The sequence below is a fragment of the Hominenteromicrobium sp. genome, assembly GCF_046974225.1.
Lineage (GTDB): Bacteria > Bacillota > Clostridia > Oscillospirales > Acutalibacteraceae > Hominenteromicrobium > Hominenteromicrobium mulieris.
Genome location: NZ_JBKWAE010000009.1, coordinates 1 through 57,671, shown reverse-complemented (window position 1 = coordinate 57,671; position 57,671 = coordinate 1). Strand labels below are relative to the sequence as shown.

At 55.3% G+C, this 57,671-nt stretch carries 49 protein-coding genes, 1 pseudogene, 1 CRISPR repeat array and 1 other annotated feature (1 of these 52 running past the window's edge); of the genes and pseudogenes, 21 read left to right on the top strand and 29 right to left on the bottom strand.

The annotated features are described in order from the left end of the window. The 5 genes from ACLTX1_RS08325 to cas3 form a co-directional block, all read left to right on the top strand. Positions 1-1,854, top strand: partial view of a LacI family DNA-binding transcriptional regulator gene (locus tag ACLTX1_RS08325; protein ID WP_412330764.1) — the 3' portion only. The gene continues 231 nt to the left of window position 1, outside the view; the window shows 1,854 of its 2,085 coding nt (coding positions 232-2,085); its start codon lies beyond the left edge, outside the window; it ends in the stop codon at positions 1,852-1,854. Positions 1,855-2,290: 436 nt separating this feature from the next. Further along, positions 2,291-3,103 carry a sugar phosphate isomerase/epimerase family protein gene (locus ACLTX1_RS08320; protein WP_412330738.1) on the top strand — a complete coding sequence of 271 codons (813 nt, stop codon included), beginning with the start codon at positions 2,291-2,293 and terminating at the stop codon, positions 3,101-3,103. A 73-nt stretch (positions 3,104-3,176) separates the two neighbouring features. Continuing rightward, complete coding sequence (locus tag ACLTX1_RS08315; RefSeq protein ID WP_412330737.1) at positions 3,177-4,352, top strand: Gfo/Idh/MocA family protein; 1,176 nt, start codon at positions 3,177-3,179, stop codon at positions 4,350-4,352. A gap of 371 nt (positions 4,353-4,723) precedes the next feature. Then, positions 4,724-5,350 (top strand): hypothetical protein, encoded by a 627-nt coding sequence (locus tag ACLTX1_RS08310; RefSeq protein ID WP_412330736.1) that lies wholly within the window; start codon positions 4,724-4,726, stop codon positions 5,348-5,350. Positions 5,351-5,651: 301 nt separating this feature from the next. Further along, complete coding sequence (cas3, locus tag ACLTX1_RS08305) at positions 5,652-7,787, top strand: CRISPR-associated helicase Cas3' (protein ID WP_412330735.1); 2,136 nt, start codon at positions 5,652-5,654, stop codon at positions 7,785-7,787. Positions 7,788-7,895: 108 nt separating this feature from the next. Here the strand turns inward: cas3 and ACLTX1_RS08300 are convergent, their stop codons facing one another. Beyond that, positions 7,896-8,318, bottom strand: coding sequence for a type II toxin-antitoxin system HicB family antitoxin (locus tag ACLTX1_RS08300; RefSeq protein ID WP_308449379.1), 423 nt, complete (start codon positions 8,316-8,318; stop codon positions 7,896-7,898). Positions 8,319-8,360: 42 nt separating this feature from the next. Further along, positions 8,361-8,549 carry a type II toxin-antitoxin system HicA family toxin gene (locus tag ACLTX1_RS08295; RefSeq protein WP_176821039.1) on the bottom strand — a complete coding sequence of 63 codons (189 nt, stop codon included), beginning with the start codon at positions 8,547-8,549 and terminating at the stop codon, positions 8,361-8,363. Between the two features lie 192 nt (positions 8,550-8,741). On the opposite strand from ACLTX1_RS08295, the gene cas5c reads away from it, so the two are divergent. The 8 genes and pseudogenes from cas5c to ACLTX1_RS08255 all read left to right on the top strand — a co-directional run bounded on the left by cas5c (position 8,742) and on the right by ACLTX1_RS08255 (position 18,068). Then, on the top strand, positions 8,742-9,389 hold the full coding sequence (gene cas5c / locus ACLTX1_RS08290) for a type I-C CRISPR-associated protein Cas5c (protein WP_395507200.1): 648 nt from the start codon (positions 8,742-8,744) through the stop codon (positions 9,387-9,389). Continuing rightward, positions 9,386-11,161, top strand: coding sequence for a type I-C CRISPR-associated protein Cas8c/Csd1 (gene cas8c / locus ACLTX1_RS08285; protein ID WP_412330734.1), 1,776 nt, complete (start codon positions 9,386-9,388; stop codon positions 11,159-11,161). Before cas5c ends, cas8c begins: the two co-directional genes overlap by 4 nt. Before the next feature lie 2 nt (positions 11,162-11,163). After that, positions 11,164-12,087 (top strand): type I-C CRISPR-associated protein Cas7/Csd2, encoded by a 924-nt coding sequence (gene cas7c, locus ACLTX1_RS08280; protein ID WP_308449382.1) that lies wholly within the window; start codon positions 11,164-11,166, stop codon positions 12,085-12,087. Continuing rightward, the gene (gene cas4 / locus ACLTX1_RS08275; RefSeq protein WP_412330733.1) at positions 12,088-12,759 is read left to right on the top strand and encodes a CRISPR-associated protein Cas4; all 672 of its coding nucleotides are present in this window, start codon (positions 12,088-12,090) and stop codon (positions 12,757-12,759) included. It abuts the gene before it with no gap. Further along, a pseudogene (gene cas1c / locus ACLTX1_RS08270) lies at positions 12,756-13,777 on the top strand (type I-C CRISPR-associated endonuclease Cas1c). The gene cas4 and the pseudogene cas1c overlap by 4 nt, the downstream one beginning before the upstream one ends. A 7-nt stretch (positions 13,778-13,784) precedes the next feature. Next, a complete protein-coding gene (gene cas2 / locus ACLTX1_RS08265) occupies positions 13,785-14,075 on the top strand; it encodes a CRISPR-associated endonuclease Cas2 (RefSeq protein WP_308449385.1) in 291 nt (96 codons plus the stop codon). A 179-nt stretch (positions 14,076-14,254) separates the two neighbouring features. Next, positions 14,255-16,172: a CRISPR direct-repeat array (repeat unit 33 nt; unit sequence GTCGCCCTCCACCCGGAGGGCGTGGATAGAAAT). Between the two features lie 259 nt (positions 16,173-16,431). Further along, positions 16,432-17,412: an HAD family hydrolase gene (locus tag ACLTX1_RS08260; RefSeq protein WP_412330732.1), complete on the top strand. Its 981-nt coding sequence runs from the start codon at positions 16,432-16,434 to the stop codon at positions 17,410-17,412. Beyond that, positions 17,412-18,068 (top strand): DNA-3-methyladenine glycosylase family protein, encoded by a 657-nt coding sequence (locus ACLTX1_RS08255; RefSeq protein WP_412330731.1) that lies wholly within the window; start codon positions 17,412-17,414, stop codon positions 18,066-18,068. The genes ACLTX1_RS08260 and ACLTX1_RS08255 overlap by 1 nt, the downstream gene beginning before the upstream one ends. A 220-nt stretch (positions 18,069-18,288) precedes the next feature. Here ACLTX1_RS08255 and ACLTX1_RS08250 read toward each other — a convergent pair whose 3' ends face one another. The 8 genes from ACLTX1_RS08250 to ACLTX1_RS08215 all read right to left on the bottom strand — a co-directional run bounded on the left by ACLTX1_RS08250 (position 18,289) and on the right by ACLTX1_RS08215 (position 25,591). Then, positions 18,289-19,131, bottom strand: coding sequence for a hypothetical protein (locus ACLTX1_RS08250; protein WP_395507203.1), 843 nt, complete (start codon positions 19,129-19,131; stop codon positions 18,289-18,291). Positions 19,132-19,354: 223 nt separating this feature from the next. Then, positions 19,355-19,762, bottom strand: coding sequence for an ATP synthase F1 subunit epsilon (atpC, locus tag ACLTX1_RS08245; protein ID WP_308449389.1), 408 nt, complete (start codon positions 19,760-19,762; stop codon positions 19,355-19,357). Beyond that, complete coding sequence (atpD, locus tag ACLTX1_RS08240) at positions 19,762-21,165, bottom strand: F0F1 ATP synthase subunit beta (RefSeq protein ID WP_308449390.1); 1,404 nt, start codon at positions 21,163-21,165, stop codon at positions 19,762-19,764. Before atpD ends, atpC begins: the two co-directional genes overlap by 1 nt. 5 nt (positions 21,166-21,170) lie before the next feature. Beyond that, positions 21,171-22,070, bottom strand: a complete 900-nt coding sequence (gene atpG / locus ACLTX1_RS08235) for an ATP synthase F1 subunit gamma (protein ID WP_176820563.1) — start codon at positions 22,068-22,070, stop codon at positions 21,171-21,173. Between the two features lie 24 nt (positions 22,071-22,094). Next, on the bottom strand, positions 22,095-23,852 hold the full coding sequence (atpA, locus tag ACLTX1_RS08230; protein ID WP_412330730.1) for a F0F1 ATP synthase subunit alpha: 1,758 nt from the start codon (positions 23,850-23,852) through the stop codon (positions 22,095-22,097). Next, positions 23,845-24,333, bottom strand: a complete 489-nt coding sequence (locus ACLTX1_RS08225) for an ATP synthase F0 subunit B (protein WP_412330729.1) — start codon at positions 24,331-24,333, stop codon at positions 23,845-23,847. Before ACLTX1_RS08225 ends, atpA begins: the two co-directional genes overlap by 8 nt. Positions 24,334-24,348: 15 nt before the next feature. Then, a complete protein-coding gene (gene atpE / locus ACLTX1_RS08220) occupies positions 24,349-24,543 on the bottom strand; it encodes an ATP synthase F0 subunit C (RefSeq protein ID WP_343285302.1) in 195 nt (64 codons plus the stop codon). A 217-nt stretch (positions 24,544-24,760) separates the two neighbouring features. Beyond that, on the bottom strand, positions 24,761-25,591 hold the full coding sequence (locus ACLTX1_RS08215) for a F0F1 ATP synthase subunit A (RefSeq protein ID WP_176820567.1): 831 nt from the start codon (positions 25,589-25,591) through the stop codon (positions 24,761-24,763). A gap of 443 nt (positions 25,592-26,034) precedes the next feature. Here ACLTX1_RS08215 and ACLTX1_RS08210 point away from each other — a divergent pair, with 443 nt between their 5' ends. From ACLTX1_RS08210 to ACLTX1_RS08200, 3 genes are all read left to right on the top strand, one after another. Next, positions 26,035-27,624 carry an amidohydrolase gene (locus tag ACLTX1_RS08210; RefSeq protein ID WP_412330728.1) on the top strand — a complete coding sequence of 530 codons (1,590 nt, stop codon included), beginning with the start codon at positions 26,035-26,037 and terminating at the stop codon, positions 27,622-27,624. A gap of 106 nt (positions 27,625-27,730) precedes the next feature. Next, positions 27,731-29,050 carry an MFS transporter gene (locus tag ACLTX1_RS08205; protein WP_412330727.1) on the top strand — a complete coding sequence of 440 codons (1,320 nt, stop codon included), beginning with the start codon at positions 27,731-27,733 and terminating at the stop codon, positions 29,048-29,050. 10 nt (positions 29,051-29,060) lie between these two features. Continuing rightward, positions 29,061-29,444 (top strand): DUF3783 domain-containing protein, encoded by a 384-nt coding sequence (locus ACLTX1_RS08200; RefSeq protein WP_412330726.1) that lies wholly within the window; start codon positions 29,061-29,063, stop codon positions 29,442-29,444. Positions 29,445-29,548: 104 nt separating this feature from the next. Here ACLTX1_RS08200 and ACLTX1_RS08195 read toward each other — a convergent pair whose 3' ends face one another. The 3 genes from ACLTX1_RS08195 to ACLTX1_RS08185 all read right to left on the bottom strand — a co-directional run bounded on the left by ACLTX1_RS08195 (position 29,549) and on the right by ACLTX1_RS08185 (position 33,474). Beyond that, positions 29,549-31,447 carry a tetratricopeptide repeat protein gene (locus ACLTX1_RS08195; protein ID WP_412330725.1) on the bottom strand — a complete coding sequence of 633 codons (1,899 nt, stop codon included), beginning with the start codon at positions 31,445-31,447 and terminating at the stop codon, positions 29,549-29,551. A gap of 433 nt (positions 31,448-31,880) precedes the next feature. Further along, positions 31,881-32,441, bottom strand: a complete 561-nt coding sequence (locus ACLTX1_RS08190; protein ID WP_308450118.1) for a zinc ribbon domain-containing protein — start codon at positions 32,439-32,441, stop codon at positions 31,881-31,883. A gap of 205 nt (positions 32,442-32,646) precedes the next feature. Beyond that, positions 32,647-33,474 carry an AraC family transcriptional regulator gene (locus ACLTX1_RS08185; RefSeq protein WP_308450119.1) on the bottom strand — a complete coding sequence of 276 codons (828 nt, stop codon included), beginning with the start codon at positions 33,472-33,474 and terminating at the stop codon, positions 32,647-32,649. A gap of 164 nt (positions 33,475-33,638) precedes the next feature. Here ACLTX1_RS08185 and uxaC point away from each other — a divergent pair, with 164 nt between their 5' ends. The 5 genes from uxaC to ACLTX1_RS08160 are packed head-to-tail and all read left to right on the top strand — an operon-like array spanning position 33,639 to position 38,696. Next, positions 33,639-35,000 (top strand): glucuronate isomerase, encoded by a 1,362-nt coding sequence (uxaC, locus tag ACLTX1_RS08180; protein WP_308450120.1) that lies wholly within the window; start codon positions 33,639-33,641, stop codon positions 34,998-35,000. A 30-nt stretch (positions 35,001-35,030) separates the two neighbouring features. Then, the gene (locus ACLTX1_RS08175) at positions 35,031-35,846 is read left to right on the top strand and encodes an SDR family oxidoreductase (protein ID WP_308450121.1); all 816 of its coding nucleotides are present in this window, start codon (positions 35,031-35,033) and stop codon (positions 35,844-35,846) included. Positions 35,847-35,870: 24 nt separating this feature from the next. Continuing rightward, the gene (locus ACLTX1_RS08170) at positions 35,871-36,635 is read left to right on the top strand and encodes a sugar phosphate isomerase/epimerase family protein (protein ID WP_176820576.1); all 765 of its coding nucleotides are present in this window, start codon (positions 35,871-35,873) and stop codon (positions 36,633-36,635) included. Positions 36,636-36,644: 9 nt separating this feature from the next. After that, entirely contained in the window at positions 36,645-37,493 is an 849-nt protein-coding gene (locus ACLTX1_RS08165; protein WP_308450122.1) for a sugar phosphate isomerase/epimerase family protein, read from the top strand. An 18-nt stretch (positions 37,494-37,511) separates the two neighbouring features. After that, positions 37,512-38,696: a Gfo/Idh/MocA family oxidoreductase gene (locus ACLTX1_RS08160; protein WP_308450123.1), complete on the top strand. Its 1,185-nt coding sequence runs from the start codon at positions 37,512-37,514 to the stop codon at positions 38,694-38,696. Between the two features lie 319 nt (positions 38,697-39,015). On the opposite strand, the gene ACLTX1_RS08155 is transcribed toward ACLTX1_RS08160, so the two are convergent. The 16 genes from ACLTX1_RS08155 to ACLTX1_RS08080 form a co-directional block, all read right to left on the bottom strand. After that, complete coding sequence (locus ACLTX1_RS08155) at positions 39,016-40,794, bottom strand: phosphoenolpyruvate carboxykinase (GTP) (RefSeq protein ID WP_308450124.1); 1,779 nt, start codon at positions 40,792-40,794, stop codon at positions 39,016-39,018. Positions 40,795-40,964: 170 nt separating this feature from the next. After that, positions 40,965-41,468, bottom strand: coding sequence for an anaerobic ribonucleoside-triphosphate reductase activating protein (gene nrdG / locus ACLTX1_RS08150; RefSeq protein ID WP_308450125.1), 504 nt, complete (start codon positions 41,466-41,468; stop codon positions 40,965-40,967). An 11-nt stretch (positions 41,469-41,479) separates the two neighbouring features. Then, entirely contained in the window at positions 41,480-41,641 is a 162-nt protein-coding gene (nrdD, locus tag ACLTX1_RS08145) for an anaerobic ribonucleoside-triphosphate reductase (protein ID WP_176820581.1), read from the bottom strand. Positions 41,642-41,681: 40 nt separating this feature from the next. Next, complete coding sequence (locus tag ACLTX1_RS08140) at positions 41,682-41,864, bottom strand: hypothetical protein (protein ID WP_316686320.1); 183 nt, start codon at positions 41,862-41,864, stop codon at positions 41,682-41,684. A gap of 188 nt (positions 41,865-42,052) precedes the next feature. Continuing rightward, positions 42,053-44,350 (bottom strand): anaerobic ribonucleoside triphosphate reductase, encoded by a 2,298-nt coding sequence (locus ACLTX1_RS08135; RefSeq protein ID WP_412330724.1) that lies wholly within the window; start codon positions 44,348-44,350, stop codon positions 42,053-42,055. A 359-nt stretch (positions 44,351-44,709) separates the two neighbouring features. Next, positions 44,710-45,315, bottom strand: a complete 606-nt coding sequence (locus tag ACLTX1_RS08130; RefSeq protein ID WP_308449297.1) for a pentapeptide repeat-containing protein — start codon at positions 45,313-45,315, stop codon at positions 44,710-44,712. After that, on the bottom strand, positions 45,315-47,096 hold the full coding sequence (aspS, locus tag ACLTX1_RS08125; protein ID WP_412330723.1) for an aspartate--tRNA ligase: 1,782 nt from the start codon (positions 47,094-47,096) through the stop codon (positions 45,315-45,317). The genes ACLTX1_RS08130 and aspS overlap by 1 nt, the downstream gene beginning before the upstream one ends. 31 nt (positions 47,097-47,127) lie before the next feature. Further along, positions 47,128-48,426: a histidine--tRNA ligase gene (gene hisS, locus ACLTX1_RS08120; protein WP_412330722.1), complete on the bottom strand. Its 1,299-nt coding sequence runs from the start codon at positions 48,424-48,426 to the stop codon at positions 47,128-47,130. A 50-nt stretch (positions 48,427-48,476) separates the two neighbouring features. Next, positions 48,477-48,685 (bottom strand) — a binding site (T-box leader). 30 nt (positions 48,686-48,715) lie between these two features. Beyond that, positions 48,716-49,114, bottom strand: coding sequence for a methylglyoxal synthase (locus ACLTX1_RS08115; protein WP_308449294.1), 399 nt, complete (start codon positions 49,112-49,114; stop codon positions 48,716-48,718). 45 nt (positions 49,115-49,159) lie between these two features. Next, on the bottom strand, positions 49,160-49,915 hold the full coding sequence (locus ACLTX1_RS08110) for a P-loop NTPase (protein ID WP_176820587.1): 756 nt from the start codon (positions 49,913-49,915) through the stop codon (positions 49,160-49,162). Positions 49,916-50,057: 142 nt separating this feature from the next. Continuing rightward, positions 50,058-52,115 (bottom strand): penicillin-binding transpeptidase domain-containing protein, encoded by a 2,058-nt coding sequence (locus ACLTX1_RS08105; protein ID WP_412330721.1) that lies wholly within the window; start codon positions 52,113-52,115, stop codon positions 50,058-50,060. A 26-nt stretch (positions 52,116-52,141) separates the two neighbouring features. Then, positions 52,142-52,696: a hypothetical protein gene (locus ACLTX1_RS08100; protein ID WP_412277723.1), complete on the bottom strand. Its 555-nt coding sequence runs from the start codon at positions 52,694-52,696 to the stop codon at positions 52,142-52,144. Between the two features lie 15 nt (positions 52,697-52,711). Continuing rightward, positions 52,712-53,623 (bottom strand): rod shape-determining protein MreC, encoded by a 912-nt coding sequence (gene mreC, locus ACLTX1_RS08095; RefSeq protein ID WP_308449291.1) that lies wholly within the window; start codon positions 53,621-53,623, stop codon positions 52,712-52,714. A 44-nt stretch (positions 53,624-53,667) separates the two neighbouring features. Next, on the bottom strand, positions 53,668-54,732 hold the full coding sequence (locus ACLTX1_RS08090; protein ID WP_176820627.1) for a rod shape-determining protein: 1,065 nt from the start codon (positions 54,730-54,732) through the stop codon (positions 53,668-53,670). Between the two features lie 164 nt (positions 54,733-54,896). Next, complete coding sequence (gene dut, locus ACLTX1_RS08085; RefSeq protein ID WP_308449290.1) at positions 54,897-55,346, bottom strand: dUTP diphosphatase; 450 nt, start codon at positions 55,344-55,346, stop codon at positions 54,897-54,899. A gap of 193 nt (positions 55,347-55,539) precedes the next feature. Further along, entirely contained in the window at positions 55,540-57,621 is a 2,082-nt protein-coding gene (locus ACLTX1_RS08080; protein WP_412330720.1) for a U32 family peptidase, read from the bottom strand. Between the last annotated feature and the right edge of the window lie 50 nt (positions 57,622-57,671).

The following is a 57,671-nucleotide window of genomic DNA, read 5'->3' as shown; positions in this document are numbered from 1 at the left end:
AGCCGCTATGTGCTGATCTTGCTGTCGAAAAAACGCAGTCTGTTTCAGAATCAAGTCAAGGAAAAGCTGGAAGAAATCGTAGAGCAGAAGGGTTATATCGCCATTTCGCTGGCGTATGACCTCGATGAAGACCGACTGGCGGCCATTCGCGCACTGGCAGGAACGCTGGATCTTGCGGGAATGGTCGCTTTCCCAGACCGGGAAGGTGTGCTTTCCGGCGCCTTTTTCAAAGGGCTCCGGTTTCCGGTGGTTCTGATTGGGAACCCCGTGGATCGGTTTGCCGCAGACACCCTGCTGCCCGACACCTTTGAGGGCAGCTACCGCGCAGTGCGGCACCTGATTAAAAACGGGCATGAGCGAATCGCTTACCTGTGCGAGTCGGAAGTGTGCGGCACCCAAAGGTTTGAGGGCTACAGGAAGGCTCTGGAGGATTCCGGCATTGCGTTGGACAAAGTGCTGGTCCGCGCGGGCTTGAAAACCGAGGCGTTGGCCGCCGAAGCTATGGCGCAGATCGTCGCGGCAGAGCCTGCGCCCACCGCGGTCGTGATTGCCGACTCGCTGCCTCTGATTCCCGCCATCCGGTATGGGATCGGTCACAACATCGCCGTGCCCGGCGACCTCTCTGTCGTCAGCCTGAACGATCCGGAATGGGCCTCGCTGACGACGCCGGAGCTCACTTGCGTGGATAAGCAACCACGGCAGTTTGCGCTTTCCGCCGCGGACCTGCTGTTCCGGCGGATTGACCGCGGCGAAATTGCAAACCTCTCTTCGCCCGCGCATGCGTACTGCACGAAAACTCTCCCATCAATCCTCAATGTGCGCAACTCCACCTGCGGAATCGGCCGGGGTCCCTTCGGGGAACGGGCAGCGGGTGCGGGCGGCCTTGCCTTATCCGAAGTGGAAAAGGAAAAGATTCGGCAAAAACAGTATACAGCGGCGATCTCATTCCACTATACGGGCAAGGCGTGGATGCACCTGCAGGAAAAGGGTATCAAAAAAGTCTTCGACGAGCTTGGAATTTCCATCATCGCCGTCACAGACGCTCATTTCAACGCGGCGCTGCAATGCAAACAGTTGGAAAGCATCAAATTTCTGAAGCCGGATCTCCTAATCTCGATCCCCGTTGATACTAGGGGCACCGCGGAAGCCTTCCGCTCGATTGCGGACAGCGACACCCGGTTGGTGCTGATCACCAATGTCCCGGAGGGACTCACCCCGAAGGATTACATCTCCTGTATCTCCGTAAATGAGCGAGCCCACGGGGACAGTATGGGCCGCGGGTTGGGCGAGTACATGGTACGGCACGGCCTGAAATATGCGGGGCTGATTTGCCACGGCGAGCAGAACTTCTTTGCCACAAAGCAACGGGACGGCGCGGCGGAACAGGTTCTGACGGAGGAATACCCGGAAATCCGGGTGTGCGGAAAAGTCAATTTCCTGACAGAGGTGGACGTCTATCAGAAAACACTGAAGCTCATCGGGATGTACCCGGAGATTCAGGCTCTGTATGTTTCTTGGGACGGTCCCGCGCTGGAGGTGATAAAGGCCCTGACGGAGCTGGAGCGCACGGACATCGCGATCGTCACGGGAGATCTGGACTATGCCATCGCCATGCAGATGGCACAGGGCGGCATGGTCAAAATGATTAGCGCGCAGTGCCCCTATGAGCAGGGGGAAGCCATCGCAATGGTGGCGGCCAACGGCCTTCTGGGAAAAGCGGTCCCCTCCTTCATCGGGGTGGAACCCATCAGCATCGACCGGGAGAACCTGCTGAAAAACTGGAAGGCGATTTTCAAGGAGGATCCGCCGGCGGCGTTGCGCAACGCGATCAACCGCAGCACCGGCGCACTTTAACGGCGGTTCGCCGCGTTCAAACCGACCGACAGAATATCAAGCGGATAAGCATCTGGAAGCAGGGCTTATCCGCTTTTTACATAGCGCCCGCGCAAGCCGGGTTCCTGGAATTTTTCATTGTCCCTATCCCCCGCGCGGCTTTTCGGCCGCGTTTTTTGGCGCGGTAAAGAAAATTTGCGCAAATATACACGAAAGGACGAGAAGTTCAGGCATCTTTCAACGAGCAAACGACCCAGACAGCCTAACACAGGTGTCAAAGCATTGCAAACGAAAAGAAAACTTGATTGGAAATGCCTAATTTTGTCCCTTGTATTTGGCGAAACAAACAAATTTTCTTGAAATTGAAAGTAGAAATTGACAATCGCCGTGGCGCAGAGTATTATAATGAAAGTAAAACTAATTTGCGCAAATTTATAAAAATAAGAAAGGAGCAGACATGAAACTCGGTTATATGACAAACGCGTTCGGCCCTCTGGTAGGAGAAGGAGGCGGCGTTACAAGCATTAAGGACATCCGGTATCTGACCCTTTGCGACGACGAAGCGGTGCTGAAAAAAATCACAAATGCAGGCTTCCGGTATATTGAGGTGTTGGAAGGGAACCTGACCAAATACGGTTCGGACATTCAAGTGCTCAAAGACATGCTGGCCCGCTACGGTGCCGGCATGATGAGCGTCTGCGTGGGCGCCAATTTTATCTACCCAGACGCGCTGGAGGACGAGATGTTTCACATGGAGACAGTCGCTGCTCTGGCGGAACAGGTAGGCGTTTCCTACGTGGCGTTCTGCGGCGGTGCCATACGCGGGAAAGGCGTCCAGACGGGCGACTATGCGCTTCTGGCCAAAGGGCTGAAGGAGGCAGAAAAGGTCTTCGCCGCCCACGGCATCGAGGCAAGCTACCACCCGCATCTCGGGTCCATGGCGGAAAAGCCGGAGCAAATCGACCAACTCTTTTCGGTGAGCGACATCAAGATTTGTCCGGATCTGGCGCATCTGGCTGCCGGCGGCGGAGATCCTCTGGAGATCGTCAAAAAGTACTACGACAGAATCTCCTTCGTCCACCTGAAGGATTTGGACGAAAACGGATTTGCCCCGCTGGGCACTGGGCACGTTGATATCGAAGGGGTTCTGCGGTTCCTGAAGGAAAAGGGATATGCAGGAGATTATCTGGTGGAGGCTGACGGCTTTGCCGGCGACCCGGAGGAAGCCTGCCGGACATCGTACCGTTTCCTGCAGGGCAAGTTGATCTAAAATTTCTCCCGTCCGCGGCGTCGGTCAACGGCGCGCGGCGCAGGAGGGCATCTTAGAATGGGAGGATTTTACAATGAAAAAACTGAATGTGGGCCTGGTTGGTGCCGGGTTCATGGGAAAAGCGCACTCAATCGGGTATTCCGACATGCCCAAGTATTTTTGGCCGGCCCCGGCCGTGCCGGTTTTAAAAACAATCTGCGACATCGTCCCGGAAATCGCGGCGGACGCGAAAGAACGCTTCGGCTTTGAAAAATGCTGCACGGACTGGCGCGACATCGTCAACGATCCCGAGATCGACGTGGTAAGCATCTGCACGCCGAACAACGCCCACGCCGAAATCGCCATCGCTGCGCTGAACGCAGGGAAGCACGTACTCTGCGAAAAGCCAATCGCCTCGACATTGGAGGACGCGAAGGCCATGGCGGAGGCCGCCAGGAAAGCGGCGCAAAAGGGGATCATCGCCATGAACGCCTACCAGTACAGGCGCGTTCCGGCGATCGACCTCGCCAAGAAATTCATCGATGAGGGATCCATCGGCAAAATCCTCAACGTGCGGTGCACCTATCTGCAAAGCTGGTCGGCCGATCCTGCCTCCCCGCTCTCCTGGCGGTTTCAGAAAGACATCGCCGGCGCGGGGACGCTTGGCGACATCGCCTCACACGTGATCGACATCGCCCAGTATCTGGCGGGTGACATCGAGGCGGTGACCGGCATGATGCAGACCTACATCACCGAGCGGCCGGTGCAGGAAGGCGGCACAGACCTGCTGGGCACCGTAAAGCTCGGAGCCGACGCGAAGCGGAAGGCCGTAGACGTGGATGATGAGGACAGCTTCCTCGTGAAGTTTAAAAACGGCGCAGTAGGCAGCATCGAGGCCACGAGAAACGCCTGGGGTCGCAACAATTTCATCACGGTAGAGCTTCACGGCACTTTGGGCAGCCTCTACTTCAACTACGAGCGACTCAACGAGTTGCAGGTGTGTTTGGCCGGCGACCCCGACGACAGAAGGGGCTTTAAGACAATCTACACCGGCCCCGCGCATTTTCACGGGGAAGTGACCTGGAACATTCCCGGAATGAACATCGGGTACGGCGAATTGAAATCCATCGAATCCTACGAGTTTATCAAAGCGGTGGTAGAAGGCAGGCAGCCGTCTACCAGCTTCGCAGAAGGGTATCGAGTGGAATGCGTTTGCGATGCCGTGAAACGGTCGGCGGAAACCGGACGTTGGGTAACGGTGAACGATTGATCGAAGCGCCCGTTTGACACGCAACCCAAAGCCACATATCATAAGAGTGACCCACAACGGTAAAAAGCAGATTTTCAAAATCGTGCAGACCATTGCCGACGACGAGATACACCGGCTGGAAGTCCGAGAGAGGTATCTGTCTAAATTTCAAATTTGCCAAAAGTCCACCGCAATTTTCGTGAAGTTGCGGTGGACTTTTCCTTGATACCGGCGCAGCAAGCTCACCCTGCAGCTGCTCGGAAGGCGCTCTGCCTTAAACGTTCCATATGGATCTGAATCTTGACAAATTTCGAATTTAGAGGTATGCTATTTTGAGCTTAGAGGGTACCTGTTTACCTAATCATTACAGCAAAGAAAGAGAGAGGTACAACATGAACATTTATAGTGATGCAATCGAGCAGCTCGGTATATTCACCATCGTCGGCGGAATTTTGGCTATCGTCGCCACAGTTTTGGCCTATGTGTTTATCGTCCCCGAAAAACGCCGCGAAAAGCTCAATGCTTTCGGCAAGTTCCTCCACGATACCTGCAATTTCAAGTACCTGATCGTAGAGAAAATTCTGCAGGCTCTGTACATTTTCTTCACGGCAGATATGATCATTCTGGGCTTCTTCATGCTCTTTGCCGCGCCTAAAGACTACTTTGGCAATCGCCACTGGCTGGGCGTCTACGGCATCCTGACCATGATCCTCGGACCCATTATGATCCGACTGGTGTATGAACTGTTGATGATGGCAGTCTTGCTGCTGAAAAACGTAATCTCCATCAACAATAAGCTCCGCAGCCAGAACGGAAACGAAGAGAAGAACGGCATTTTCATGGCCCCCGACATGAGCGACCTGCGCCAGCAGCTTCGGTCTAAGGCAGAACAGCCTCAGAACCCGCAGCCCCAAGTCCCGCAGAGCGCACCCGTAGCCAAATTCTGCGGCAAATGCGGTTCGCCGTTGAACGAAGCCGGCAAGTGCCCCAACTGTGACAACAATCAGCCTCAGGCTTAAACGCAAATATTAAGATTATGCCCCGAGCGGAAGCAATGCCGCTCGGGGCTTTTGGTTTTGTCCGCTTCAGCAGAACGACAACATTGCCCTGTGCAGCTTATTTGTCAATATTTCTCTATGCAAACCTCAAAACTTCTCATTAAACATTAAATACATATTTTTCCGAATATTGCAAATGATTTTCTACCCCACCCCCACCTGTCGCTTTTCCGCTCACCTTACCTATTCTTCAAATTTAGCATATTTACATTGTACTTTTCCCGTGCTATGATGGTCTTAACAAAGACGAAAAGGTGATTTTATGGCGAAAAAGCTGGCACATATAAGTGAAGATCATTCCCGCGAACAAACCGTATACGAACACCTCACCGGCACGGCAGAGCTTGCAAAGCAGTTTGCCGCCGCATTCGGCGCGGAGGAAGACGGCTATCTGCTCGGTTTGCTGCACGACATCGGCAAGTACAGCGATGCCTTTCAGTATCGATTAGACGGCGGCGTGCGTGTAGACCACTCCACGGCCGGCGCAAAAGAAGCTTGCGCGCACGGTGTCGGGTATCTGGCGCTCGCCATCGCAGGCCATCACGGCGGCATACCGAATTTCGGCTCCCGCGCCGATACCAAAAACGATGCTACCCTCTCGGGCCGCTTAAAACGCGACCTCGAACCGTATGACGATTGGAAAACCGAAGTCACTCTGCCGCCGGTCAAGCCCTTTAACATGCGAGAATTCAACACCGGGTTTCGGCTCTCGTTTTATATCCGCATGCTGTTTTCTTGTCTTGTTGATGCCGATTTCATCGACACCGAAACCTTTATGGACGGCGCACTTGCCCCGCGCGGCAACTACGATGCGCTCCCTGCGCTGCTCGACCGCTTGGAAACGTACATCGCACCGTGGTATCCGCCCAAAACCGAGCTCAACCGAAAGCGCTGCGCCATTTTGGATGCGTGCAAGGCCTCCGGCAGCACCGCCGCACCGGGTGTTTATACGCTTACCGTGCCGACGGGTGGCGGAAAAACGACCGCTGCCATGGCATTTGCGCTGACCGCTGCCGTACGAAACTGCATGAGCCGCGTCATCTACGCCGCGCCGTACACGTCCATCATCGACCAAAACGCCGATACGTTTGAAAAAATCTTCGGCACGGAAAACGTCATCGAGCACCACAGCAGCGCGGAATATCTCTTTTCCGAAAGCCCGAACCCCGCAGAGTACCGCAAAATGCTGGCCGCAGAAAACTGGGACGCCCCCGTCATCGCCACGACCACCGTGCAGCTGTTTGAGTCCCTGTTTGCGAGCAAACCCGCCCGCTGCCGCAAGCTGCACAACCTCGCCAACAGCGTGCTCATCTTAGACGAAGTGCAGACGCTGCCCATGCCGTATCTAAAGCCGTTCACGGCGGCGCTTGCCGAGCTTGCCCGAAAGTACGGCGTCATTGTCGTCCTGTGCACCGCCACGCAGCCCGCGTTAGACGGTGTTTTTGCCGATTTGAAAATCGACCTGCCGATCAAAGAGATCTGTCCCAATGTCCCTGAAAATTTCGAGACCTTCCGCCGCACGAAAATCACGCAGCACACATTTGACAGCACAGAATCGCTCACCGCCGAGCTCATCGCGCTGCCGCAGGTGCTTTGCATCGTCAACCGCATCGCGGACGCGCAGAAGATCTATCAGGCGCTGCCGGAAGACGGTGCGTACTGTCTCACCACGCACCTGTGTCCTGCCCACCGCAAAGCGCGCATTAAGGAAATTCGCGAACGCCTAAAAATCGGCCTGCCCTGCCGCGTCGTTTCCACCTCGCTCATCGAAGCCGGTGTCGATGTGGATTTCCCGCGCGTCTACCGCGAAGAAGCCGGGCTTGATTCCGTCCTGCAAGCCGCCGGCCGCTGCAATCGCGAGGGCAAGCGCCCGTTAGATGAAAGCCTCGTGACCGTCTTCACCGTCCAGAACACCACCCCGCCGCCCTACATGCGCCAGCCCGCCGCAGCCATGAAGAACATTTCAAAACGCATGGAGGACATCACTTCGTTAGCTGCAATCCGCGCGTATTTTGAGTTCTATCGCGATTTGTACGGCAAAGAAGATCTCGACCGTGAGAAGATTCTCCTAGCGTTCGAAAACGAGATGCTCCCGTTCGCCTCCGTTGCGGAAAAGGTACGGGTCATTGAAAGCTGCACCACGCCCGTGTATATCCCGATCGACCAAGGCGAAGCCCTCGTCGAGCGACTGTACCATGGCGAGCGTAGCCGCACCCTGTTCAGAAAGCTCGGGCAGTACAGCGTGAACGTCTACCCGCAGCAGCTCGCTGCCCTGCGCGAAGCCGGCGCCGTGCAGAGCATCGACGGCGGTGCGCTCTATGTCCTCGCCGATCCCCGCCGCTACGACAGTGCCCTCGGCCTCACCCTCGACCAAACCGAAACCGCTCTGTTTATATAAAATAGAAAAGCCGGTAAGGCAAACCCTTACCGACCTCTCTATACAAATCAACAACAATTATTTCTACCCACACTGCCTGTAAAAACAGACAGCGACCTTAACTTGATTTTATCCCATATGCAGTTGGGCTTTCAGCGCGTCCTGAAGGACCTGCGAAAAGTTGATGTTCTGCTCCAAGGCGGCGGTGTTCAGCCACGCGGGAATGGTCAGCGTCTTTTTGACGGCTTTTTCAAAGTGCGTTTTGGCGTATTCTTCCACGTCCACGGTGATGATGTTCACGAACGCGCCGTCCATCGACACTTCCAGCTCGGCGGCGACATCTGCAAGGCGGATCGCGTCCACGGACGAGGGCGCCGGGGCGGCTTCACCGTCTTTTTTCAGCCAGTACAGATACCCGGCAAGGCAATCGACCGCCATGCGCAGCGATTCATCGAGCGTTTCGCCGCAGGTAGACAGATCGTTCAGATCGGGGAAAACAACAGAATAACCGCTTTCTTCCTTAAAAAAACAAGCGGGATAAGCTGACAGCATAAAATCGACCTCCTGATATAGTCTAAGCGGAAGCGGGGGAGATTATTTCAAACCTGCCTGCTTCAAAATGGAATTTTCCGTGCCTTTCGGAATGTCCTTGCAATGAAACGGAATGGTGACCTTGCCGGGCTTCGTCGGGTGCGTATAATGGCGGTGCGAACCCGTCTGCATCTTGAACACCCAGCCGTCTTCTAAAATGATCCGTTCCAGTTCCTTTGGCTTCTTCGGCATTTCAATTCCCCTCCTGATTCAAATCTATTATACCATATGATACGTATTAAAGCAATACGTATTCAAATTATGCTTTATAAGTTCCGTAAAAAATAGACTAAACTCAAATTTTATCTTGACAAGTTCAAATAATCGTTATATAGTTGTATTATCAAAACAACATCAATTGAATTTTGAAAGGAGTTGATCTTATTGATTCAGTTGGAAGTCTGGGGCCCGTATGCGTTATTCACACGCGGAGAGATGAAAGTCGAGCGTGTAAGCTACGATGTCCCCACCCCGTCCGCCGCGCGCGGTATAGTTGAAAGTCTGTATTATCACCCCGGAATACGCTGGCATATCCGCCGCATCTACGTTTTGAACCCCATCGAGTTCACCACCATTCGGCGCAACGAGGTAAAAAGCAAAATTCTCGGGAGCACCGCCATGCGCATCGCGCAGGGCAAGGAAGATGAGCCGTACCTCGTCACGACGAAACAAATCGTCCAGCGCGCCTCCATGGTGCTGACGAACGTCCACTATGTCATCGAAGCGGAGTTCGAGATGCTGCCGGAAAAAGCCGCACCCGGCGATAACCCCGGCAAGTTTCAGGACATCGTCACACGCCGCATGAGAAAAGGCCAGTGCTTTTCCACCCCGTACTTCGGCTGCCGCGAGTTTCCCGCACACTTCAAGCAGTGGGAGGGTGGCCCGATCCCGACGATTGACGAGACGCGCGACCTCGGCTTTATGCTGTACGATTTCGATTATTCCGACCCACAAAATATCACGCCCCTGTATTTCCGTGCCAAAATGGAGCACGGTGTCATTCAGGTGGCCGGCTGCGAGGTGTTCAGATGATCCTGCAAGCCTTAGTTCAGTATTACGAAGCGCTCCTTGCCCGCGGTGAGATCGACCGCCCGGGCTGGAGCAAAGTCAATGTCAGCTGGCGTCTGGACCTAAACCCGGACGGTTCCCTTTTCGATGTTTCTCCCCTCCAAAAGCCCTCTCCAAACGGTAAAAAGATGCTGCCGCAGCAGCTCGCCGTGCCCGCACAGGTCAAGCGCTCTTCCGGTGTTGCGGCAAATTTTCTGTGTGATACGTCTTCCTACCTGCTCGGCGTGGACGACAAGGGTAAGCCCGAGCGCACCAAAGCTTGCTTTGAAGCCAGCCGCGAAAAACATCTGGAAATTTTGAAGGATACCCCCGGTGAGGCTGCCGCGGCCGTCCGTGCGTTTTTCGATACCTGGAATTCCCCCTCTGCCGTCGAGCACCCCGCTTTGCAGCCCTATCTTTCGGAAATTTATAAGGGCGGCAATCTGATCTTTTATTATAACAATAAGCCCGCGGCAAACGACTCTGACATCGCCGCCGCGTGGCAGCAGGCCTATGATTCTGCTTCAGATTCCGACACGCCCACCCGGTGCAGTGTCACCGGCAGGCTCGCCCCCGCCGCGCGTCTGCACGGCAACATTCAGGGCGTGCGCGGCGCACAAAGCTCCGGCGCATCGCTCGTTTCGTTCAACGCCGATGCCTTCTGCTCCTACGGGCACGAGCAGGGCGAGAACGCTCCCGTCAGCACCTACGCCATGACCGCCTACACGCAGGCGCTAAACTACCTGCTGCGCAGTGATAATGTCCGCCGCATCGGCGACGTCACCGTCGTATATTGGGTGGAGAATGCCGATCCTGCCATCGCCGCATTTGCGGGAGCTATGCTTTTCGGTCCGCAGGAGCAGTCCGATTGGAGTGAAAACGACATTTTAGGCGCAATTCAAAAACTCGTATCTGGCAGAACAGCCGACCTACAGGACATGCACCTCAGCCCCGATACACACTTTTACATTCTGGGGCTCGCGCCGAACGCCGCGCGTCTTTCCGTTCGCTTTTTCTGGCAGGATACCTTCACAAAGCTCGCCAAAAACGTGAACGCCCATTACGAGCGTTTGGAAATCACCCGCCCGGTCTACGAAAAATTCGACACGCTTTGGCCCTACACCCTCGCGCGCTCTGCCGTCCGCTTTTCCAAAGACTGGAAAAAAGCCGATGAAGAGCTGCAAAAATCCTTCCCGCGCCTTTCCGGCGACCTGCTCACTTCCATCCTAAACGATACGCGCTACCCCGCCACTTTACTAAACGGCACCGTGCAGCGCATACGCGCCGAGCACGATGTCACCTGGGCGCGCGCGTCCGTCATAAAAGCTTATTATTCTAAAAACGAAGACCCGCTTTGTCCAAAGGAGGTTTTGACCGTGTCCGTAAACAAAGAAAGCACCAATATTCCCTACAATCTCGGCCGCCTGTTCGCCGTTTTGGAGCGCACGCAGGAAGCCGCAAACCCCAACATCAACACCACCATCAAAGACCGTTTTTTCAACTCCGCTTCCGCCACGCCGAGCCTTGTGTTCCCCACGCTCATCAATTTAGCGCAGAAGCACCTCGCAAAGCTCAACGAGGGTCAGCGTATTGCACTGGATAAATCCATCGGCGAACTTTCGGACAAGCTCGGCGAAACCTTCCCAAAGCAGCTTATGCTCGCAGAACAGGGCGCGTTCCAGCTCGGCTACTACCAGCAGCGTCAGGAATATTTTAAGAAAAAGACAGACACTACCGAACAGAAAGAGGAGGCATAACCATGCGTGAACCCATTCAAAACCGCTACGATTTCGTGATCTTATTCGATGTGGAAAACGGCAACCCCAACGGCGACCCCGATGCCGGCAACATGCCGCGCGTAGACCCGGAAACCGGCAACGGCATCATAACCGATGTGTGCTTAAAGCGCAAGATCCGCAACTACGTGCAGGACGTCAAAGAAGACGAGTCCGGCTGGCGCATTTACATTAAAGATCAGGTTCCGCTCAACCGCAGCGACCTCGAAGCCGGTGAAGCGCTCGGCATCGGCGAAGAGCTTGCCGAGATCCAAAAAGGCAAGGACGCCAAAAAGATTGTGACAAAGCTCCGCAGCAATGACCCGGATATCGACCTCAAGCTCCGTGACTTCATGTGCAGCGAGTTTTTCGACATCCGCACATTCGGCGCAGTCATGACAACATTCGTAAAGGGCGCTTTAAACTGCGGTCAGGTGCGCGGCCCGGTGCAGCTCGGCTTTGCCCGCTCCATCGACCCCATCGTGCCGCAGGAGGTCACCATTACCCGCACTGCCATCACCACCGAATCCGACGCCCAGAACAAAACCACCGAAATGGGCCGCAAATACGTCGTGCCCTACGGCCTTTACCGCGCAGAGGGCTTCGTTTCCGCCAACCTCGCCCGCCGCGTGACCGGCTTCTCCGAAGAAGACCTTCAAATGCTCTGGCAGGCCATTCTCAATATGTTTGAAAACGACCACAGCGCCGCCCGCGGCAAAATGGCCGTGCGCGAGCTCATCATCTTCAAGCACGCGTCCGAGCTTGGCAACGCCGCTTCCTATAAGCTGTTCGATGCCGTAACGGTTAAAAAGGTCGACGGCGTAGCCGTCCCGCGCAAATTCTCCGATTACACCGTCACCGTTTCCGAAGACCTGCCCGAAGGCGTCACCTGCGAACGTCTTTCCTAAATGGACGCGCGTGAAGACGGACTTTTAATGTCCGGCATCCAGCACTTCGCGTTCTGCCGCCGCCAGTGGGCGCTCATTCACATCGAGCAGCAGTGGCAGGAAAATGCCCGCACCGCACAGGGGCAGCTCGACCACGTCCGCTGCCACGATGAAACGTTGTCCGAAAAGCGCGATAACGTTTTCACCGTGCGCGGCATGCGCGTGTTCAGCCGTAAATTGAACCTCTCCGGCGCGTGCGACGTCGTAGAGTTTCATAAAGACAAAAACGGCATTTCTTTAGAGGGGCAGCCCGGATTTTGGCTGCCCTACCCCATCGAGTACAAGCACGGCCGCGAAAAAGAGACCGATGCCGACCGCTTGCAGCTCTGCGCCGAAGCCATGGCACTTGAGGAAATGCTCGTGTGCGATATTCCCGCGGGCGCGCTCTACTACATAGAAACGCGCCGCCGCGAGGTTGTTCCGTTCACGGATGAACTCCGCCGCAAAACGGAAGACACCGCTGCCGAAATGAACCGCTATTTCACCCGCGGCTACACACCAAAAGTCAAACCCGGCAAGCACTGCAACGCCTGCTCGTTAAAATCGATTTGTCTGCCGGTGCTGTGCAGCCGTGCAGATCCCGTCTCGTACCTGCGCGCCCACATTTTTGAAAGCGAGGAGGATACCCCGTGAGACAACTGCTCAACACCCTGTTCGTGCTCAGCGAAGACGCGTATCTCTCCGTAAACGGCGAAAATGTCGTCATCAGCCGCGAGCAAAAGGAGGTCGCGCGCTTCCCGCTGCACACGCTCGAGGGCATTCTCTGTTTCTCCTACGCCGGCGCAAGTCCCGCCTTGATGGGTGCCTGCGTGCAGCGCGGTGTGGACATCGCGTTTTTCTCCCCGCGCGGGCAGTTTTTGGCACGCACCGTCGGCGAAGAGCACGGCAATGTCCTCCTGCGGCAAACGCAGAATCGCGTGTCCGACGATCCCTATCAAAGCTGCCGCTACGCCCGCGGGTTCATCCTCGGCAAGGTCTATAACGCCCGCTGGGTCTTAGAGCGCGCCACGCGTGACCACCCCCAGCGCGTACCCGTGAAAACGCTTAAAACAGCCGCCGCACAAATGGCACAGTCTTTGCCTCCTGCGAAGACCCCGCGCAGCTGCTCGGCTTAGAAGGCGAAGCCGCAAAGCTGTATTTTGGTGTGTTTGATCACCTCGTTTTGCAGCAGCAAAGCGACTTCCGTTTTACCTCGCGCAGCCGCCGACCACCGCTCGATAACATCAACGCCCTGCTTTCGTTCGCCTATACGCTCCTCACGCGCGACTGCACCGCCGCGCTCGAAAGTGCCGGGCTCGACCCGTACATCGGCTTCATGCACCGCCCAAGACCCGGTCGCCGCAGTCTCGCACTCGACCTCATGGAGGAGCTGCGCGCCGTGTATGCCGACCGCTTTGTGCTCTCCTGCGTGAACCGCAAGATTATCACCGCAAAGCACCTGCAAAAGCAGGAAAGCGGTGCCGTGCTTTTAACGGACGACGGTCGCCGCGCATTTCTCGGCGCATGGCAAAGCAAAAAGCAGGAGCAAATCACGCACCCGTTTTTAAAAGAGAAGATTCCGTGGGGGCTCGTGCCCTACGTGCAGGCACTCCTGCTCGCCCGCACTCTGCGCGGCGATCTGGAAGCGTATCCGCCGTTTTTCTGGAAGTGAGGTCAAAATGCTGGTCTTAATTACCTACGACGTCAACACGGAGACCGCCGCCGGGAAAAAGCGTCTCCGCAAAGTCGCTAAAAAGTGTGTGGACCATGGGCAGCGCGTACAAAATTCCGTTTTCGAGTGCTTGCTGACCGCCGCACAGTATGTTACACTGAAGGCAGAGCTCACCGCGCTCATCGAGCCCGAAACGGACAGCCTGCGGTTTTACCGCCTCGGCAATCAATATAAGCAAAATGTAGAGCATGTCGGCGTACAGCCCGCCTACGCGCAGGATTCCGTCCTGCTCATCTGATTACCCGCAGTGCGAAGCCAAAGCGCACACGCTTTTCCTGCTTCCTTCGCACCAAATCAAAACCCAAAATTTGTCCTTTTTAAAACGCCACCGGCAAATTTTTCTCTTTCCGCGTCTTAAAGAGGCAAATTCTTCTCCCTTTTTCGCAAAAACAGACGAAAATTTTGTCCGTTTTTGCTGTCGCCCTCCACCCGGAGGGCGTGGATAGAAATCCGTCGTTGAACTGGCTATACCCATTGAATATCGTCGCCCTCCACCCGGAGGGCGTGGATAGAAATCTTGGTGATGTACTTGCCGCTTACTTGGCGCTAGTCGCCCTCCACCCGGAGGGCGTGGATAGAAATCAGATGTGCAGTCCGCGTTCCACGTCATGAACTATCAGGTCGCCCTCCACCCGGAGGGCGTGGATAGAAATGCTAATTTGTCAATTTCATCGCATGTCCGCGTTGTCGCCCTCCACCCGGAGGGCGTGGATAGAAATTGTTATAGCCCCGTTATACCCTATGAGATGCGAGTCGCCCTCCACCCGGAGGGCGTGGATAGAAATACAGTTTGTTAACACATTTCGTGCCGGGGTATGCGTCGCCCTCCACCCGGAGGGCGTGGATAGAAATAACGATGAACATTAAAAGAGAAGCGCGAACGCAGGGTCGCCCTCCACCCGGAGGGCGTGGATAGAAATCAGAACAAAGCCGTCACCACGCAAAAAATGCGTGGTCGCCCTCCACCCGGAGGGCGTGGATAGAAATATCAATCTTTCCGAGCCTGTCCGCGAATGATACCGTCGCCCTCCACCCGGAGGGCGTGGATAGAAATAGTATTGCCGCCACCTTACAATTATGATAACGCCGTCGCCCTCCACCCGGAGGGCGTGGATAGAAATTACACCGCGGGCGTATACGGGTGGAATGCTGATGGTCGCCCTCCACCCGGAGGGCGTGGATAGAAATTCCGTATTCTTCGACGGAGTCTATCAAAAATGCTTTTGTCGCCCTCCACCCGGAGGGCGTGGATAGAAATATAATGCAAGTGCTTTACGAAAGGGGCTATCTTGTCGCCCTCCACCCGGAGGGCGTGGATAGAAATCGTTTCTGCCGTCCTTGGAAACATGGAATGGGAGAGTCGCCCTCCACCCGGAGGGCGTGGATAGAAATTATAAACACAAATATCTTTACTAATGCAAAACGGTCGCCCTCCACCCGGAGGGCGTGGATAGAAATTGAAACACCGTGGGAAGAGTGCGACGAGAACGACAGTCGCCCTCCACCCGGAGGGCGTGGATAGAAATTCGGACAACAGCTGGGAAAGCCTCATGAGAATTTGTCGCCCTCCACCCGGAGGGCGTGGATAGAAATTAATCGGTATTTAGCTAAACATTCTGGGGAGCAGTCGCCCTCCACCCGGAGGGCGTGGATAGAAATCCGCCGTAAGCGAAATCAACATCCTCCGCGGCGCAGTCGCCCTCCACCCGGAGGGCGTGGATAGAAATCGCGCTCGCAAATTCATCCGTGAGCGCATCCACCTGTCGCCCTCCACCCGGAGGGCGTGGATAGAAATAACGAAGCTTTAACATATCTTGGTATATCGAATGTGTCGCCCTCCACCCGGAGGGCGTGGATAGAAATACCGTGTGATGTTCCGTTATCTTGTGTGTGCGAGTCGCCCTCCACCCGGAGGGCGTGGATAGAAATAAAATTTTTTGAAATTGATTTAGCAGACGGGTGGTCGCCCTCCACCCGGAGGGCGTGGATAGAAATAAAATGAGTGCAAGCAATGGCGTACATATTATGGGGGTCGCCCTCCACCCGGAGGGCGTGGATAGAAATGGAGGGTACGAAAACGAAAATGAAAATGTAAATTACGTCGCCCTCCACCCGGAGGGCGTGGATAGAAATATAATACTCCTTGAGCGTCACGACCTCCCGCATACTGTCGCCCTCCACCCGGAGGGCGTGGATAGAAATCTCAAACCTTGCATCGTACTGTTCGGGGTAGCGGTCGCCCTCCACCCGGAGGGCGTGGATAGAAATAGTTGCCCTCCTTTGTTACAGGGCGGCAGCCAAGGTCGCCCTCCACCCGGAGGGCGTGGTTAGAAAGCAAATCGTAACACTTGACTTTTGGACGTGACATGCCCAAAAGTCTGCGAATAAAGCCAAAGATGCGCCGGGCATCAAAACGGCGGAACAGCTCGAAAAGCGCTTTCATCGGCTGCGAAAAGCGGCGGATGAGGGCGTTCTTTTACCGTTAAAACCGGACATTGCAGGACAGTATAGGACATCGGCGGACAACTTTCTCAAAACCTCTTTACAGAACAAACGTTTTTAGCTATAATGAGATACAGAAAGGGGGCGGCAGCATGACGGAGAACAGTCCGCGCATGGCGATCTGCTACGATTTTGACAAAACACTTTCCCCGGACGACATGCAGACGTTCACGCTCATCCCGTCTTTTGGCATTGACAAAGACAAATTCTGGGCGGAAACAGACGCATTCGCGCGGGAAAACAGCATGGAAAGCAACCTTTCGTGGATGTTCATGCTTGTTCGCTATTCGCGCTTTCTCGGAAAATCCTTAAAACGCGAGTATTTTCGGGCCATCGGTGCGCAGGTGGAGCTGTACCGCGGCGTTACGGATTGGTTCACGCGCACGACAGCGTATGCTGCGCAGCGCGGCATCGAGCTCGAACACTACATCATTTCTTCGGGTCTTAAAGAAATCATCGAGGGCAGCGCCATCGCGAAGAATTTCAAACGCATTTATGCCTCCTCCTACCTCTACACCACGGACGGCGTAGCGGAGTGGCCCGCGCAGGCCATCAATTACACGAACAAGACGCAGTTCATTTTCCGCATTGCAAAAGGCTTTTTGGAGGAGTACGACGAGCGCGTAAACGACAGCATGCCCGAGGAAAACCTGCGCATTCCGTATGAGAACATCGTCTATATCGGCGACAGCGCCACGGACATTCCGTGCATGCGGCTCGTGAAAAGTAAAGGCGGCTACTCCGTCGGCGTATACGACCCGGAGAAGAATAACCGCGCCAAAGTATACAAACTGTATAACGACGACCGATTAAATTTCTACGCGCCTGCGGATTATACAGAACGGAGCAACTTATACCGCTACATGCAGCAGATCATCGACGAAGTCGCCGCGCGGGAACAGATTAAAAGCGAGCGCGAAATTCTGCGTCAGCCCGCCGAAGCCTACAAAATGCGCTCCATGCTCGAAAAGCTCGAGACCGGCTATCCGGAAAAGCTGACCCCGCAAGAGATTACCGAGCTGCAAAAGCTGGAAGCGATGATCAAATCGCGCACTCCGGGAGAGATCGATTGATGGATGACGTAAAGTACTTTCCGTACGGCGAAAAAGAGCTCGCTTATTTACGGAAAAAGGACAAGAAGCTCTCGGCGGTCATCAACCGCGTGGGGCACATTGAGCGCGCCGTGGACGACGACCTTTTTTCCGCCGTGGTACACCACATCGTGGGGCAACAGATTTCCACAAAGGCGCAGGCAACCGTTTGGGCGCGCGTGCAGAACGCCCTCGGCACGGTCGATGCCGAACACGTTTTGGGCTATGGCGAAGCAAATTTGCAGTCGCTCGGCATTTCGTTCCGCAAGGCGGAATACATCACAGACTTCGCGAAAAAGGTACATACGGGCGAATTTGATTTAATCAGCATCGTCGAAAAGCCGGATGAAGAGGTCATCCTCGAGCTCAGCGCGCTCAAGGGCATCGGCGTGTGGACAGCGGAAATGCTGCTTTTATTCTGCCTACAGCGCCCGAATGTGTTCAGCTACGGCGACCTCGCCATTTTGCGCGGCATGCGCATGGTCTACCGCCACAAGGAGATCGACCGCGCACGGTTCGAGCGGTACCGCAAACGTTTTTCACCGTATTGCAGCATCGCAAGTTTATATTTCTGGGCGGTCTCCGGCGGCGCGCTCCCCGAACTCACCGACCCCGCCGCGCCGAAACCGAAGAAATAAACGTACATTTTCGCACGCATAGAAAAAGATAGCCTTTCAAAGCGTTCGTTTCGCTTAGAAAGACTATCTTTTTTATATCGTTTTTATCATAACGAAATTCGTGAGCCAGACGCCGTAACGCTCTACTTGCTGTTCTTTAATGGCCGCATAGTCGCGCTTTTGGAAGAAGCCTTTTGCAGTCAAAGATGCGTGCGTTGTGACGGTTTTTGCAGTGACAAACTCAGTCCTTCGGGACTTTGACCCAGATGCCGGGGGTCTTTTCGGCTTCCATAAGGGCGCCCCAGGCGCTGATGATGGAGAGCGTCTCGCTGTGCGGGGCAGGGATGGTGCCGTTTTTGAAGAACTCGACGAGCGCCTCAATGAAGTGGCGGAAGTAATCGGAGCAAATTTCCAGTACGGAATTTTCCGTGGAGCGCGCAATGTTCATCATGAACGGCGAGCCCTTTGCGTAGCCGGAAAGCGTTGCGGTGCGGCCGTCCGCAAAGCGCAGAACGCCGGTGTACACCTCGTCGTTTGTCAGGTGCATGACTTCCGTCGCGGGAGCCTGCATCATCATGAAGATCGGCTCCAGCTGGTGGATGGCGTAATCCTCAAAACCGTTCGGACCCCATGTATTGACGCCCTTGATGTTCGTTTTATCCGCTGCCTGATACTCCTCCGCAAAACGCAGCGCGGAAGACGACCAGCACGGCGTGCCGCTCTGCTCGGCAAGGTCGAGCATACGCTTTGCAGCGAAGTGATCCGGCGCGAAGGTTTTATCCACATAACAGCGCTTGCCGGAGCGCAGCGCGAGGTTTGCGAGTTCTTCGTGCTTTTTCGGGTCGCGCGGGGCGAGCACGAGCAGAACGTCACTCTTTTCGATGAGCTCCTCCTGCGTCATCATGCGGGTGAGGCCGTATTTTTCGCACCATGCGTCCGTTGTGAGGCCGTCCTCGGGGCTGTCGATTTCAGCCCAGGCGTACACGGCTTCTACCTCGCCGTTTGAGTAATCGCGCAGCATGTGAACGTAGTTATTGGCGTGCCACTCGTCTAAATAGTAATCGATAAAACCGACTTTGATCATGCTTTTGACTCCTTTAAACTGAATTTCAATACAACTTTCCGGCGTACTTTTCCGCCGGTATTCGCGTTCATTATAGCACATTCCGCCGTTTTGTACCGCAGTTTTTGCGAAATTTCGAAAGTTCATGAAAAAAGCAAACCCTTTGTGTGAAATATGCAAAAAGCGTCCCGAATGCTCGGAACGCTTTTTGCATATTTGGAAATTCGGTGTGGTTTTTGCCGCCTTATCTCGCGTTTTTCTTGACGCGCAGGCGGTTGATGGCGCGGGCAAGGTTCGCCTGCGCAGTGCGGTATTCGCGCACGCTGCGCTTTTGGAGGATGGCCTCCTTCGCCTCATCGGCGGCGCGCTGTGCACGTTTGGCATCGATCTCTTCCGGGTACTCGGCGGAGTCTACAAGCACGAGGATATCGTTGCCCTCGACCTTCACCATGCCCTCGGAAACGGCAGCGGTGCGCCACTCCTTACCCGGTGCGCGGTAAGAGAGCACGCCCGGCACGACGGCGGAGATCATATTGCTGTGACCCGCCAGAATGCCGTACTGGCCGACCGTTGTGGGCACGACAAGCGACTCGCACTCTCCCTCGAAAAAGACCTTATCGGCTTCAAGCAGGTGCATCTGAAATGTACGCATCAGATCGCCTCCGCCTCTAACTGCTTCGCTTTCGCGATGACGTCCTCGAGCGTACCTACGTTATAGAACGCCGCCTCGGGGTACTGGTCCATTTCGCCGTCTACGATGGCCTTGAAGCCGCGCAGCGTCTCTTTGAGCGGGACGTAAACGCCCGGCACGCTGGAGAACTTTTCTGCGACGTGCATCGGCTGCGAGAGGAAACGCTGGATCTTTCTCGCGCGCTGCACGGTGAGCTGGTCTTCGTCGCTAAGCTCGTCCATACCGAGGATGGCGATGATGTCCTGCAGCTCGCTGTACTTTTGGAGGGTCTCCTGCACTTCACGCGCGATGCGGTAGTGCTCCTCGCCGACAACGTCGGCTTCGAGGATACGGGAGGTGGACTCCAGCGGATCAACGGCGGGGTAAATGCCCTGCTCGGCAATCTTACGGCTCAAAACAGTCGTAGCGTCGAGGTGGGCGAACGTTGTGGCCGGGGCCGGGTCGGTAAGGTCATCGGCAGGCACGTAAACGGCCTGAACCGAGGTGACGGAGCCGTCTTTTGTGGAGGTGATGCGCTCCTGCAGCTCGCCCATTTCGTTTGCGAGGGTCGGCTGATAACCGACGGCGGAAGGCATACGGCCGAGAAGCGTGGAAACCTCACTGCCTGCCTGCACGAAACGGAAGATGTTATCGATGAAGAGCAGGACGTCCTTATGCTCTTCGTCACGGAAATGCTCTGCCATGGTGAGGCCGGAGAGGGCGACACGCATACGCACGCCCGGGGACTCGTTCATCTGGCCGAAGACGAGCGCCGTTTTATCGCCGACACCGCTTTCACGCATTTCACGCCAGAGGTCGTTACCCTCACGGCTGCGCTCGCCGACGCCGGTAAACACGGAGTAACCGCCGTGCTCCATGGCGACGTTGTGGATGAGCTCCTGGATAAGGACGGTCTTGCCGACGCCTGCGCCGCCGAACAGACCGATTTTGCCGCCCTTCGGGTACGGCTCCAGAAGGTCGATGACCTTGATGCCGGTCTCGAGGATCTCGACGGCCGGGTTCTGCTCGTCAAACGACGGAGCTTTTCTGTAAATGCTTTTGTGCGGCTCGGTTGCGGGAACGGCTTCGCCGCCGTCGATGGGATCGCCGAGCACGTTGAACATGCGGCCGAGCGTGTTTTCGCCCACCGGCACTTCGATGGTTTTGCCCGGAGCCTCAACCTGCATACCGCGGGAAAGACCCTCACTGCCGGAAAGCATGACGCAGCGGACCGTGTTGTCACCCACATGCTGGGCAACCTCCATCACATACCGCCGTCCGTCCACGGTAAGCGAAAGGGCTTCTCTGATTTTCGGCAGAACGCCGGACTCGAACTGTACGTCGATGACCGGGCCGGAGATCTGTACGATCTTACCTGTATTCACGTTGTTCACGCTTCCTTCCTGTGTTTTTGACGCTGTGCCTTCGCACCGGCGGAGACCTCTGTAATCTCCTGCGTGATGGCAGCCTGACGCACGCGGTTATACTGCAAGGAAAGCTCTGCGAGGAGCTTTTCCGCGTTGCTGTTGGCGGAATCCATCGCCGTCATGCGGGCATTTTGCTCGCTGCAGAAGCTATCGATGAGGGCACTGTAAATAAAGCCCGAAACGTAGCTTTGCATGATGTTGTTGAGAACCGCCTGCACGGAGGGCACAAACTCGAACGGCGTGGTGACCGCCTTTTCCACCGTATCCGTCTGGAAATAGGCGCGGTGGAACGGCAGCAGACGCGTGCAGTGTGCAGAGGACGTGAGGCTGTTCTCCATATCGGTATAAATGACAAAAATCTTCTTAAAATCCCCGCGGTCGTAGCCCTCGAGCAGGATGTCGCAAATTTCTCTCGCGCGCTGCATGGTGGGGTTCTGTGCCGTATAGAGGAAGCTGTGCTCCATGGGGATATTGTGCTGCGTAAAGAAGTGGCGGCCATATTCGCCTACAACGTAGAGCTTCGTGTCGGGATGCTCATCGAGCATGTGCATAGCTTCCTTGATGACGTTCTGGTTGTATGCGCCCGCGAGGCCCTTATCCGCCGTGATGACGAGGCACGCGTAGGTGCCCTCCAGCGGCGGCTCGCCCTCGGGGGGGTAGAAATAGCGGCTGTCCACGTCGTTCTGGGTACGGAAAATACGCTTGATCTCCGTGCGCAGCGCCTCGAAATACGGGCGCGTGCGGTCCAAATCGTTGCGTGCTTTGCGCAGCTTTGTGGAAGCGATAAGATACATGGCGTTTGTGATTTTACGCGTATCCTTAACGCTTTCGATTCTGGTTTTAATCTCTTTTGTATTAGCCATAGCGAAAACCGCCTTTCCGAGCGCTTACGCGTTCTGCGGGTTTTCCGCCTTGTACTTTTCGAGGAATTCCTTCGCGACTTTCAAAATCTCTTCGCGGTCGGAGTCGGAAAGCTGACCGGTGGTATCGACACGGCGGCAGACATCGCTCATATTCTCCTCGGCGTACTTGATAAGCTCCGTGTGGAAACGACCCATATCGTCAAGCGGGACGTCCTGCATGACGTGGTGCAGGGCGGAGACGAGCGTGATGACCTGATCGTGCTGACTCATCGGATGGTACTGCGGCTGACGCAGCAGACGCATAAGGCTCTGACCGTAGGTGAGCTGACGCTTTGTGGTCTCGTCGAGGTCGCTGGAGAACTGGGTGAAAACTTCCATTTCGCGGTACTGGGCAAGGTCCAGACGGATGCCGCCCGCTGCCTTTTTCATGGCCTTTGTCTGGGCATCGCCGCCGACACGGGAAACCGAAAGACCGACGTTAACAGCCGGACGCTGGCCGGAGAAGAACAGGTCGCTCTCAAGGAAGATCTGACCGTCTGTGATGGAAATAATGTTCGTCGGGATGTAAGCGGAAACGTCGCCCGCCTGCGTTTCAACAATCGGCAATGCCGTCATGCTGCCGCCGCCGAGGGCATCGGAAAGATGCGCGGAACGCTCCAACAAACGGGAATGCAGATAGAAAACGTCACCCGGATACGCTTCACGACCCGGGGAACGCTCCAAAAGCAGGCTCAGTGCACGGTACGCAATGGCGTGCTTTGAAAGGTCATCGTACACGATGAGGACATCTCTGCCCTGATACATGAAGTGCTCGCCGAGTGCGCAGCCGGCATACGGTGCGATGTATTGCAAGGAAGCCGGGTCACTGGCAGATGCGTTGACGACGATGGTGTAATCCATGGCGCCGCGGCGCTTTAAGGTCTCCACAAGCTGTGCAACGGAGCTGGACTTCTGACCGATGGCGACATAGATGCAAACGACGTTCTTACCCTTCTGGTTCAAAATGGTATCGAGCGCGACGGCGGTTTTACCGGTCTGGCGGTCGCCGATGATAAGCTCACGCTGACCGCGGCCAATCGGGAACATGGAATCGATGGCGAGAAGGCCGGTTTCCATAGGCGCGTTGACCGGCTGGCGGTCGACAATGCCCGGTGCGGGGCACTCGATGGGGCGGTAGCCCTCGGCGCTGATGTCACCCTTGCCGTCGATCGGCGTGCCGAGTGCATCGACAACACGGCCGAGGAAGCCGTCGCCGACCGGGATACCGGCGGTCTTGCCGCTTCTGCGCACAAGGCTGCCCTCGGTGATCTCGGCATCGTCGCCAAAGAGGACGCAGCCGATCTCATTGCGGCGCAGGTCCTGCACCATGCCCTTAACGCCGGAGGAGAACAGGAGAATCTCGCCGTAGGCGGCATGTTCAAGGCCGCTGACAACGGCGATCTCATCGCCAACGGTGAGAACCGTACCGGTCTCTTCCGCTTCTGCGGATGGGGTAAAATCTTCAACGGCTTCCTTCATCAGCGGAATGACGGAATCGCTGCCGGACTTTAACGCCTTTAGCTTTTCTTCAAACTGGCGCAGACGGCTTTTGAGGCTCCAATCGTACACATCGGTGCCGACGGTAAGCGTGAAGCCGTTCAGCATTTTATCTTCTTCAAAGGTGAGCGGAATCTCACGGCCATAGGTACGCAGCAGGAATTCCGCAAAGCGTTTTTCCTGTTCGGCATCCGGGCGGCGGCTGCCGCGGAGAACGGCTACGGCCTTTTCATCTGCATTACGCATTCGGCTCTCCCCTCTCTGCCTGATCGAGGAACGCGTCATACGGATCGCCGTCTTTATAAACAAGCTTCTTGGTCGCTTCCATAGCGAGCTCGGTAAGCTCCTTCTGTGCGTCTGCGATCATCTTATCATGTACACGGGCGGCATCCTTCTGCGCATCGGCGACGATCTTATCCGCCTGTGCATGGGCATCGGAAAGCTGCTGCTGTACGCTGCGGTCGAGCTCTTTCTGCGCTTCGGATCTCTTTGCGCTGATCTCGCCCTCAACGGACTTGAGCTGCTCCTGATAATCCGCCTTGATCTTTTCGGCGGAATCGAGTTCACTTTGGGCCTTCTGTGCCATTTCGGCATAATGCGCTTCGCGCTTTGCCATGAAGTTCTTGACCGGCTTGTACAAAAGGAAATACAGGCCGCCGAACAAAATGACGAAATTCAGTACATGCAGCAAAATCTGCTGCCAATCAATATTCAGTGGGATGTTCACGATCTGCACTCTCCTTTACAGGACGAAGATGATGAGGATAACAACGAGCAGGGCATAAATGATGGCCGTCTCGATAAAGACGAGGCCGAGCATGAGGGTGGTACGAATCTTGCTTTCAGCCTCCGGCTGACGTGCGATGCCCTCAACAGCCTTACCTGCGGAGAGGCCCATACCGACTGCACCGCCGGCGGCTGCAATACCGACTGCAATAGCGGAAGCAAGTGCCTTAAGGCCGGTTGTGCTGTCTGCGGTGGTGGCTGCAGCTTCTACTGCGGTTTCGGCTGTTGCCGTGGTGGTTGCGGCATCACCGTTTGTTGCGGCGAATACCGGAATGGAGATGGCGAGGATGGCGATGACTGCCAGCAGAATGATGGCAAGCTTCTTTAACTTTCTCTGTTTTGCGTTCATGATATTTTCCCTCCGTAGGTTAATTTTCAGCTTCTGCTTTTACTTTTTTCTTTTTCGGTTCCTGCTTCTCGGAAACCTCGCCGAAATAGAGCGCGACGAGCATCGTCAAAACATATGCCTGAATGAGCGCGTGCAGCAGCGTGAACATAACGCCCACGATGACCGGCAGCACAAAGCTCAGATTCACATAATAATACACAAGCTCCGTAACGAGCAGGCCGCTTAAAAGCGCACCGAACAGACGGAAGCTCATGGAAATCGGCAGCGAGAACTCCTTTAAAGTGCTGCCCACGCCTTTGAAGCCGTTATACGCGATACCGCCGCCCAGAATGACGAGGTACGAGAAGCAGCCCATGGCGATGGCGGCGTTGACATCGGACAGCGGCGCCGGAAGCGTGATGGGCGAGCCCTCCGTTGTGATAGCCTGAATGCCGAACAGTTCAAAGAGCGTACCGATGAAAATGTACGCGCCGGCCGTGAAGATGTACGCACCGAGGAAGCCGCTGCGCCCCGGGCTGTTGGACTTAGCCATGCCGTCGAACAGGTCTACCGCCTGCTCAAGGAGCATCTGGAACTTTCCGGGCACCATCTTAAAGCGCGGAATGACGAAAATGCGCACGATGACCGCAAACACCAGCAAGATGCCCGAGACCACCATGGCGGAGATCAACGCCGGGTTGACATCTTTGATGCCAAAGAGGCTGATTCTGTTCGTCTCATGCAGAACCGCGTCACGCATGGTCACCTGAATCGTTTCGGTCTTCTGCACCGAAGGAACCAGAATGCTTGCGACGAGCAGCACCACAATAGCGCAGATCCACAAAGCCAGCTTTGTTTTCTTTGCTTTCATTGTTTTTCCCTTTCTTTCTCAAAATTTTACCTTCCATTTCAATATCACCGGGCAAAAATTCCCCCTTCAGCGCTGCGCCCCAAAAGGGCACACGACCGCATCTTTCGCCGCTGTGAACAGCAGCAACAAGACACGGTCACAAGAGCACACGTTTTTGTTGACATTGACCAAATATCTTGTTACTTTTTTGTAAACTGTATTTGGAAGCATCTGTATTATACGCACATTAAATCGAATTGTAAAATGTTATATTGACATATCTACTATTTCATTTTTGATATTTTAGTAAGCTGTATGGAATTTCATTATGCCGTGCGCTATTTTTCTCTTTACGAATAAAAACAAGATGGAACGGCGCGCGGGAAAAGTCAGGCTTTTTCAACTTGACAGGGGCTTTCCCCTTGTTTTATACTGGAGAAAACGGATGGAAACGGGGAGACAATATGCGGACGGTTTATAAAAACGGCACGATTTACACGGGAAACGGCTTTGTGACGGATTTTGCGGTGGAAAACGGGAAATTCTGCTTTGTGGGCGAGACGGATAAAGCCACGGCAGATGAAGTAGTCGATTTAGGCGGAAAATTCGTCTGCGCGGGGTTTAATGACTCACACATGCATGTGCTGAACCTCGGCAATGTGCTGACAATGGCGAACCTCGGCGCGCACACGACGTCTTTAAAGGAGATGCTCGACTGTCTGCGCACCTATATAAAGGAAACGGGCGTAACACCCGGCACGTGGGTGCAGGGGCGCGGCTTTAACCACGATTATTTTGCAGACGAGCGCCGCTTTCCGACGCGGTGGGATTTGGATTCTGTCTCTACCGAACACCCGATCTGCATTACGCGGGCATGCGGGCACATCTGCGTAGTGAACTCGAAGGCGCTGGAAGTGTTGGGCATTACGAAGGACACGCCGCAAGTGGCGGGCGGCAGCTTTGCTTTAGATGAAAACGGCGAGCCGAACGGGCAGTTTTTTGAAAACGCCGTAGCGGTGGTGTACGCGGGCATTCCGGAGCCGGATGAGGCGCAGCTGTGTGCAATGCTGCGCGCCTCCTGCAAGCGGCTGAACCGTTACGGCATCACCTCTTGCCAAAGCGACGACTACGAGACGTTCCCCGGTGTGCCGTACAAGACGGTGCAGAAGCTTTTGAGAACGCCGGGGCTGATGACGGTGCGCGTGAACGAGCAGGCACAGTTTACGAACGTAGAGGCGCTTTCTGAATATATCGAGAGCGGCGATGCGTATTTTGAAGACGATATGTTCCGCGCGGGACCGCTGAAGATCATCTCGGACGGGTCGCTCGGCGCACGCACAGCGTGTTTAAGCCGCCCGTATGCAGACGATGAGAACGCACGCGGCATTCCGCTATACACGAATGCGGAATTGAACGGGCTTATCTCTCTTGCGAACGAAAAGGGACTTTCCGTTGCGGTACACGCCATCGGCGACGGGGCGCTCGACAACGTATTGGACGCTTACGAAAAGGCGCTTCATGAGCACCCGCGCGACGACCACCGACATGGCATCGTGCACTGCCAGATTGTGCGGCGTGACCAGATTGAGCGCATGAAGAAATTAAAGCTGCGCGTGAATTTGCAGTCGATCTTCCTCGACTACGACACGCACATTGTGCGCGAGCGTGTGGGCGATGAATTGGCGGGCACGAGTTACCCGGCTAAGACGCTTTTGAACGCGCGCATTCCGTTCTCGAACGGCTCGGACGCGCCGGTGGAGGAGCCGAACGTGATGCGCGGTATGGAGTGCGCGGTAACGCGGCGAAGCATTGGCTCAACGAACGCACCGTATCGCCCGGAGGAAGCGCTGACGGTACGGGAGGCCATCGACTCGTTTACAAAAAGCGGCGCGGTAGCATCATTTGAGGAAGGCAAAAAGGGCGAGATTGCAAACGGACAGCTTGCGGACTTTGTGGTGCTTTCCGAAGATCCGTTCAAGGCGGACGCCAACACGCTGCACCGTATTGAAGCCGAGGCGACGTATTTGGGCGGCAAATGCGTTTACAAAAAATAAAACGATGAAAATTCCGGGTAAGGCTTGTCTTTGCCCGGTTTTCGTTTATAATGGATAGGGCGCGTGTATTCGGTGCGCCGCTTATTTTTCTCAGGGGAGAACATCTATGGGTAAATTTACATTTCATCCGGTCCAATCGCTGCAGTCTGATCCGAAACTGCGCATGCTGTGCCTTTTCGGCATTGAGGGCTTTTTATTGCAGTATGCCGTTTCGCTTTACTCGCTGGCGAACAATTTGTATGCGACGAATCTTGGCGCGACGGACACGCAGATCGGCCTTGTGCAGATGGTGCCGAACATGGTGGCGGGCATCTGTATGATTCCGGTGGGATTCCTTGCGAACCGTACGAAGACGAGCCGCACGGTGCCGTTCGTACTGGCGCTGTTTTTGAGCGCGGCGTATTTTGCTTACGGCTCTGTGCCGCTGTTCGGCGAGCACCGCATGACGGCATTTTTTATGTTTCTCGGCATGACGGTGGGCGGCATTGCGCTGTATAACGCGCAGTGGCAGACATTCTTCGGTGACGCGGTGGAGCCGGGCCTGCGCAACAGCGTGTTCACGTTCCGCAGCCGGTGTCTGTTCTTTGTGGGCATTGTGGTGCCGCTTTTGTGCGGCAATGTCATGACGCTGATGCCGGACACCGAGGGAAAACTCATTGTGCTGCGCATTTTCTTTTATATTGCAGGCGTATGCATGCTTTTGCAGGCGCTTGTGCTGCGCCGCATCCCCTGTCCGCCGCGCAAGGCGGAAGAAAAGCAGGAGATGGGACTGAAAATGTTCCCGGAAGCTTTGAACCAGATGGTACGCAGCAAGCCGTTCCGCGGCTTTTTCATCTGCATCATGCTGTTTTACCTTTCGTGGCACCTGGACTGGAGCCTTTGGTACATAGCGGAGACAAAATATGCCGGCATGAACGAAGCGCAGCTGAGCTTTTTTCAGGCTTTGTGTTCCATTTGCCAGATGATCTTCATCGGCTTTTTCTCGAAACTGTGCCGCCGCAAATCCGAGCATTTTACAATCATTTTCGTATGCGCGGGCTTGCTGCTCTGCCCCATTACGGTGGCTTCTATGACGTTGCTGCCGCAAAGCGCGCGTATGCCGTATTTTATGATTCTGGCGCTCATCGGCAACATTCCGCAGGGTGCGACGAACATGTGCGTGGTACAGCTACTTTTGCAGGCGACGCCGAAAAAGAACCGCGCGCTCATCATCAGCATTTACACGCTGTTTGTGACGCTGAGCAACTCGCTTTTGCCGTTCTTCGGCGTTTCGGTCTACACGGCGCTCGGCGCGAACGACACGGCGATCTTCACGGTGAACGTGATCGAATCTGCGGCACGCTTTGGGGTGCTGATTATGATGATCCTCCGTTACCGCATGATGAAGCGCCGCGGCGACTTGTTCCGCCCGCTGTGCGAGGAGTAAGGAGAAACGTATGGCTCTTGTTTTATACCATGTTGAAGACGCTGCGAAGGAAAAGCAGCTTTCCGCGCTGTGCAGAGAGCTGCACCTGACGGCAAGACGGCTGACGAACGCCGACCGTGACCGCGCAGTTGCAGCGCTGTGCGGCGAGAAAGTGAACGCGAACGTGCAGAAAGCCCCGGCGGGCTACAAGCTGCCGGAGGTGCTGATTTTCTCCGGCTTTGCGGGTGAGATGCTGGACGTGTTCCTTGCAGCGTACAAAAAAGCGGGTATCGCGCCCATTCCGTTGAAAGCCGTACACACGGAACACAACGACAAGTGGAGCCTTTACGCACTGTGCGAGGAGCTGCGCCGCGAGCACGCCGCCATGCTGCTGCGCGGAAGCTTTGGAAAGTAAGGTTATTGATAATTTGAAGATGGATCGACCCCGAGGATTTGAAACTCGGGGTCGTTTTTTATACAAAAAGCGCCCGCAGAAGATGACTCTGCGGGCGCTGGGTTTTAGTTTTCGTTTAAGGGGTTGGGGCCGGCGCCTACGTCGTAGATCTGGATATAGAACTGCGAATTGGAGACAAGGAGCATATAGGCGGGGTCGTAGCTGCGGATGGGATAGAGCGTATCGTAGGCTTTGCGCACCTCGCCGTTTGCGAGCTGCTGTGCGCCGAGACGGTAAGTCGCCTCCGTGATGCGGGAGGCAGCGTCGCCGTAATCGCCGGCGGCCTTGAACTCCGCGATGGCGTTTTCGTAATCGGCGTTGTTGTAATACTGCTCCGCTTTCAGCGCGTGGATGCGCAGAAGCTGTGTCGGGCAGTCTTCATATTCGCCGAGCTTTGCGAAAATTTCGGTCGCCTTGTCGTACTCGCCGTCTTCGACGAGCTTTAACGCCTGCGCGTAGTAGGCGGCGTCAATCTTCGGGAGAAGGTCTTTATCGGTGACATACTCAAAATAGGTGAGTGCTTTTTCTTCGTCGCCCTTTTCGTAGAACGCGATGCCTTTATCACAGAATGCGGCCTGCATTTTCTTATTCTGCTCCGCGTTGACTTCTTTAAAATGCGCGGCGGCAGACTTTAAGTTATCCGCTTCGATGGCCTTCATGCCGAGCTCATAGTGACAGGTCTCGATTTTTTCGGCGGCATCCTTGTAATCCTTGAGGGGCTCAAGGAGATTTAACGCGTCTTCGTATGCGCCGCTTTCAAACGTCTTTACGGCACGGCGGTACTCGGCCTCGGTGATCCGATCTTTGCTGTCTTCGTAATCGCCGAGGGCGGTGAAGGCTTCGATGGCTTCTGCGAATTTCTCGTTTTCGAGCAGGTCACAGGCTTTTTTGTACTCTGCCTCCGTGATACGGGCGGCGCTGTCGCTGTATCCGTCGAGCGCCGTGAACGCGGTGATGGCTTCGTCATACTTGCCGGCTTCGAGCAAGGCGGCGGCATCGTTATAGTGGTTCTGCGGGATGATGTAGACGATGAGCACCACGACGAACGCGGCGATGAGGACGGCGAGCGGAATGGAAACGGACAGGAAAATTTTGCGGTGGAGCCGCTTTTTGCGGGCAGCTTCCTCAGCAGCAGCCTTTTCCTCTGCCGCTTTGCGGGCGGCAGCTTCGGCGGCGGCTTTTTCCTCTGCCGCTTTCTTTTCTGCGGCGATGCGGGCGGCCTCGGCCTTTTCAGCTTCAGCCTTGTTATAGGCTTCGAGGTTTTCTTTCAGCTTTTCTTCGTCTTCAAACAGTGCGTGCTGGGGCCCGTACTCGGCACCGCAGGCGGCGCATTTTTCTTCATCTTTGTGGTTCACTTCACCGCAGGCGCACATCCAGAGGTCTTTGTATTCCTGCGGGACGAACTGCGCCGCAGCTTCTTTATCCTCTGCCATTTCGGTGAAATCGCGCTGATACTGTGCGCGGAGATCTTCGTCCTCCATGACGTCCGCGATTTTCGCCTGTTCGGGGAGATTTTCAAACAGCAGTGAGGCACTGCCGTTCCAGAACACGTCTTCGCCCTCGAACTGCACCTTCTTAATGGCGACGGAGAAGCTGTACGCGGCGTCATCAACGTCGATCTCCTCGTCTGCGCCGAAGACCGCATCGCGGCCCAAAATAGGCACGAGATAGCGGCGGTCGCGCACGACGGCGAGCTCGTTTGTGGCTTTGTCGAAAATGTGGATATCGACATAAACGCTTGTCACGGCACGGGGGTCGATATTGCGGAATGCGAGACGCAGGAATGTGCGCGGGGAAGCCGCTTCTTCCTGCTCTGCGGGGAGAGCAACTTCCGCAGTTTCGGTCTCTTCCGCTTCGGCGGACGCGGTGGGCTCTTCACGGTACAGCGCGCCGCTTTGCAGCAAGACCGGGCAGAACTCTCTATATTGATTTTTCAGTTCAAAAAACGGCTCAAAATCAGCCATAGTTTCTTTCCGTCCTTTTTATCTGCTTATCGTCGAGGTCGTTGTGGCTTCGACGGTTTTCATACAATACATACTTAGTTTAATTATACCTGATTAGGGCGAAAAAGCAAGGAAAAAGTGCATGGGTGGGGAGAAAGTTTTGGACAAAAGAAAGGTGCTGTGAGGTTTGCTAGTGCAGTGTATTAAAAAAGGGCGGCACAAAGCCGCCCTTTCAGGAAACCCATGCAACTGGGTTTCCTACGGCTAAACAGTCCACCGGACTGTTTAGCCTACCTTCCTAGTTTTTGCGAACGCAACAGGGTTTCGCCATTTGCAAATGGCGACCAAAGGTTTCTCCTTTGGAATCCACAACCGAACGAGAAGTTCGGTTTCAACTTCTTTGAAAAAAGTTGGATCAAAAACTTTTAACCAAGGTTGCCGTCAGCTTGTTCTCTTACTTTAAGAACGGCAGCTTGCCGATGATGGCGGCGTCCTTTGCTTTGCCGCTGCATACCTGGAAGAAGCAGATGATGCGCACGACGAAGAGAATTGCAATGCAGACAGCGCCGGCAATCGGCACAATGAACGTGAAAGCAAGCACAGCGGAAACGATGAGCAGCAGGGTGCTGACGATGTCGAGCTTCAACGCCTGACGGGAATGGAACGCCGCGTATTTGCTCTGCGGTGCCGCAAGCAGTGCGATGATGATGCCGACGGTGCCGAGAATGTACGCTGCCATGGCGATGACCTTATTCTGGGAGACATCCTCCGGGTCGAACTCTGCGGTGTGATCTGCCGGGTCATACGCAGGCTGCTGGGGATAGACCGGCTGCTGGTATACGGGCTGCTGCGGGTAAACCGGCGGCTGGGGCTGCTGCTCGGGTGCCTGCGGCTGTGCTGCCGGCTGCTCCGGGATCCGGGTGGGCTGCGCCTGTGCCGCTACGGGCGCACCGCAAGCTGCGCAGAAGGTGCCGTTTTCGGGGATCTGTGCTCCGCATTTTTCACAAAAAGCCATAAATTTCTACCGTCCTTTCGCGCAGATACCCGCAGTCGACATGCCGCCGCTGTTTCGCCGCGCATTGATTTTTGTTATCTCCATTATAGCGAATTTGATTTCGGTTGTAAATGCTTGTCAGGAAATTTTAAGAAAACGTCAGCCGCTCTTCCTATGTTCTGTCTGCGGCTGCGAAAGCGCGTGAAGCATACGCATTTTTCCAAAATCAAGCCCGGCTTTTAAACTGCTGGGGTGAAAGGCCGGTTTGGGTTTTGAAGGCTTTGTAGAATGTGGAATAATCGGAAAAGCCGCACTCGCGGCCGGCTTCTACGGCAGGGATGCCTTCGCGCAGCATACGGCGGGCATGGGTGAGCCGAAGCGCCATGATGTAGGCGTACACGGTGGAATTGGTATATGCTTTAAAGTGGCGGTTTAAGTACGATTTGCTGACAAAGAACTCTGCGGCGATGTCTTCGAGCGTTAAAGGCTCGCTGAAATGCTCCGTGATATAGCGAATGACCTGCGGGATGACCTGTGTTTCATTGCGGTGCGTGGTATCGATAACGCCGTAGGAGCGGAAAATCGTCCACAGGTACAGCTCTACGGCGCCGGCGCAGAACTTAGGGTCGGTATCGTTTTTCTGCATATACAAGAGCTTTTTTAAGAGTGCCGTGACAAACACCGTTTCATCGCCGCGAAAAGGCACGCAGTATCCGTGCTCCCCCACCTTTTGCAGATTTTTTTGCAGGTCACCCGCGGGGCTGTCGATGCTTTGTAGGTACTGCGGGGTGATCCACAGCACCATGCGCTCGTAGGCGGCGTGCTCGTTTGCGATGACGGGGCGGTGCATTTTGCCGGCGGGAATAATGAGCAGATCGCCGGGACAAAGGTCGTAGACCTGATCTTCAATATAATACGTCACGCTGCCGTCCAAAAAGTAATAGAGCTCCAAAAAATCGTGCGCATGAAACTCCATGGTGCGAAAATAGGGGTCTCGATTGTGTGAAAGCTGAAAATCTTGTCGCAGCATTTCGTCATTTTTACCTGTTTCCACGTTTTTCACCCTCTTTCTTTGGAGAAATCATAGCACATTTTGCACCGATTTGCAATATATGTGCCGCAATATATCATTTATTTTGCAATTCATCGTGCTATACTTACAGTAGCAGCGGTGGGGAAACTTTGCCTTTTTCTGCCGCCCGAAAGGAGTTTATTCAGATGCGAAACGATCTGTTTTTGAAAAGCGATGTTGCTAAGAATTTATATGACGCGGTGCGCGACCTGCCGATCGTCGACTACCACTGCCATCTCTCGCCGAAGGAGATTTTGGAGGACAGGGAATTCCCGGATATTGCGCAGATCTGGCTGGGCGGCGACCACTACAAGTGGCGTTTGATGCGTGCCTGCGGCGTGCCGGAGGCGCTCATCACAGGCGACGCGGCGCCGCGTGAGAAGTTCCGCGCGTGGGCGGCGTGCCTCGAGACCGCGATGGGCAACCCGCTTTATGTGTGGTCACACATGGAGCTTTCGATGTTTTTCGGCATTGAAGACACACTGACAGCGGAAAGTGCGGACGATATTTTTGACCGCGCAAACGCGTATATCAGAGAACACCACCTCTCCCCGCGCAAACTGATGCTGCAAAGCCATGTGGAGCTTGTGGCGACAACGGACGACCCGGCAGATTCTTTGGAATACCACAAGGAAATTGCGAAGGAGAAGAACTTCCCGGTGCGCGTGGTGCCCTCGTTCCGCACGGACGCGGCGCTGAACATTTGCCGCGCGAACTATCGCGACTACGCCTTGCACCTCGGCGAGGTGTGCAGTTTTAGTGTGGAGACGCTCGACGACCTGAAAACGGCGCTTTCAAAGCGGCTTGATTTCTTCTGCGAGAACGGCTGCCGCGTGAGCGATATCGGCATTGAGGGCTTCCCGAAGAAAGACAAAAGCTGCGATGCCGCGGAGACGTTTAAAAAGGCGCTGAAGGGAAAGACAATCCCGGAAAACGAGTTCCGTAATTTTCTATTTGAAATGTATGTGTATTTGGCGCACGAATACAAGGCGCATAATGTGACGATGCAGCTGCACCTGAACGTAAAGCGCAACGCATGCACGCGGCTGTTTGAGGCCGTGGGTCCGGACGCCGGCGGCGATTGCGTGGGCGACCCGATCCCGGAGCACGAAGTTGCAGCGCTTTTGGACGCGATGGACCGCAGGGATTCTCTGCCGCACACGATTTTGTACACGCTGGAGCCTTCGATGTATATGGCGCTTGCGACGACGGCGGGCAGTTTTAAGGGCGTTGTGCCCGGCGCAGCGTGGTGGTTCTGTGACCACAAGCGCGGCATGGAGGAGCAGCTGAACATTATGGCGGAAACCGGCCACCTTGGGCAGTTTACCGGCATGCTGACGGACAGCCGCAGCTTCCTTTCCTATGCGCGCCACGATTATTTCCGCCGCGTGCTGTGCAACAGGGTGGCGGAAGAGCTTATGGACGGCACGTTCCTCAGCGAAAAGGCGGCGCTGAAGCTGCTGACCGACCTTTGCGTGGAAAATAGCCGCAAGTTATTCAGCGAATAAAAGTCACGTTATAATAAGGAGGAATTTCCTATGAATATTGTCATTACCGGCGCGGGCGGCGTGCTTTGCAGCGCTTTTTCCCGCGCGCTTGCCGCAGACGGGCACAAAATCGCACTGCTTGACCTCAACTTGGAGGCTGCGGAGCGCGAGGCGGAGGGTATCCGCAAGGCGGGCGGTGAGGCCATTGCCGTGCAGGCGAATGTGCTGGACAAAGAGAGCCTGAAAAAAGCGCATGACGTTGTGCTGGAAGAATTCGGCCCGTGCGAGGTGCTCATCAACGGTGCGGGCGGCAACAACCCGAAGGGCACCACGACGAGCGAGTATTTCAGCAAAGAAGATATGCTGGACGAAAACGCGCGGTCGTTCTTTGACCTTGACCAGGACGGCGTTTCGTTCGTGTTCAACCTGAACTTTCTCGGCACGCTGCTGACGACGCAGGCATTTGCGACCGACATGCTGGAAACAGGCGGCTGCATTGTGAATATCTCCTCGATGAACGCGTTTACGCCACTGACGAAGATCCCGGCGTACAGCGGTGCCAAGGCAGCGGTCTCGAACTTCACGCAGTGGCTGGCGGTACACTTTGCAAACTGCAACATCCGCGTGAACGCCATTGCGCCGGGCTTCTTTGCAACGAATCAGAACCGCACCTTGCTCTTTAACGAGGACGGCAGCCTGACCCCGCGCAGTCACAAAATCATCTCGCAGACCCCGATGGGCCGCTTCGGCAAGCCTGAGGAGCTGCTCGGCACACTGCGCTTCCTCATCGACAATGACGCGTCCGGTTTTGTGACCGGCATCACAATCCCGGTGGACGGCGGTTTCTCCGCGTACTCCGGCGTATAATCTGACTTTTGGGAGGAATTTTTCATGATCATCGGCGCACAGGGCTTCACCATCCGCGACTATGCGCAGAACGAAGCCGACTTTAGAGAGACGGCGAAAAAGCTGCACGACATCGGCTACAAGACTTTGCAGGTCTCTGCGTTTGGCGACATTGACCCGCATATCATCCGCGAGATTTGCGATGAAAACGGGCTTTCCATCATCATTACGCATACGAACCCGCAGCTCATTCTGGAGAACACCGAAAAGGTGATTGAGAACCACCGCATTTTCGGTACGAACCACGTGGGCATCGGCATGATGCCGCAGAAATACACGGGCTCGCTGGAAGGTATGCGCGCGTTTTTGAAGGATTTCGGCCCCGCTGCCGACAAGCTGCACGACGCGGGCATGAAGCTGCATTACCACAACCACGGCTTTGAATACGAGAAATTTGACGGCAAGTGCCTCATCGACCACATGGCGGAGGAGACCGACCCGGCAAAATGGGGCTTTATTCTGGACGTTTATTGGACGCAGTACGGTGGGCGCTCGCCACAGGTACAGATTGAAAAAATGGCGGGACGCATTGACGTCATCCACTTTAAGGACATGAAGATGCACGGCCACGAGCAGCGCTTTGCAGCCGTGATGGACGGCAACATGGACTTTAAGTCCATCATTGAGGCGTGCGAGAAGACAGGCATTCAATATGCAATGATCGAACAGGACAATTGCTACGACCGCAACCCGTTTGACGAGCTGAAGCTGAGCGCCGAAAACCTGCTTCGTGCCGGCTGCACGTTCTAAGGAGGGCATATGACACAGTTTACACTTTCCGCGTTTGCAGACGAAGCCTCGCCGGAGTTTGACCGGCAGATTGCGGCGCTGCACCGCAAGCATATTTCACTGATGGAAATCCGCGGCGTGGACGGCAAGGGCATTTTAGACCTGACGGACGAGGAGCTTGATGTTGTTGAAAAGAAGCTTGCAGCGGGCAATATCGGCATTTCCGCCATCGGCTCGCCCATCGGCAAGATCGGCATTGAGGACGACTTTGCACCGCACTTCGAGAAATTCAAGCGCGCTGTGGAGATTGCGAAAAAGCTGCACACCACGCGCATTCGTATGTTCAGCTTCTATATTCCGGAGGGCAAAAATCCGGAGATTTATCACGATACCGTGATCGAGCGAATACAGAAAATGGTGGACTACGGCGAAGCAAATGGCGTACACTGCTGCCACGAGAATGAGAAGGGCATTTACGGCGACACGCTCAAGCGCGTGGAGAAGCTGCACAAAGCCATTCCGGCGCTGCGGTGCGTATTTGACCCCGCAAACTACATTCAGTGCGGCGATGACCCGGCGGTGAACTTTAAGGCGCTCGCGCCGATCATCGACTATATGCACATCAAAGACGCGCTGTTTAAAGACGGCAGCGTGGTGCCTGCGGGTGAGGGAGACGGCTCTGTGCCGAGTATTTTAAAAACGTTGGCGGAAACGGGTAAGCCGTACATGCTGACGCTGGAGCCGCATTTGTACGATTTCAGCGGCTTGCAAAACTTGCAGGGCGAGGACGTTCTGCATAAGCGCGTATATAAAGACGCGGACGAAGCGTTTGATGTGGCTTCCGACGCGCTGCACGATATTTTGAAAACCATCGAATAACAGAAAGAAGGTAATTTTATGAGCGAAACAGTAAAGGTCGGCATTGTCGGCATCGGCAACATGGGTTCGGCGCACGCAAAGAGCATTTTCTCCGGCAATATCAAGGGCATGGAGCTTGCCGCCGTGTGCGATATTGCGGAATCGAAGCGCCTTTGGGCGGACGAAAATCTGCCCGGCGTACCGTGCTATGAAGACTACAAGGAAATGATTGACAGCGGTGTGTGTGACACGGTGATCGTGGCGACACCGCATTACTTCCACTCCCCCATTGCGATCTATGCTTTTGAAAAGGGCAAGAACGTGCTGACGGAGAAGCCTGCCGGCGTTTACACAAAGCAGGTGGAGGAAATGAATGCGGCCGCGAAAAAATCCGGCAAGGTGTTCGGCATCATGTACAATCAGCGCACGAACCCGAAGTTCCAGAAAATGCGCGAGATCGTGCAGAGCGGCGAGCTGGGCGAACTGAAACGCTGTATTTGGATCATTACGAACTGGTACCGCACACAGGCATACTACGACAGCGGCACGTGGCGTGCGACGTGGGCAGGCGAAGGCGGCGGCGTGCTGCTGAACCAGTGCCCGCATCAGCTTGACTTGTGGCAGTGGATCTTCGGCATGCCGAACCGCGTGATGGGCCACTGCAAGTACGGCCATTGGCACAACATTGAGGTTGAGGACGAAGTGACGGCTTACGCCGAGTACCCGAACGGTGCGACGGGCGCGTTCATCACCACGACGGGTGAGTGCCCGGGCACGAACCGTTTGGAGATTACAGGCGACAAAGGCAAGCTTGTTTGGGAAGAAGGCAAGCTGACCTGGTGGAAGCTCGCCGTGCCGGAGCGCGAATTCTGCGTGACGTGCAAAGAGGGCTTTGCACAGCCCGAAATGACCGTGACCGAAGTGGAAACGGACAACATTGAGCTTGGGCATAACGGCATTCTGCAGAACTTCACAAACGCTATTCTGTACGGCGAAGAGCTGCTGGCGCCGGGCTATGAGGGCATTAACGGCCTGAATATCTCGAACGCCATTCACCTTTCCGACTGGACGGGCAAGCCGCAGGCTGTGCCGGTAGACGGCGAGCTGTTCCTGAAATATTTAAACGAGCGCAGAGCGACCTCACACGTGAAGGAAGAGAAAGAAGACAGCGGCAAGATTGCAGACCTTTCCGGCACGTATAACGACCGCTGGAAGGTAAGATAAGCGAGTTGCCGACAACGGCGATTAAAAGTTTTTAATCCAACTTTTTTCAAAAAGCTGGTGGTTTCCAAAGGCAACGCCTTTGGTCGCCATTCGCAAACGGCGAAATCTTTTTGCTGGACAAAGATATGAGAAAAGCACGCAGATCACTTAAATCTGCGTGCTTTTGTTTTGAGCTTCGAGGGTAATTTGCGATGGAAATTGACGGATAAATTGTGCCAAACGCCGTGCAAAAACATCCATAAATATGCAAAAGTGCCGCTTCCGGGGTGAACCAAAAGCGGCGCTTTCTATGCGTTAAATCTTACGATTTAAGTTTTGATTAAGCCTTGGTGCGCTCTTCGAGGCCGTTGAGCTCGTCTCTGAGCTCCTGCGGGAGCTTGTCGCCGAACTTCTTGTAGAATTCCTCTACGCCGGCAGCTTCCTTAGCCCACTTAGCGTTATCAACCTTGAGGATGGAAGCGAGCTTCTCCTCATCGAAGTCCTTGAGGCCTTCGAGGTTGATGTCTTCCGGCTTCGGAACGTAGCCGATTGCCGTCTCAACAGCGTCAACTTCGTTATCGCAGCGCTTGAGGATCCACTCGAGAACACGGAGGTTGTCACCGAAGCCCGGCCAAATGAAGTGGCCGTCTTCGTCGACACGGAACCAGTTGACGTTGAAGATCTTCGGAGCCTTGTCGCCGAGCATCTCGCCCATTTCGATCCAGTGCTTGAAGTAGTCGCCCATGTTGTAGCCGCAGAACGGGAGCATAGCCATCGGGTCACGACGGACAACGCCGACTGCACCTGCAGCGGCTGCGGTGGTCTCGGAGCCGGTGATGGAGCCGATGAAGACACCGTTGTTCCAGCTTCTGGACTGGTAAACCAGCGGAACCGTATCCGGACGGCGGCCGCCGAAGACGATAGCGGAGACCGGAACACCCTGCGGGTTCTCAAACTCGCTGGAGAGGCACGGGCAGTTAGCGGTAGGAGCGGTGAAGCGGCTGTTCGGATGAGCCAGCTTGTTGCCAGCAGCAACATACTCGGGGCCGTTTACCTTAGCGCCCTTCCACTCTTCTGCGTTAACCGGCGGGTTCTTGTCGAGGCTCTCCCACCAAACGGTGTTGTCATCGAGGTTACGCGCAACGTTGGTGAAGATGGCGCCCTTCTGGGTAGAGATAAGAGCGTTCGGGTTGGACTTCATGTTCGTGCCGGGAGCGACGCCGAAGAAGCCGTTTTCCGGGTTGATGGCATACAGTCTGCCATCCGGGCCCTTGCGCATCCAAGCGATGTCGTCGCCGACGGTCCAGACCTTGTAGCCCTTTGCACGGTAGCCTTCCGGCGGAATCATCATAGCCAGGTTGGTCTTGCCGCAAGCAGACGGGAATGCAGCGCAAACGTACTTAACCTCGCCCTTCGGGTTCTCAACGCCGAGGATGAGCATGTGCTCTGCCATCCAGCCTTCGTTCTTAGCCTGATAGGAAGCGATACGCAGAGCGAAGCACTTCTTGCCGAGCAGAACGTTGCCGCCGTAAGCGGAGTTTACGGAGATGATGGTGTTGTCTTCCGGGAACTGGCAGATCCAGCGCTTCTCCGGATCAACGTCGCACTTGCAGTGCAGACCGCGAACCCAGTCGTTGCTGTCGCCGAGAACGTCCATGACCTTCTGACCGACTCTGGTCATGATGGACATGTTGAGAACAACATAAATGGAGTCTGTCAGCTCAACGCCGATCTTAGCGAGCGGGGAACCGACCGGGCCCATGGAGTACGGGATAACGTACATGGTACGGCCCTTGTAGCTGCCACGAGCAATATCGTACAGCATCTTGTATGCTTCCTGCGGCTCTTTCCAATGGTTGGTCGGGCCTGCGTCCTCTTCTTTTCTGGAGCAGATGAGGGTTCTGTCCTCAACACGGGCAACATCATTCGGAGCTGTTCTGTGATAGTAGCAGCCCGGGAGCTTTTCCTGATTCAGCTTGATCATTTCGCCGGACTCAACTGCTTCCTTGCGGAGCTCTTCGAGCTGCTCTTCGGAGCCGTCGATCCAAACAACCTGATCCGGATTGACAAGAGCTTTCATCTCGTCGATCCAAGCAAGAATTGTCTTGTTGTTAGTCATTGTTATTTCTCCTTTCGCCAAAAAGGCAAATAAAATGTAAAATAACCCATTTGTCTTTATTCTACCACAAGTTTCCCGCATAATCAATTACAAAATCATGAATTACCCCCATCTTTTTTCGATATAGCGGTATTGATTTAGCGCATATCAGAGGAAATTTGCGGAGTTTTTTAATAATCGAGCTGTAAAAGCGTTACGCGTCCGTTTCGGCGGGTGGCGTTCATATCGATAAGACGCTGATTTTCGCTGCCGCGAAAGAGCAGCTCAAGATTGCGCTGCTGTTCGATATACGGCCCGTCCACCAGAACGTCGCACGCGTTTAAAAGCGCGTCCACATCGGGGTTGTGCATAGAAACAAGCTGCTCATATGTCCAGCCGGAATAGGCGGTGACGTCTTTATGCAGGGCGTGCACCTGCTTTGCGAGCGCTAAAAGCGGCTTTGGCTGGCAGAACGGCTCACCGCCCGAAAACGTGATGCCGCGCAGCAGCGGATTTTTTTTGAACATGTCAAAGATGACATCGGTATCTTCCACCCTGCCGCCCGCAAAATCATGCGTTTGGGGGTTATGGCAGCCGGGGCAATGGTGCGGACAGCCCTGTGTGAACACGGTGAGGCGGATGCCGCGCCCGTCCACGATGGAATCGTTCACGATGCCAGAAATGCGGATTTCCATTTTGCCGTGCCTTACAGGCTGTGCTTTACGCGGTCGTGTTCTTCGGCGCGTTTGGCGTCGTTCCAGCGGTCGGTGGTGCCGACAAGGTAGCCTGTGATGCGGCGGATGCGGTCGAATCCGCGGCCTTCGCCGACGATGATGGTTTTTGTATTTTTCTGTGTTTTGGGTGACATGATAACTGCCTCGATTCTTTTTATAAATACAATTTTACATTCATTTCAATTTTTCTAAAGGCGGCGGATGCCGCCTTTTAGGTGGTTCTTGGGCTGGTTTCGCGCAGCGAAATTGATGATTTTCAATCATCAAAAGCACAAAACCATAGCTGAACGACTTGTCGTTCAGGTTAAACCCATGTGTTGCCGTTTTTGCTTTTATGAACTTGCGGTTCAAGTTCATTGGGAGACCCCCTAATTGGGTCTCCCACACTTCAACAGTCCACCGGACTGTTGAAGTTCCCGTCCTGATTTTTGGTAGGCAAATAGATTTCGTTTTCTGCAGAAAGCGACTCGGGGCTTCGCCCCAAGACCCCACCGCCTTTGAAAAGGCGGGCGAAACTTTTAATCACCGTTAACGGTAACTTTGCTCTATCTAATTAAATGCGAATAATCCGGGACGTCGTGGTAGCGCTTTTTCAGCTCCAGAAGCCTTTCGAGCGGAACGCCTTCGCCCTCTCTTCTGCCGCACCTCGGGCACACCTTGTCGATGATGCCGTTATACCCGCACACAGGGTCTCTGTCTACGGGGTGGTTGACCGAGCCATAGCCGATGCCCATTTCTTTCATGCAGCGCACGATGCTTTCAAATGCGTCGATGTTTTTGCACGTATCGCCGTCGAGCTCCACGTAGCTGATATGCCCCGCATTCGTGAGCGCGTGAAACGGCGCTTCTCTGCGAATCTTTTCATAGGCGCTGATGGGGTAGTACACCGGCACGTGAAACGAGTTTGTGTAATACTCTCTGTCCGTAACGCCGGGAATTTTGCCGTATTTCTTTTGGTCTATGCGCACAAAGCGGCCGGAAAGCCCCTCTGCGGGCGTTGCGAGCAAGGTGAAGTTGAGGCCGGTCTCACGGCTTTTTTCGTCCATTTTCTCCCGCATATGGGAGATAATCTCAAGCCCCAGCTTCCAGCTTTCTTCGCTTTCGCCGTGGTGCTTACCGGTGAGGGCTTTTAAGGTCTCGGCAAGGCCGATGAAGCCAACACTTAAGGTGCCGTGCTTTAAGACTTCGGCGACGGAATCGTTGCGGTCGAGCTTTTCGGAATCGATCCACACGCCCTGCCCCATGAGGAACGGATAATTATACACCTTTTTGCTGCACTGGATTTTGAAGCGGTGCAGAAGCTGTTCTTCCACGAGCGCGATTTTTTCATCGAGCAGCTTATAGAACGTTTTCATATCGCCCTTCGCTTCAATGCCGATGCGCGGCAGGTTGATGGAGGTGAAACTCAAATTGCCTCTGCCGCAGGTGACTTCCTTTGTGTTATCGAATACATTGCCCATGACGCGCGTACGGCAGCCCATGTACGCCACCTCGGTGTTATAATCGCCGGGTTTATAGTATTGCAGGTTGAACGGGGCGTCCAAAAAACTGAAATTCGGGAACAGGCGCTTGGCGGAGCAGCGCAGCGCGTGGCGGAACAGGTCATAGTTCGGGTCGCCCTCGTTGTAGTTGACGCCCTCCTTGACTTTGAAAATTTGAACCGGGAAAATGGGTGTTTCGCCGTCGCCGAGCCCCGCTTCCGTAGCGCGGAGCAGGTTGTGCACGGCCATTCTGCCCTCCGGAGAGGTATCCGTGCCGTAGTTTAAGGAGCTGAACGGTACCTGTGCACCGGCGCGGGAATTCATGGTGTTTAAATTGTGGACGAGCGCTTCCATGGCCTGATACGTGGTAGCATCCGTCTCTTTGTAGGCGGTCTTTGCGGCGTATTCCGCGGCGGCGCGGGCAGCGTCGCCCGTGATGATCTGGAAGCCGTTTTCTGCTTGATGGCGCGGCAGAAACGCGCGCAGCTTTTCGGCGTAAGCTTCTGCGGTGTGCATTGTGACATCGGTGCCGAGCGCTTCTTTGATGGCAGCCGTCAGCGCGGCGGCATCGGAGGCGCTCATATCAAACCGCACCTCAATATACTGCGCAAGCGCACGGAAATACTGCTTGCGGTATGTTTTCTTCACGCCCTCCGCCATAGCGTAGTCGAAATTCGGCACGCTTTGGCCGCCGTGCATCTCGTTTTGGTTTGCCTGAATGGCGATGCACGCGAGCGCGGCGTAGCTGCGGATGTCGTTCGGCTCTCTCAAATAGCCGTGGCCTGTGGAAAATCCGTCTTGAAACAGCTTTAAAAGGTCAATCTGACAGCATGTTTCGGTGAGGGCGTAAAAGTCTTTATCGTGAATGTGGATGTCGCCGCTCACGTGTGCTTCGGCAATCTCCGGCGGGATGACATATTTATCATAAAATGCCTTGGCGCTTTCGGAGCCGTATTTCAGCATGGTGCCCATGGCGGTATCGGCGTTGATATTCGCGTTTTCGCGCTTTAAGTCATCCTCTTCGGACGGGCGGAACGTGAGGTTTTCAAAAATCTTCACGAGCTCGTCGTCCATTTCGCGCAGGTGCTCATGCTCCGTGCGATAATTGATGTAAGCGTTCGCCGTTTTGGCGTAATCGGCGGCAAGAAGCTTTTCCTCCACCACGTTTTGAATTTCCTGCGCCGTGGGCGTACCCGGCAGCTTTTCGAGCGCCGTGAGCACCTCTTCGGTCAATTCGTTCAGATCGGCGTCGCTCATACGCTCTGCGGCGATCCTGGTATTGGCCTTAAAAATGGCGCTTTTGATTTTCCGCGCATCGAACGACACCTTGTCCCCGCTGCGCTTGACAATATATCGAATCATACGTTTAACTTCCCTTTCCGTTTCTCCCCTGCGGCAAAGCCTAAGAGCCTTCGCTTTGCGCTTTCTGTACTTTCGATTATAGGCGCTTTTCCTATACATGTCAAGGGCATATTTAGTATCAAAACCACTATATATAGTATTAGGTTTACATAATAATAACAAAATATACCGCGCGTCATAGAAACGGTTTTTTCCATAACACGCGGTATAACTTGTGATTTCATGGCGTTTTTTCACGGTTTTTGGGGCACATTTCGGCGCGGTTGCACACCGTCTATACCCGTTTATAAGCCCTATGCACGCCATACGGCGGTTGACAAAATAAACCGCGTTTTTTCACGAAATTTTTGCCGGCTTTTTTAGTTGACGACGGCGCCGAGCAGTCCTGCGAGATACACCGCGCCCTCCAAATCGATCTTTGTTTTCTGCATTTTTGCAAAGCGGATATCGGTGCGCGAAAATTTGGCACGGCGCAGGTCGCATTCTTTCAGCTGCGCATTGCGGAACACGGTCTCCGTAAGGTCGCATCCGGAAAGATCGGCTTTTTCGAGGTCCGCTTCCGCAAAGCTCGTACCGCGCAGACTGATGCCGGAAAAGTCCTGCTTTTTGAGCGGACAATGATCGAGCACACAGTATTCGAGTGTGCCGCCGCGCACGGCCCAACCGGTGAGGTCTGCGCCCGCAAAGGAGCAGCCCGAGACACGGCAATTCTCAAACGCGGTGACAAACAGGCTTGCGCCCGAAAACGTGCAGTTTTCAAACGAACAGCCGCGCGCCAAAACGTCGTTTAAGCGAGAAAAATCGAACGCACACGCAGAAAAGCGGCATTTTTCAAGCAAAGCGCCGGAAAACATCGCGCCGCGCAGGTCGCAATTTTCAAACGTATAGCCGCGCAGCTCGGCGTCCGTGAAATCGGTATCGCCGAGCCGCGCGTTTTTATACGTGTTCTGTTCTAAAGAGAACATTACTCTTCTTCCGTCACGGCGATGTGCAGCTCTTTGAGCTGTGCCTCGGTGACTTTGGACGGTGCGTCCATCATGACATCCTGTGCGCTCTTGTTCATCGGGAACGCGATGACCTCGCGGATGGATTCTTCGCCGGAGAGCAGCATAACCATGCGGTCTACGCCCGGGGCGATGCCGGCGTGCGGCGGCGCTCCGTAGCAGAACGCGTTGTACATGGCCGGGAACTTCGCCTTTACGTCGTCTTCGCCGAGGCGTACCATCTCGAACGCCTTGACCATGATCTCCGGGTCATGGTTACGCACAGCGCCGGAGGAGAGCTCTACGCCGTTGCAAACGAGGTCGTACTGGTCTGCCAGAATGTCGAGCGGGTCAATCTCGCCGCGCTCGGCCTTAAGCAGCGTTTCCATACCGCCGGAGGGCATGGAGAACGGGTTGTGGCAGAACTCCAGCTCGCCGGATTCCTCGCCGATCTCGTACATGGGGAAATCGACGATCCAGCAGAACTCGTAGCGCTCTTTATCCATGTGGCCCTCGCACGCCGCGCCGAGCATACGACGCATGACGCCTGCGGTCTTCTGGGCCTCCTCACGCTTGCCTGCGGAGAGGAACACGAGCGTATTCGGCTCGAGAGACAGCGCGGATTTGACGGCTTCCACGGTCTTTTCATCCGCATTGATAAACTTTGCGATGCCGCCGGCAATGGCGCCGGATTCATCGACCTTGAACCAGTACGGCTTCTGGCCGGCCTGCACCTCTACGTCTGCGCAGAGCTTATCGACCGCCTTGCGGGCAAGCTTGCAGTTGGAGACCGGGACAGCCTTGACGATGTTGTTTTCAAACGGGCCGAAGCCGCAGTTTTGCAGAATGTCCGTAACGTCCTTGACGCGCAGGTCGATGCGCAGGTCCGGCTTATCGGAGCCGAACTCCTCCATGGCCTGACGGTACGGGATGCGGGCAAACGGTGCGGAGGACGCGATGTTATACGTGCCGTACTTTGCAAAAATCGGCGGGAGAACGTCTTCGATAACGGCAAAAACGTCTTCCTGCGAGGCAAACGCCATTTCCATATCCATCTGGTAGAATTCGCCCGGAGAACGGTCGCCGCGCGCATCCTCGTCGCGGAAGCACGGTGCAATCTGGAAGTAGCGGTCAAAGCCCGCGGTCATGAGGAGCTGCTTAAATTGCTGCGGCGCCTGCGGCAGGGCGTAGAACTTGCCCGGGTGCTTACGCGCCGGGACGAGGTAATCGCGCGCGCCCTCCGGCGAAGAAGCCGTGAGGATCGGCGTGGTGATCTCTAAAAAGCCGTGCTCCGTCATAGCGGTGCGCAGAGCGGAAACAACGTTGCAGCGCAGGATGATGTTGGCTTTCACTTCCGGATTACGCAGGTCGAGATAGCGGTATTTTAAACGCTGGCTCTCGTCCGCTTCGCGGGAGTGGTTGATCTCGAACGGCAGCTCGTTATAACGGCAGCGGCCGAGCACGGTGATCTCCGTCGGCGCGATCTCGATGTCGCCGGTGGGGAGCTTCGGGTTTTTGCTGGTGCGCTCGCGCACGACGCCCGTAACGGAAATCGTGGATTCCTTATTGAGGGGCTTTACAATGTTCATCATCTCTTCGTTTTCGATGACGATCTGCGTGGTGCCGTAGAAATCGCGCAGCACCAAAAACGCAAAGTTATTGCCGACTTCGCGGATGTTTTCCATCCAGCCGACCAGTGTGACGGTCTCGCCTGCGTTTGCAAGGCGGAGTTCGCCGCAGGTATGGGTTCTCGATTGTGTCATGATTGATTTCCTCTTTCGTTAATGTGACCGGTTAAAATGTGATGGGCATGGCGTCTTCCTGTTCGGTGACGGCCGTGATGTACGTATCAACAAAGTCATCGTTGAGGGAGATCTTCTTCTTTTCGCCCGTCTTCATGTTTTTAAGCACAGCTTTGCCGTTTGCGATCTCATCGTCGCCGAGGACGATGCTGTACTGCGCGCCGATTTTGTCGGCGTATTTCATCTGGGCTTTCAGACCGCGTGCACACAGGTCGCAGTCTGCCGCGATGCCGCAGCTGTGCATTTTTTCGGTGAGCTGGAACGCCTTCATCTGCGCCGCTTCGCCCAGAGACGCGATGTAGACCTCGCACTTTGCGTCATTTCCGAAGTCTGCGCCCATCTCGTTCATCGCCATCAGGATGCGGTCAAGACCGAGACCGAAGCCGAGTGCCGGTGTGGGCTTGCCGCCGACTTCCTCCACGAGGCCGTCGTAGCGTCCGCCGCCGCCGAGCGCAAAGCCGAAGCGCTTCGAGGGGAACTCAAACACGGTGCGGGTGTAGTAATCGAGGCCGCGGACGAGGCCGGGATCGATGGAAAACGGAATATTGATAGATTTCAGCAGCGTCTGCACCTTTTCAAAGTGCGAACGGCAGTCGTCGCAGAGATAATCCGTGATCTTCGGCGCACCCTTGGCAATCTCGCCGCAAACGGGGCTTTTGCAGTCCAGAATACGCATGGGGTTGCGCTCCAAGCGGGAATTGCAGGTCTCGCAGAGCTGATCCTTATAGCCCTCGAAATACGTTCTCAGCGCCTTTCTGTACTCTGCGCGGCAGGTGGGGCAGCCGATGGAGTTGATGGAGACCTCAATGTCATCGGCAAGGCCGAGGCGATTGAAAATGGACATGGCCATAGCGATGACCTGTGCGTCCGCCGCCGGTTCTGCGGTGCCGAACATCTCCACGCCGAACTGATGCAGCTCGCGCAGACGGCCTGCCTGCGGCTTTTCGTAGCGGTAGCAGGAGGTCTTATAGTAGAGCTTTACCGGGTAACCGCCGTTATACAGGCCGTTTTCCAGCATGGCGCGCACGGTGCCCGCCGTGCCCTCCGGGCGCAGCGTAATGGAGCGGCCGCCCTTATCTTCAAACGTGTACATCTGCTTTTCCACCACGTCGGTGGTGTCGCCGACGGAGCGCAGGAAGAGCTCGGTGTGCTCAAACACCGGGGTGCGGATCTCGGAAAAGCCGTTCAGTTCCGCTTCATCCGTCATAACGGCTTCCACAAGCGACCATTTTTCGGATTCACCCGGAATGATATCCACGGTGCCCTTAGGCGCTTTTGTGATCAATTCCATAAAATATCCCTCTCATTCATGAAAAATAAAAAAAACCTTACCCAAAACGGATAAGGGACGAAACAGGTTCGTGGTGCCACCCTTTTTCGGGAGAAAAAGCGAAAGCTTCCCCTCCCCTTTCTTTCCTTAACGCGGAAAACGCACTTTCGTGCGGCTCACGGGTGTCTTTCTCTGCCGGATGCACGCGCCGCTCTCAGCATTTGCGGCGCTCTCTGTTTTGTGCCCCATGGCAGATACTCTTCCCGGTCAATGCCGGTGTATTTTCAAAGCATACGCTTTGGTTTTAAATTTACAGCTTTACAATCTCGCGCCAATCGAGGTCGCCGCGCTCGAGACCATGGATGAGCACCTCTGCCGTTGCGATGTTCGTCGCCACGGGAATGTTATTCAGGTCGCAGAGACGGAGCAGGTTTTTATCGTGCGGCTCCAGTGCCTGCTTCTGCATGGGGTCGCGGAAGTACAGCAAAAGGTCGATCTCGTTGCAGGAGATACGCGCCGCAATCTGCTGATCGCCGCCCTGTGGGCCGCTTAAAAAGCGGTGAACCGAAAGACCGGTTGCTTCCTCTACAAGCTTACCGGTGGTGCCGGTCGCACAGAGATTATGCCGGCTCAGGATGCCGCAGTAAGCGATGCAGAACTGTACCATAAGCTCTTTTTTTGCGTCATGCGCCGTAAGCGCGATGTTCATAAAAATTCCTCCCTGTTTATAATCATTCGGCCCCTATCCCAAATGTCACAACGATAAGGGAACCGAAACACCGTTCATGCGTGCCGCTATGCGGGAAAGCGCCGTCATGCCGGGCAGGTCATCCGCCGGCACGCAGCCACGCTGAAAAGCAGCCGTCATTTGTCTATCTTCGGGTACGATGCCGATGAGCCGCACGCCGCTTTGGTCGATGACGTCATCGAGGTCGCGCAGGCCGCCGGCGTCTTCCCGCCCGGCGGAAAGGCTGCCGAAATATTCGGCGTTAAAGCGATTGATGACGAGCCGCTGCTGCGGTACCTCAAGCTCTGTTAAAAGCCTGCGCACGATGGATGCATCGCGGATACACACGGGGTCCGAGTTGCACACAATAAGCGCGCAGTCCGCCGCCGCTGCCGCCGCGCGGAAGCCACGCCCCACGCCCGCGGGAGAATCAAGGATCACGCGGTCAAAATAGCGCTTTAAAAGCGGAACGAGTCTGAGCATGACGCGTTCCGGCACAAGATCTTCGCCGCTTGCCGGGGCAGGCATTAAAGACACGCCGGGCATGGTCACGCACGGGTAAATCGCATCCGCAGGCGCGCAGCGCCCTGCCACAACGTCCGAACTGTCGAACACGAGCGCTTCCTCTGTGCCGGTCATACGGTCCAGACTGCGCAGGCCCGCGTCACAATCCAAAAGCAGAACGCGTTCGCCGCCCGCCGCAAACTGAGAAGCCAGCCCAAGCGAAACGGTGGATTTTCCCACGCCGCCTTTTCCCGATGTGACAACAATAGCAGTACCCATAGATAATACCTCATTAAACATAATAACACAAAAATGCACGGTAGTCAAAAGTAAAAATGGCTATACCGCAATTTTATCACAGCGAGACAAAAACACGGCGGCTTTTTTGTCGAAGCAGACAAATATCCTCCCTAAGCACGCGTCATTCCGTACCCTCTGTTACCGTGGTTTCTGCGTTTTTTGCCTCCTTTTGGAGCGTCTCGGCAAAATAAGCTTCAAAAACGGCCTTTGCCGTCTCTTTTGCGGCATCGCCCTTGCCGCCGTATTCGATGACGACCGCCACGGCAATCTCCGGGTTCTCGTACGGCGCAAAGCCGATGAACGTCAGGTTATCGGAATGGTCGGCGTTTTCCGCCGTGCCGGTCTTGCCCGCAACAGCAATGCCGAAATCCGAAAAGGTCGAAGCCGCCGTGCCCTCTGTGCACACCTGCCGCATGCCCTCGCGCACGACCTTGAAATATTCGTCTTCAATCTCCGCCTGTAATACGACCTCCGGCTCTGCGGTCTCTTTTTCCACCGCGCGGTCGTAGTCCGTGACTTTATTTAAGAAATGCGTTTTGTAGCGCGTGCCGCCGTTTGCGATCATGGCGCAGTATTCCGCAAGCTCGATCGGCGTGAACATATCGTCGCACTGGCCGATGGCCGCCTGAATGGTGAGGCCGTCATACCAATTTGCGCCGTGGCGCTCCGTATACGTTTTGGGGTCGGACATGATGCCCGCGCTCTCGCTCAATTCGCACCCGGTCTTTTCGCCGAGAGAAAACAGCTCTGCATACGTGTGCATTTTGTGAATGGTCAGCATGCGGCCCACGTCAAAGAAAAACGCGTTGCAGGAGTTGCGAATGGCGCCATACACATCTACCTCGCCGTGCACGCCGAGGCAGCCCGGTTCGTAATCCGGCGCATAATAGTGGTACGCGCCGTCGCAGTTCACGGGGTGAGAGGTCGGCGTGATGACGCCTTCCTCCAGCGCCGCCAAGGCGACAAGGGGCTTAAAAACGGAACCCGGCGTAAAGATGCCGTTTAATGCGCGGTTGAAAAGCGGCTGGCTTTCGTCCGCATAAAGCTGCGTCAAATACGCATCGTCCGTATTGTACTTTTCAAGGTCGAAATTCGGGTAGGTCGCGCTGGCGATGATGCCGCCGGTGTTCACGTCCAAGGCGATAACCGCACCGGCCTCGCAGTCTTCGGTCGGCTTCGCTTCAATCTGCTCGGCGAGCGCGTTTACGGCCGCGCGCTGCACATTGCTGTCTATGGTAAGCCACACGGAATCGCCCGCTTCCGGCGGCTCCGTCACGGTGGTGGAGGTCACTTTGCCGGTGGCATCCGTTGTGACGCTCTCTTTGCCGTTTTTGCCGCGCAGGGTAGACTCGAACACGCTCTCAATGCCGCTTTGGCCGACGGTATCCGTATAGGAATAGCCGGAAACGTTTGAGGCGGAATACGTGTTGCCCGCTTCCTCGGCGGCATCGTACTGCTCCTGCGAAATGGCACCCAGCGTGCCGACGATATGCGGGGCCAAATCGCCCTCCGGGTATTCGCGCGTCTGCTCCACCTGCGTTTCAATGCCCGGCAAATCTGTGCTGCGCTCACTTAAGAGTTCCACCGTTTCGATGGAAATGTCTTTTGCGAGCACGAACGGATTCGTACGGCTGAAATACGCGCACTCCATGCCGTAGCGCACGGACGCGATGCGGCGGATGTCTTCGGGGCTTGTATAGGCTTCGAGGTCATACCGCTCGATGAGCGATTCCATGCACTCGTCTGCCGTGGCGCTCGAGGGTAAGTCTAAGATGTCTTCGCTTTTCAGCGTTTCGATCTCGGCGGTCATTTTGGTTTTAAACTGATATTTGCCCGATTTGATTTCGATGGGAAGGCGATCCGTCCACGGGACGTTCAGCGTTTCGAGCAGCTTTACAGCCTCCAAAACGACGGCATTGCGCGTTTCATTGCTGCCGGAAAGACGACTGTATATGGCATTATACACGGAGCGGTTGCCTGCGAGCACGTTTCCGTTACAGTCCAAAATTTCGCCGCGCGTGCCGGTGAGCTTTAAGTACGTCGCGGAGGACTGTACGGCCTCCTCTTCAAACGTGCTGCCCTCTAAAAGCTGCCACTGGGCAAGCCGCCCGATATACAAAAGAAAGACGGCAGCAAGCATAACGCCGCAGAAAATATAGCGGCCGCGTCCTTTTTCCACAACTGTCGTCCCCCTTCGTTGAAAACTTAAATTTTTTGCAGCTTATGCAGCTTTGACCTGCGCCGCCGTATGGCGCTGCGCACGCGGGGCTTTCGCACCCACGCCTGCAAACCGTAGCACACGGGTATCGTTAAAAGCGTGTAAAAATAGATGGGCAGATACTTTGTGACGAGCGCGTACAGCGTCAGTGAATACCCGGCTGCAACGTACAGCACGAGCCAATCGAGCAAAACGGCGACGGCACAGCTCCACAGACCCATCAATACCGATGTGAAAAGCTGAATTTGAATTCTGGTGCCGCACAGACCGCTCAGCAAAAAGCACAGCACGCCGAACGTGAGCGCGTGATACCCGAACACAGCCCCGCTACCGATATCGGCAAGAAACCCGGCGTACATGCCGAACGCCATAGCGGGTGTGCACGCCTCCACCATGGCAATGGTGAGCGCGGCAGAGAGCACCGGAAGCGGTTTTACGCCCATGATCTGCGGCAGCAGCCCCGGTGTATCCTGTAACAGGAACAGCAGCAGGATCTCGACCGCATACAAGACATAGCGTATCCATTTTTTGCGGTTCGGCACAGCTGTTCACTCCTTTTATTCATTTCCCTTGCTTGCGGTCTGCGCGGGGTCTTCTTCATCTTTGTTATTCGTCTCCGGCAAGCCGGTTGTAACGTCGCCCTTGCCGTCGAAATCCGTCACGACGAAGACGTCCGTCACCTCGGTTACATCCACGTATGGGGTCAAAATGGCATAGTACGAGGAATCCGCGTTGCTGCGCTCCACACTGTCCACACGCCCGATGAGCAAATCGCCCGGAAACACGCCGCCCGCGCCGCTCGTGGTAATGATGGAGCCCGGCTGCACCTCGGTATCTCTTGTAAGGTACAGCATTTTTACCTTGCCGCTGTTTGCGAACTGGATGTCGCTTGTGACGACGCCGCTTTCCTTGCATGATTTATCCGTGGCGCCGATCTGCGTCTTTTCGGATAAAATCGACCGCACGCGGCTTGACGCGGCGTAGACCTCCTCCACAACGCCCACGACGCCCGTTTCCGTGATGACGGCATCGCCGACGGACACGCCCGCAAGGCTGCCGCAGTTGATGGTGAAATCACCGAACACATCGTTCGGGTCGCGCCCTACGACGCTTCCCGCGGCTAATTGCAGGTCGGGCATGGCTTTTTTGACGGAGAGGATATTTTCATACGAAGCATTCTCATCTTTTAAAGTGTAGTAATCCACGAGTTGTTCGCGCAGCTTCTGATTTTCCTCCGAAAGGTCGTTGTACAGCGCTTTAAGCTCCTCTTTGGACATGCCGTCCAAATTTAAAAACTCCTTTGCGCCCTCGGTAGTATTCGTCCCCGCCGTGAGCAGCGGTGCGGATACCGTGCCGAACACGTTTGAGAACACGGATGTTCCGGCGTTTAAGCCGTACACGAGCACGCCGAGCAGAATGACAACCGCGATCATTAAAATTTTAAAATTTTTAGAGGTGAATTTCTCCATGCGCCGCACCTGCCTTTCGATTTTTATTTAAAGTCAAATTCAATTTATTTTTCTGCAGCTTTTACCGCGCCGCGCGCGTTTGCGGGGATATGCGCTTTGCCCTCTAATGTGCGGCCTGCACCCTCGGCTACGCAGTCGAGCGGGCGCTCCGCGACCTGCACGGGCAGGCCCGTCGCTTCATGCAAAAAGCGGTCTAAGCCACGCAGCAGTGCACCGCCGCCCGTGAGCGTGAGACCCATATCCAAAAGATCTGCGGAAAGCTCCGGCGGGGTCCGCTCCAAAACGCGGTGTACGGACTCGAACACAGCTTTCAGCGGCACCAAAAGCGCCTCGCGCACGTCTTCTGCCGTGACGGTAATATTTTTCGGCTGGCCGTCCGCCGCGCTGCGGCCGCGCACCTCCATGGAGACACTGCCGAGTTCCTCAAGCGGGTAAGCGGAGCCGATCTGCAATTTCACGTCCTCCGCAGTGCGTTCGCCGATGAGCACACCGTACTTTTTGCGCAAGTACGAAACGATAGCTGCGTCAAATTTATCGCCTGCCACACGGACGGAATCTGCCACGATGGGGTCGCCGTAGGAGATGACCGCCGTTTCGCTTGTGCCGCCGCCGATGTCCAGAACCATGCTCGCAACCGGCTCGCCCGTGGGCAGCCCTGCGCCGATAGCCGCCGCAACCGGCTCCAAAATGAGCTCCACGCGGCTTGCACCCGCCTGCTTTGCGGCGTCCTCCACCGCGCGGCGCTCCACCTCCGTAACGCCGGAGGGAATGCAGATGACGATGTGCGGGCGCGTGAACGAACCGGCCTTGATGGCCTTGCGCACAAAGTATTTGAGCATGGCTGCCGTCACCTCAAAATCCGCAATGACGCCGTCTTTTAACGGGCGCACCGCCGTGATGGACTCCGGCGTGCGGCCGAGCATTTCTTTGGCTTTTTTGCCGATGGCTAAAACCTCGTTGGAGTTCGCGTCCACCGCCACCACGGACGGCTCGCGCAGCACGATACCCTCACCGCGCACATAAACGAGCGTGTTGGCCGTGCCGAGGTCGATGCCGATATCTTTGATAGATGTTGAAAAAAGAGAAAAAAGCGAGGAAAGACCCGCCATGATCGTAGATTGCAGAGAACCCATAGGATAAAACCTCCCGAAACGGGTAAAACTTTGGCAAGCCGCACGTCTTTGCGGCGCACAGTACTCATACTTATTCAGTATAACAAAACAGCGGCGGAGCTTCAACCGAAAAATCGTGAACACCGCCGCAATTTGAAAATTTATTTTGTCCCCGTGCTTCCAAATCCACCTGCACCGCGGTCAGTCTCCGTTAGAGATGTGACCTCCTCAATCACCGGCGCGAAATACGGCATAATAATCATTTGCGCAATGCGCTCGCCCGGCTGCACCGTGTACGGCTCCGCGCTGAGATTGTGCAGGCCGATCTGGATTTCGCCGCGGTAATCGCTGTCGATGACACCGACACCGTTCGTGACATGAATGCCCTTTTTGATGCCGAGACCGCTGCGAGTAAAAACGAAGCCCGCCGTGCCCGCGGGGATCTCCGCCGCAAGACCGCTCGGAAATACGCAGCGCTCGCCCGGCTCAATCGTCTGCGGGGCGTCCATACACGCGCACAGGTCATAGCCCGCGCTGCCCGCCGTCGCCTGCTTCGGGATGATCGCACCCTCGCGCACACGCATCAGTTTTAAAACCATATTTTGTTCCATTTTTTGCTCCTTGTCTATATACAGTATCCCAAAAATTCCCGTTTTTCACACTTTTTCCCGGTTTTCCCTCATTGTGGATAACTGTTTCCACAGCGCTGTGGAAAATGAAAAACGGCTTATTTCTGCGGTTTTTTTAAGTTCACAGTCTGTTCAAAAAGAAAGTTCTAAACACTTTCCACCGAGTTTTCCACAATCAAAGCACGCCGCGGAGGAAAAGTCCTCGGGTACAGTCGGAATGCGGCTTTTCATGACGAACGGCAGCGTCTAAAATCGCCTGCGTTTCCACGGCGTTTTCCACAGAGAAGCGCAAAACACCGAAATCGACATTTGAAACGGGGCGGTCAAAGAGCACGAGCGGCACGCTGTTAAAGACCTCGGAATACACGGTTTTACCCTCAAAACGCGTGCAGTGCACGGGAAATTCCACGCCTTTACGGTCACGGATTTTGCCCGCATGCTTGCAGTTTAAGCAGCCCTTCGGCGAATTTGCAAGCGGGCAGTTGCGCGTGAGCATCAGGGGCTGACGGCCGTAGAGCAAAATGCCGCGCGGCAGCTCGCCGCCGAGGCCGCGAATTTCGTCGCCGGTCAGCTCAAAGGAAAGCTCGGTATCGTCTAAGCCGAATTCTTCAAAAAAGCGCAGGCATTCCGTATTGAATACATTGAGCGAAAATCCGCCGTGCGCGGACACACCAAGTTCTTTGCACAGGGCGAGCGCACCGAGATTGCCGCAGTAAAAGTGCGTATCGCCCATGGCTTTGCACGCTTCCATGCGTGCGCGCACCGCGTTTTCGATGCCCCACAGCGCGCGCGGCAGGGAAAGAATCACCTCAACACCCGCGTCTTTGCAGCGCGTGCGCGTCGTTTCGTCGGCGTCGAGCGGCAGAATGACCGCTTCCAGCATGGAAATATTTTCCGGCACCTGCGCGCAGTCTTTGAAGAACGCACGGAGTTTAGGCCGGCCGCTTCCACCATGTGTACGCGTATCGAGCGGAATATCTTTAAACGATACGGCGGGCTTTTCGCGGCGCTGTTCGCCGAGCTTTTCCAGCGCTTCACGGCGCAGACCGTTCAAAACGGAAATGGGCAATGCGGTTTTTTCATCGGTATCAATTTGCACCGCTGCGCACAAATACGGCGTGCCGCCGGTTTTTCTTAACTGCTGCTCCCAGCGTTCGGTGTTGACAGGCAGCTTCTGCGCGATTTCGCATACGCAGTCTTCTGCCGTGACGACTGCTTCGTTTTCGCCGTCCGAGACTGTGACGCGCGGGTTTTCGCCCGCAAAGGCGCTTAATGTGAATGTCACCGGCACACGCTGCGCTTCGTTTTTATATAAAGTATGCAGCTGCGCGAACACGGCGGAATTTGCGCTCTCCACGTCTTCCTTTGTGCGGGTGCCGAACATGATGCGTCCTCTGTGAGCGGACAGATAGCCATCCGTAAAGCCGGAGCGCGAGAACACCGCGTTTAAATGTTCGAGCAGGTTTTCCGGCACAGACTCGCCGTCTGCCGCTTTTCGGCACGCCGCGACTGCCGCCGCCACGTATTCCGGCCGCTTCATGCGACCCTCGATCTTTGCGGAACATACGCCGGCATTGTGCAGCGTTTCGATGTGGTCGATGAACGACATGTCCTTTAAACTGAGGTCGTGCCCCGTGCCACCGGGCGCGGCAAACGGCAGACGGCAGGTTTGAGCACAGCGCCCACGGTTGCCGCTGCGGCCGCCGAGCATGGCGCTGAAATAGCACTGGCCGGAAAGCGACATGCACAGCGCGCCGTGCACGAAAGCTTCAAGCTCCACATCGGTCTTTTGGGAGACTTCTTCAATTTCTTTCAAAGACATCTCACGCGCCAAAACGACGCGGGACGCACCGAGTTCCTTTAATAAGGCCGCGCCGCCGGGCGTGTGCAGGCTCATCTGGGTAGAGGCGTGCAAAGGCATCTCGGGGCAGGCTTCGCGCAGAATATTAAACAGACCCATGTCCTGGATCAAAATGCCGTCTACGGGAACAGAACACAGGAACTTGCAGAAATCGAGCGCTTCGGGAAGTTCGTCATCTTTTAAAAGCGTGTTAACCGTGACGTACACGCGCACATTGCGCTCGCGGGCAAAAAGCACCGCTTCCCGCATTTCTTCACGCGAAAAATTCACCGCCGATGCTCTGGCGGAAAACAGCGAGCCGCCCATGTACACGGCATCCGCACCGGCAAACACCGCCGCTTTCAGGCCCGCGGGATTACCGGCGGGCGCGAGCACCTCAATCTTCTTCGTCTTCACGCGCTCTCTCCTTAACGTCTGCCTGTTCGAACAAGCGCACAAGCCCCGTT

Excerpts from the sequence above, each read along its gene's own strand:
- atpG (WP_176820563.1), bottom strand. The coding sequence starts at position 22,070 with ATGGCTAATACAAAAGAGATTAAAACCAGAATCGAAAGCGTTAAGGAT.
- ACLTX1_RS08255 (WP_412330731.1), top strand. The coding sequence starts at position 17,412 with ATGGATGACGTAAAGTACTTTCCGTACGGCGAAAAAGAGCTCGCTTAT.
- ACLTX1_RS08200 (WP_412330726.1), top strand. The coding sequence starts at position 29,061 with ATGGCTCTTGTTTTATACCATGTTGAAGACGCTGCGAAGGAAAAGCAG.
- ACLTX1_RS08130 (WP_308449297.1), bottom strand. The coding sequence starts at position 45,315 with ATGTTCTCTTTAGAACAGAACACGTATAAAAACGCGCGGCTCGGCGAT.
- nrdD (WP_176820581.1), bottom strand. The coding sequence starts at position 41,641 with ATGTCACCCAAAACACAGAAAAATACAAAAACCATCATCGTCGGCGAA.
- ACLTX1_RS08170 (WP_176820576.1), top strand. The coding sequence starts at position 35,871 with ATGATCATCGGCGCACAGGGCTTCACCATCCGCGACTATGCGCAGAAC.
- nrdG (WP_308450125.1), bottom strand. The coding sequence starts at position 41,468 with ATGGAAATCCGCATTTCTGGCATCGTGAACGATTCCATCGTGGACGGG.
- ACLTX1_RS08135 (WP_412330724.1), bottom strand. The coding sequence starts at position 44,350 with ATGATTCGATATATTGTCAAGCGCAGCGGGGACAAGGTGTCGTTCGAT.
- uxaC (WP_308450120.1), top strand. The coding sequence starts at position 33,639 with ATGCGAAACGATCTGTTTTTGAAAAGCGATGTTGCTAAGAATTTATAT.
- aspS (WP_412330723.1), bottom strand. The coding sequence starts at position 47,096 with ATGACACAATCGAGAACCCATACCTGCGGCGAACTCCGCCTTGCAAAC.
- cas8c (WP_412330734.1), top strand. The coding sequence starts at position 9,386 with ATGATCCTGCAAGCCTTAGTTCAGTATTACGAAGCGCTCCTTGCCCGC.
- ACLTX1_RS08310 (WP_412330736.1), top strand. The coding sequence starts at position 4,724 with ATGAACATTTATAGTGATGCAATCGAGCAGCTCGGTATATTCACCATC.
- ACLTX1_RS08315 (WP_412330737.1), top strand. The coding sequence starts at position 3,177 with ATGAAAAAACTGAATGTGGGCCTGGTTGGTGCCGGGTTCATGGGAAAA.
- hisS (WP_412330722.1), bottom strand. The coding sequence starts at position 48,426 with ATGGAATTGATCACAAAAGCGCCTAAGGGCACCGTGGATATCATTCCG.
- ACLTX1_RS08295 (WP_176821039.1), bottom strand. The coding sequence starts at position 8,549 with ATGCCGAAGAAGCCAAAGGAACTGGAACGGATCATTTTAGAAGACGGC.
- ACLTX1_RS08260 (WP_412330732.1), top strand. The coding sequence starts at position 16,432 with ATGACGGAGAACAGTCCGCGCATGGCGATCTGCTACGATTTTGACAAA.
- cas2 (WP_308449385.1), top strand. The coding sequence starts at position 13,785 with ATGCTGGTCTTAATTACCTACGACGTCAACACGGAGACCGCCGCCGGG.
- ACLTX1_RS08300 (WP_308449379.1), bottom strand. The coding sequence starts at position 8,318 with ATGCTGTCAGCTTATCCCGCTTGTTTTTTTAAGGAAGAAAGCGGTTAT.
- ACLTX1_RS08165 (WP_308450122.1), top strand. The coding sequence starts at position 36,645 with ATGACACAGTTTACACTTTCCGCGTTTGCAGACGAAGCCTCGCCGGAG.
- ACLTX1_RS08160 (WP_308450123.1), top strand. The coding sequence starts at position 37,512 with ATGAGCGAAACAGTAAAGGTCGGCATTGTCGGCATCGGCAACATGGGT.
- ACLTX1_RS08110 (WP_176820587.1), bottom strand. The coding sequence starts at position 49,915 with ATGGGTACTGCTATTGTTGTCACATCGGGAAAAGGCGGCGTGGGAAAA.
- ACLTX1_RS08215 (WP_176820567.1), bottom strand. The coding sequence starts at position 25,591 with ATGAAAGCAAAGAAAACAAAGCTGGCTTTGTGGATCTGCGCTATTGTG.
- ACLTX1_RS08320 (WP_412330738.1), top strand. The coding sequence starts at position 2,291 with ATGAAACTCGGTTATATGACAAACGCGTTCGGCCCTCTGGTAGGAGAA.
- ACLTX1_RS08210 (WP_412330728.1), top strand. The coding sequence starts at position 26,035 with ATGCGGACGGTTTATAAAAACGGCACGATTTACACGGGAAACGGCTTT.
- ACLTX1_RS08090 (WP_176820627.1), bottom strand. The coding sequence starts at position 54,732 with ATGGCGGGTCTTTCCTCGCTTTTTTCTCTTTTTTCAACATCTATCAAA.
- cas3 (WP_412330735.1), top strand. The coding sequence starts at position 5,652 with ATGGCGAAAAAGCTGGCACATATAAGTGAAGATCATTCCCGCGAACAA.
- cas7c (WP_308449382.1), top strand. The coding sequence starts at position 11,164 with ATGCGTGAACCCATTCAAAACCGCTACGATTTCGTGATCTTATTCGAT.
- mreC (WP_308449291.1), bottom strand. The coding sequence starts at position 53,623 with ATGGAGAAATTCACCTCTAAAAATTTTAAAATTTTAATGATCGCGGTT.
- atpC (WP_308449389.1), bottom strand. The coding sequence starts at position 19,762 with ATGCGTACATTTCAGATGCACCTGCTTGAAGCCGATAAGGTCTTTTTC.
- ACLTX1_RS08190 (WP_308450118.1), bottom strand. The coding sequence starts at position 32,441 with ATGGCTTTTTGTGAAAAATGCGGAGCACAGATCCCCGAAAACGGCACC.
- dut (WP_308449290.1), bottom strand. The coding sequence starts at position 55,346 with ATGGAACAAAATATGGTTTTAAAACTGATGCGTGTGCGCGAGGGTGCG.
- ACLTX1_RS08140 (WP_316686320.1), bottom strand. The coding sequence starts at position 41,864 with ATGAACTTGAACCGCAAGTTCATAAAAGCAAAAACGGCAACACATGGG.
- ACLTX1_RS08250 (WP_395507203.1), bottom strand. The coding sequence starts at position 19,131 with ATGATCAAAGTCGGTTTTATCGATTACTATTTAGACGAGTGGCACGCC.
- ACLTX1_RS08195 (WP_412330725.1), bottom strand. The coding sequence starts at position 31,447 with ATGGCTGATTTTGAGCCGTTTTTTGAACTGAAAAATCAATATAGAGAG.
- atpA (WP_412330730.1), bottom strand. The coding sequence starts at position 23,852 with ATGCGTAATGCAGATGAAAAGGCCGTAGCCGTTCTCCGCGGCAGCCGC.
- ACLTX1_RS08205 (WP_412330727.1), top strand. The coding sequence starts at position 27,731 with ATGGGTAAATTTACATTTCATCCGGTCCAATCGCTGCAGTCTGATCCG.
- ACLTX1_RS08155 (WP_308450124.1), bottom strand. The coding sequence starts at position 40,794 with ATGACTAACAACAAGACAATTCTTGCTTGGATCGACGAGATGAAAGCT.
- cas4 (WP_412330733.1), top strand. The coding sequence starts at position 12,088 with ATGGACGCGCGTGAAGACGGACTTTTAATGTCCGGCATCCAGCACTTC.
- ACLTX1_RS08175 (WP_308450121.1), top strand. The coding sequence starts at position 35,031 with ATGAATATTGTCATTACCGGCGCGGGCGGCGTGCTTTGCAGCGCTTTT.
- ACLTX1_RS08115 (WP_308449294.1), bottom strand. The coding sequence starts at position 49,114 with ATGAACATCGCGCTTACGGCGCATGACGCAAAAAAAGAGCTTATGGTA.